Source organism: Corynebacterium sp. HMSC073B01 (genome assembly GCF_001838255.1).
Classification (GTDB): domain Bacteria; phylum Actinomycetota; class Actinomycetes; order Mycobacteriales; family Mycobacteriaceae; genus Corynebacterium; species Corynebacterium jeikeium_D.
Map to the genome: position 1 here is coordinate 1 of NZ_KV836153.1, position 57,671 is coordinate 57,671.

The 57,671-nt window shown below is 59.3% G+C and carries 53 protein-coding genes, 1 tRNA gene and 1 pseudogene (1 of these 55 running past the window's edge); 43 read left to right on the plus strand and 12 right to left on the minus strand.

From position 1 onward, the window contains the following. The first annotated feature begins 845 nt into the window (after positions 1–845). The 13 genes from HMPREF2849_RS04730 (at position 846) to HMPREF2849_RS04790 (ending at position 14,135) form a co-directional block, all read left to right on the plus strand. Entirely contained in the window at positions 846–1,853 is a 1,008-nt protein-coding gene (locus HMPREF2849_RS04730; RefSeq protein ID WP_070549823.1) for a siderophore ABC transporter substrate-binding protein, read from the plus strand. A 39-nt stretch (positions 1,854–1,892) separates the two neighbouring features. Next, entirely contained in the window at positions 1,893–2,840 is a 948-nt protein-coding gene (locus tag HMPREF2849_RS04735) for an ABC transporter permease (RefSeq protein ID WP_049171656.1), read from the plus strand. Continuing rightward, complete coding sequence (locus tag HMPREF2849_RS04740; RefSeq protein ID WP_053087318.1) at positions 2,833–3,876, plus strand: iron chelate uptake ABC transporter family permease subunit; 1,044 nt, start codon at positions 2,833–2,835, stop codon at positions 3,874–3,876. Before HMPREF2849_RS04735 ends, HMPREF2849_RS04740 begins: the two co-directional genes overlap by 8 nt. Further along, complete coding sequence (locus tag HMPREF2849_RS04745; RefSeq protein WP_070437367.1) at positions 3,873–4,631, plus strand: iron ABC transporter ATP-binding protein; 759 nt, start codon at positions 3,873–3,875, stop codon at positions 4,629–4,631. Before HMPREF2849_RS04740 ends, HMPREF2849_RS04745 begins: the two co-directional genes overlap by 4 nt. A gap of 44 nt (positions 4,632–4,675) precedes the next feature. After that, a complete protein-coding gene (locus tag HMPREF2849_RS04750; RefSeq protein ID WP_049171648.1) occupies positions 4,676–5,572 on the plus strand; it encodes an RNase H family protein in 897 nt (298 codons plus the stop codon). 94 nt (positions 5,573–5,666) lie between these two features. Further along, on the plus strand, positions 5,667–6,824 hold the full coding sequence (locus HMPREF2849_RS04755) for a hypothetical protein (protein ID WP_370548640.1): 1,158 nt from the start codon (positions 5,667–5,669) through the stop codon (positions 6,822–6,824). A gap of 120 nt (positions 6,825–6,944) precedes the next feature. Then, positions 6,945–7,985, plus strand: coding sequence for an HAD-IIA family hydrolase (locus HMPREF2849_RS04760; protein ID WP_049193446.1), 1,041 nt, complete (start codon positions 6,945–6,947; stop codon positions 7,983–7,985). Positions 7,986–7,991: 6 nt separating this feature from the next. Further along, the gene (locus HMPREF2849_RS04765; RefSeq protein ID WP_049189958.1) at positions 7,992–8,267 is read left to right on the plus strand and encodes a hypothetical protein; all 276 of its coding nucleotides are present in this window, start codon (positions 7,992–7,994) and stop codon (positions 8,265–8,267) included. 5 nt (positions 8,268–8,272) lie between these two features. Then, positions 8,273–9,112, plus strand: a complete 840-nt coding sequence (locus tag HMPREF2849_RS04770; RefSeq protein WP_049171668.1) for a TlyA family RNA methyltransferase — start codon at positions 8,273–8,275, stop codon at positions 9,110–9,112. After that, positions 9,105–10,091: an NAD kinase gene (locus HMPREF2849_RS04775; RefSeq protein WP_141764540.1), complete on the plus strand. Its 987-nt coding sequence runs from the start codon at positions 9,105–9,107 to the stop codon at positions 10,089–10,091. Before HMPREF2849_RS04770 ends, HMPREF2849_RS04775 begins: the two co-directional genes overlap by 8 nt. A 96-nt stretch (positions 10,092–10,187) precedes the next feature. Next, on the plus strand, positions 10,188–11,927 hold the full coding sequence (gene recN / locus HMPREF2849_RS04780) for a DNA repair protein RecN (RefSeq protein ID WP_070862652.1): 1,740 nt from the start codon (positions 10,188–10,190) through the stop codon (positions 11,925–11,927). A gap of 25 nt (positions 11,928–11,952) precedes the next feature. Beyond that, a complete protein-coding gene (gene steA / locus HMPREF2849_RS04785; RefSeq protein ID WP_070862653.1) occupies positions 11,953–13,137 on the plus strand; it encodes a putative cytokinetic ring protein SteA in 1,185 nt (394 codons plus the stop codon). An 89-nt stretch (positions 13,138–13,226) separates the two neighbouring features. Beyond that, complete coding sequence (locus HMPREF2849_RS04790) at positions 13,227–14,135, plus strand: copper transporter (protein ID WP_070862654.1); 909 nt, start codon at positions 13,227–13,229, stop codon at positions 14,133–14,135. A 659-nt stretch (positions 14,136–14,794) separates the two neighbouring features. Here the strand turns inward: HMPREF2849_RS04790 and HMPREF2849_RS11545 are convergent. Then, a pseudogene (locus HMPREF2849_RS11545) lies at positions 14,795–14,995 on the minus strand (hypothetical protein). A 204-nt stretch (positions 14,996–15,199) separates the two neighbouring features. Here HMPREF2849_RS11545 and HMPREF2849_RS11550 point away from each other — a divergent pair. After that, on the plus strand, positions 15,200–15,337 hold the full coding sequence (locus HMPREF2849_RS11550; protein WP_371440742.1) for a LexA family protein: 138 nt from the start codon (positions 15,200–15,202) through the stop codon (positions 15,335–15,337). Positions 15,338–15,501: 164 nt separating this feature from the next. Next, on the plus strand, positions 15,502–15,747 hold the full coding sequence (locus HMPREF2849_RS04805; protein WP_070862655.1) for a ribbon-helix-helix domain-containing protein: 246 nt from the start codon (positions 15,502–15,504) through the stop codon (positions 15,745–15,747). Here the strand turns inward: HMPREF2849_RS04805 and HMPREF2849_RS11555 are convergent. Beyond that, positions 15,734–15,925 carry a hypothetical protein gene (locus HMPREF2849_RS11555; RefSeq protein WP_371259584.1) on the minus strand — a complete coding sequence of 64 codons (192 nt, stop codon included), beginning with the start codon at positions 15,923–15,925 and terminating at the stop codon, positions 15,734–15,736. The two genes, HMPREF2849_RS04805 and HMPREF2849_RS11555, sit on opposite strands and share 14 nt — an antisense overlap. Before the next feature lie 6 nt (positions 15,926–15,931). On the opposite strand from HMPREF2849_RS11555, the gene HMPREF2849_RS11560 reads away from it, so the two are divergent. The 4 genes from HMPREF2849_RS11560 (at position 15,932) to HMPREF2849_RS04820 (ending at position 19,973) form a co-directional block, all read left to right on the plus strand. Then, entirely contained in the window at positions 15,932–16,123 is a 192-nt protein-coding gene (locus HMPREF2849_RS11560; protein WP_371259582.1) for a type IIL restriction-modification enzyme MmeI, read from the plus strand. 17 nt (positions 16,124–16,140) lie between these two features. Continuing rightward, positions 16,141–16,302 (plus strand): hypothetical protein, encoded by a 162-nt coding sequence (locus HMPREF2849_RS11185; protein WP_168168075.1) that lies wholly within the window; start codon positions 16,141–16,143, stop codon positions 16,300–16,302. Between the two features lie 78 nt (positions 16,303–16,380). Further along, the gene (locus tag HMPREF2849_RS04815) at positions 16,381–18,318 is read left to right on the plus strand and encodes an ATP-dependent nuclease (RefSeq protein ID WP_070862657.1); all 1,938 of its coding nucleotides are present in this window, start codon (positions 16,381–16,383) and stop codon (positions 18,316–18,318) included. Continuing rightward, positions 18,315–19,973: a UvrD-helicase domain-containing protein gene (locus HMPREF2849_RS04820; RefSeq protein ID WP_070862658.1), complete on the plus strand. Its 1,659-nt coding sequence runs from the start codon at positions 18,315–18,317 to the stop codon at positions 19,971–19,973. The genes HMPREF2849_RS04815 and HMPREF2849_RS04820 overlap by 4 nt, the downstream gene beginning before the upstream one ends. A gap of 610 nt (positions 19,974–20,583) precedes the next feature. Here HMPREF2849_RS04820 and HMPREF2849_RS11190 read toward each other — a convergent pair. Next, the gene (locus tag HMPREF2849_RS11190; RefSeq protein ID WP_168168074.1) at positions 20,584–20,934 is read right to left on the minus strand and encodes a hypothetical protein; all 351 of its coding nucleotides are present in this window, start codon (positions 20,932–20,934) and stop codon (positions 20,584–20,586) included. Then, positions 20,927–21,226: an integrase core domain-containing protein gene (locus tag HMPREF2849_RS10955; protein ID WP_168168073.1), complete on the minus strand. Its 300-nt coding sequence runs from the start codon at positions 21,224–21,226 to the stop codon at positions 20,927–20,929. The genes HMPREF2849_RS11190 and HMPREF2849_RS10955 overlap by 8 nt, the downstream gene beginning before the upstream one ends. 547 nt (positions 21,227–21,773) lie before the next feature. On the opposite strand from HMPREF2849_RS10955, the gene HMPREF2849_RS04835 reads away from it, so the two are divergent. The 4 genes from HMPREF2849_RS04835 (at position 21,774) to HMPREF2849_RS10965 (ending at position 29,044) form a co-directional block, all read left to right on the plus strand. Continuing rightward, on the plus strand, positions 21,774–26,744 hold the full coding sequence (locus HMPREF2849_RS04835; RefSeq protein WP_070862660.1) for a DEAD/DEAH box helicase: 4,971 nt from the start codon (positions 21,774–21,776) through the stop codon (positions 26,742–26,744). Positions 26,745–26,809: 65 nt separating this feature from the next. Further along, entirely contained in the window at positions 26,810–27,796 is a 987-nt protein-coding gene (locus tag HMPREF2849_RS04840) for a restriction endonuclease (protein ID WP_070862661.1), read from the plus strand. Between the two features lie 49 nt (positions 27,797–27,845). Then, positions 27,846–28,760 (plus strand): ParA family protein, encoded by a 915-nt coding sequence (locus HMPREF2849_RS04845; RefSeq protein WP_070862662.1) that lies wholly within the window; start codon positions 27,846–27,848, stop codon positions 28,758–28,760. 71 nt (positions 28,761–28,831) lie between these two features. After that, positions 28,832–29,044, plus strand: a complete 213-nt coding sequence (locus HMPREF2849_RS10965) for a hypothetical protein (protein ID WP_246822108.1) — start codon at positions 28,832–28,834, stop codon at positions 29,042–29,044. Positions 29,045–29,096: 52 nt separating this feature from the next. On the opposite strand, the gene HMPREF2849_RS04850 is transcribed toward HMPREF2849_RS10965, so the two are convergent. Continuing rightward, a complete protein-coding gene (locus HMPREF2849_RS04850) occupies positions 29,097–29,603 on the minus strand; it encodes a hypothetical protein (RefSeq protein WP_069359500.1) in 507 nt (168 codons plus the stop codon). A gap of 127 nt (positions 29,604–29,730) precedes the next feature. Between HMPREF2849_RS04850 and HMPREF2849_RS11195 the strand changes: the two genes are divergently transcribed. Together HMPREF2849_RS11195 and HMPREF2849_RS04855 are read left to right on the plus strand one after the other, a co-directional pair. Further along, positions 29,731–29,895 (plus strand): hypothetical protein, encoded by a 165-nt coding sequence (locus HMPREF2849_RS11195; protein WP_168168072.1) that lies wholly within the window; start codon positions 29,731–29,733, stop codon positions 29,893–29,895. 121 nt (positions 29,896–30,016) lie between these two features. Continuing rightward, entirely contained in the window at positions 30,017–31,132 is a 1,116-nt protein-coding gene (locus HMPREF2849_RS04855) for an esterase/lipase family protein (RefSeq protein WP_070862663.1), read from the plus strand. A 73-nt stretch (positions 31,133–31,205) separates the two neighbouring features. Here the strand turns inward: HMPREF2849_RS04855 and HMPREF2849_RS04860 are convergent, their stop codons facing one another. Then, positions 31,206–31,964, minus strand: coding sequence for an LURP-one-related/scramblase family protein (locus HMPREF2849_RS04860; protein WP_070862664.1), 759 nt, complete (start codon positions 31,962–31,964; stop codon positions 31,206–31,208). A gap of 41 nt (positions 31,965–32,005) precedes the next feature. Continuing rightward, positions 32,006–32,524, minus strand: a complete 519-nt coding sequence (locus tag HMPREF2849_RS04865; RefSeq protein ID WP_070862697.1) for a type 1 glutamine amidotransferase domain-containing protein — start codon at positions 32,522–32,524, stop codon at positions 32,006–32,008. A 143-nt stretch (positions 32,525–32,667) separates the two neighbouring features. Here HMPREF2849_RS04865 and HMPREF2849_RS04870 point away from each other — a divergent pair, with 143 nt between their 5' ends. The 13 genes from HMPREF2849_RS04870 (at position 32,668) to HMPREF2849_RS04930 (ending at position 47,308) form a co-directional block, all read left to right on the plus strand. Beyond that, positions 32,668–34,299: a CTP synthase gene (locus HMPREF2849_RS04870; RefSeq protein WP_070862665.1), complete on the plus strand. Its 1,632-nt coding sequence runs from the start codon at positions 32,668–32,670 to the stop codon at positions 34,297–34,299. A gap of 47 nt (positions 34,300–34,346) precedes the next feature. Next, entirely contained in the window at positions 34,347–35,000 is a 654-nt protein-coding gene (locus HMPREF2849_RS04875; protein WP_070862666.1) for an NUDIX domain-containing protein, read from the plus strand. Beyond that, positions 34,997–35,935, plus strand: a complete 939-nt coding sequence (locus HMPREF2849_RS04880; RefSeq protein WP_070862667.1) for a site-specific tyrosine recombinase XerD — start codon at positions 34,997–34,999, stop codon at positions 35,933–35,935. Before HMPREF2849_RS04875 ends, HMPREF2849_RS04880 begins: the two co-directional genes overlap by 4 nt. Before the next feature lie 64 nt (positions 35,936–35,999). Beyond that, entirely contained in the window at positions 36,000–36,875 is an 876-nt protein-coding gene (locus tag HMPREF2849_RS04885) for a ParA family protein (protein ID WP_049189940.1), read from the plus strand. Between the two features lie 3 nt (positions 36,876–36,878). Next, the gene (locus HMPREF2849_RS04890) at positions 36,879–37,721 is read left to right on the plus strand and encodes a segregation and condensation protein A (protein ID WP_187402594.1); all 843 of its coding nucleotides are present in this window, start codon (positions 36,879–36,881) and stop codon (positions 37,719–37,721) included. A 118-nt stretch (positions 37,722–37,839) separates the two neighbouring features. Continuing rightward, positions 37,840–38,454: an SMC-Scp complex subunit ScpB gene (scpB, locus tag HMPREF2849_RS04895; RefSeq protein WP_070862668.1), complete on the plus strand. Its 615-nt coding sequence runs from the start codon at positions 37,840–37,842 to the stop codon at positions 38,452–38,454. A 430-nt stretch (positions 38,455–38,884) separates the two neighbouring features. Next, positions 38,885–40,018: a PDDEXK family nuclease gene (locus tag HMPREF2849_RS04900; RefSeq protein WP_070862669.1), complete on the plus strand. Its 1,134-nt coding sequence runs from the start codon at positions 38,885–38,887 to the stop codon at positions 40,016–40,018. A gap of 263 nt (positions 40,019–40,281) precedes the next feature. Continuing rightward, complete coding sequence (locus HMPREF2849_RS04905) at positions 40,282–41,652, plus strand: adenosylmethionine--8-amino-7-oxononanoate transaminase (RefSeq protein ID WP_083327250.1); 1,371 nt, start codon at positions 40,282–40,284, stop codon at positions 41,650–41,652. 120 nt (positions 41,653–41,772) lie between these two features. Then, positions 41,773–42,462, plus strand: coding sequence for a dethiobiotin synthase (gene bioD, locus HMPREF2849_RS04910; protein ID WP_070862670.1), 690 nt, complete (start codon positions 41,773–41,775; stop codon positions 42,460–42,462). Positions 42,463–42,816: 354 nt separating this feature from the next. Then, positions 42,817–43,668 (plus strand): pseudouridine synthase, encoded by an 852-nt coding sequence (locus HMPREF2849_RS04915; RefSeq protein WP_049193586.1) that lies wholly within the window; start codon positions 42,817–42,819, stop codon positions 43,666–43,668. A gap of 51 nt (positions 43,669–43,719) precedes the next feature. Further along, complete coding sequence (der, locus tag HMPREF2849_RS04920; RefSeq protein WP_070549848.1) at positions 43,720–46,032, plus strand: bifunctional cytidylate kinase/GTPase Der; 2,313 nt, start codon at positions 43,720–43,722, stop codon at positions 46,030–46,032. A gap of 123 nt (positions 46,033–46,155) precedes the next feature. Further along, complete coding sequence (locus HMPREF2849_RS04925; protein WP_070862671.1) at positions 46,156–47,148, plus strand: PASTA domain-containing protein; 993 nt, start codon at positions 46,156–46,158, stop codon at positions 47,146–47,148. A gap of 86 nt (positions 47,149–47,234) precedes the next feature. Then, positions 47,235–47,308 (plus strand) — tRNA-Pro (locus HMPREF2849_RS04930). Between the two features lie 98 nt (positions 47,309–47,406). Here HMPREF2849_RS04930 and rraA read toward each other — a convergent pair. Beyond that, the gene (gene rraA, locus HMPREF2849_RS04935; protein ID WP_016422839.1) at positions 47,407–47,880 is read right to left on the minus strand and encodes a ribonuclease E activity regulator RraA; all 474 of its coding nucleotides are present in this window, start codon (positions 47,878–47,880) and stop codon (positions 47,407–47,409) included. Between the two features lie 190 nt (positions 47,881–48,070). On the opposite strand from rraA, the gene secA2 reads away from it, so the two are divergent. The 5 genes from secA2 to HMPREF2849_RS04960 all read left to right on the plus strand — a co-directional run bounded on the left by secA2 (position 48,071) and on the right by HMPREF2849_RS04960 (position 53,380). After that, positions 48,071–50,350 (plus strand): accessory Sec system translocase SecA2, encoded by a 2,280-nt coding sequence (gene secA2, locus HMPREF2849_RS04940; protein ID WP_070862672.1) that lies wholly within the window; start codon positions 48,071–48,073, stop codon positions 50,348–50,350. A gap of 238 nt (positions 50,351–50,588) precedes the next feature. Next, positions 50,589–51,014, plus strand: coding sequence for an oxoglutarate dehydrogenase inhibitor Odhl (gene odhI, locus HMPREF2849_RS04945; RefSeq protein WP_016422837.1), 426 nt, complete (start codon positions 50,589–50,591; stop codon positions 51,012–51,014). A 70-nt stretch (positions 51,015–51,084) separates the two neighbouring features. After that, positions 51,085–51,843 carry a transcriptional regulator FtsR gene (locus HMPREF2849_RS04950; protein ID WP_016422836.1) on the plus strand — a complete coding sequence of 253 codons (759 nt, stop codon included), beginning with the start codon at positions 51,085–51,087 and terminating at the stop codon, positions 51,841–51,843. Positions 51,844–51,888: 45 nt separating this feature from the next. After that, complete coding sequence (locus HMPREF2849_RS04955; RefSeq protein WP_048734014.1) at positions 51,889–52,488, plus strand: bifunctional nuclease family protein; 600 nt, start codon at positions 51,889–51,891, stop codon at positions 52,486–52,488. Between the two features lie 388 nt (positions 52,489–52,876). After that, entirely contained in the window at positions 52,877–53,380 is a 504-nt protein-coding gene (locus HMPREF2849_RS04960; RefSeq protein ID WP_172620271.1) for a MerR family transcriptional regulator, read from the plus strand. A gap of 145 nt (positions 53,381–53,525) precedes the next feature. Here HMPREF2849_RS04960 and HMPREF2849_RS04965 read toward each other — a convergent pair whose 3' ends face one another. The 4 genes from HMPREF2849_RS04965 to HMPREF2849_RS04980 form a co-directional block, all read right to left on the minus strand. Continuing rightward, positions 53,526–55,124, minus strand: coding sequence for a vWA domain-containing protein (locus HMPREF2849_RS04965; protein ID WP_070862673.1), 1,599 nt, complete (start codon positions 55,122–55,124; stop codon positions 53,526–53,528). A 97-nt stretch (positions 55,125–55,221) separates the two neighbouring features. Continuing rightward, a complete protein-coding gene (locus HMPREF2849_RS04970) occupies positions 55,222–56,139 on the minus strand; it encodes a hypothetical protein (RefSeq protein ID WP_049170479.1) in 918 nt (305 codons plus the stop codon). Continuing rightward, positions 56,136–57,350, minus strand: a complete 1,215-nt coding sequence (locus tag HMPREF2849_RS04975) for a hemolysin family protein (RefSeq protein WP_049170482.1) — start codon at positions 57,348–57,350, stop codon at positions 56,136–56,138. Before HMPREF2849_RS04975 ends, HMPREF2849_RS04970 begins: the two co-directional genes overlap by 4 nt. Continuing rightward, on the minus strand, positions 57,347–57,671 hold the final stretch of the coding sequence (locus HMPREF2849_RS04980) for a hemolysin family protein (protein WP_070862674.1). Its footprint extends 1,061 nt past the window's final position; the window shows 325 of its 1,386 coding nt (coding positions 1,062–1,386); its start codon lies beyond the right edge, outside the window; it ends in the stop codon at positions 57,347–57,349. The genes HMPREF2849_RS04975 and HMPREF2849_RS04980 overlap by 4 nt, the downstream gene beginning before the upstream one ends.

The window sequence follows — 57,671 nt, forward strand, 5'->3', positions numbered from 1 at the left end:
CGCCGGCATAATAATCTTGTTTGTGGGTCGTGGTAGCCAGTTCCCGTGTGGGGTTGGGTGCTGCGGCCCACTTTTTGTTACCCACGAGTAAACGGGATTAAATAGGGGTTGGTCTGCTCGGTAGCGGAAGGCGGGCTTACCGGTGTCTTGAGGCTTAAGGGGGCAAAGGGTGTCCGGGTTAATGGACACAGGCGTGTCCGCTTAGAGGATCGCCCGGTTGGCACCTTTCGCTGCTTACCCCAATGTGAGTTACTGACTGCCTTTATGGCTGTCATTGGCGGGTGAATGCGGGGTTAGTTCCTGGGTCTATGGCAGCGGCTGTGGGCTAATTAAAGTTACTGACTGCGTTTATGACAGAAATAGCGCGAAAGATCGCTTGAAAGTGTCATAAACTCATACAGTTTCACGTTTGCAGCCCGTATTTATGCCTGCAGCCTGTACTCACACGTATAGCCTCCAATCGCGTGTACAGCCCGTATTCAAGCGCAGCCCATTCTCGCAAGCAAAGCTCGCAAGCTCATTGTCAACTAGGCCCAACTAGGCCCAACTACGCCCAGCGAGACCCAAACATACGTCGATAGTGCACATGTTACCTTCCGTAGGGCACAAGTTACCCCCGTTAGCGAACGCTGCAATTGTGCCTTTACCAGCACAAATTAGCCAACGCTAAGCCAAGTTCGAAATATGCCCTAAATATTGCGTAATTTCATAACGTATTTACTTGTTAAATAGGGAACCCTAAGCTAATGTTTCACAGGTAATGATTACCTAAGTAAGTGATTGGGTAACGGCGTCTAAGTGGCGTTTGTTTAACAATCCTACTGTGACCGAAGGGATGCCTTTAAGTGGCGCGTTCTAACTCCGGCCGTATTCGCAATATCGTAGTTGCATCTGTTGCGAGCCTTGGACTTGTTCTTGGTGCTTGTTCTACTGATGCCGGTAACGAGGATAAGTCTGCAGCTGCAGGCAACGAGTCTACTATTACCGTTACTGATAATCATGGTGAGCAGACCGTACCTGCCGAGATTGACTCTGTTGTGGCCACGGATAACCGTTCCTTCGAGATGCTCGATCAGTGGGGTATTAAGCTGGCTGCAGCTCCTAAACCGATTATCCCGTTCACGGTTTCCGACTACAAGGACAATCCTGACGTTCAGGACATCGGCAATCACCGCGAGCCGAATCTCGAAATTGTTGCTGCTGCTGACCCGGACCTGATTGTGAACGGTCAGCGTTTCGGCAAGTACTACGATGACCTGAAGAAGCTCGCTCCGAACTCCGCGATTGTGGAGTTTGAGCCGCGCGAGGGCAAGCCGCTGGACGAGGAGCTCAAGCGGCACGCTAAGGGCCTGGGCGCCATCTTCGGTAAGGAGAAGGAAGCCGATCAGCTCATCGCAGACTTTGACAAGGCTCTGGAGCGCGCTCGCAAGGCTTACAACCCGGACGTGAAGGTCATGGCGCTGAACTCGTCGGGCGGCACCCTCGGTTACATTGCTCCGACTGTTGGTCGTACCTTCGGCCCGCTGTTCGACCTGATTGGCATGAAGCCGGCGCTGGAGGTCGACAAGGCCAGCGATGACCACCAGGGTGATGAGATTTCCGCCGAGTCCATCGCTGAGGCAAACCCGGACTTCATCATGGTGCTTGACCGCGATGCTGGCACCTCTGTCCGCGGTACCGATGAGTACCGTTCGGCACAGTCTGTGGTCGAGGAAGCCGCTCCGCTGAAGAACGTGAAGGCAGTCAAGGAGGGCAAGATCTACTACGCCCCAGAGGACACTTACACCAACGAGTCCATCATCACGTACACGGAGATTCTGAACGGGCTTGCCGACGCCTTCGAGCAGGCCTAATAGTTCTCTGACCAGTCACAGGAGTACCTCACCAACTCTATGCAGAAGTTACTGGATTCCCGACTAGCCATCGGGATTGCCTTTGTGGCAGTCCTGGTGGCTATGTCGCTGTTTGTAGGCCAATACGACATCCTGGGCGCCGACGACGGCTGGGAGATGTTCGCCACTACGCGTATACCGCGCACCATTGCACTAGTGCTCTCGGGTGCCGCGATGGCGATGTGTGGCTTGGTCATGCAGCTACTTACGCGCAACAAGTTTGTCGAACCCACCACCACGGGAACCACGGAGTGGGCTGGTCTCGGCCTGATTTTCGTGATGTATTTCTTTCCTTCGGCCTCGATGCTTGGCCGGATGGGCGGGGCAATCATCTTCGCTTTCATCGGCACGGCAGTGTTCTTCCTGTTCTTGCGCCGTGTCGCTTTGAAGTCAAGTCTGGTTGTGCCCATCGTGGGCATCATGTTGGGTGCGGTAGTCAGTTCGATTTCGACTTTCTTTGCGTTACAGACGGACATGCTGCAGTCGCTAGGCGTGTGGTTCGCAGGCTCTTTTACTGCCATTTATAAAGGGCAGTACGAATTCCTGTGGCTGGTCGTCATCGTGGTTGCAATCGTCTTCGTATTCAGCGATCGGTTAACGGTTGCGGGGCTTGGTGAGGACATTGCCACCAACGTCGGTCTGAACTACAAGCGAATCGTGTTCCTGGGAACGGGGCTGATTGCAATCGCAACAGGTTTGGTCACCGTCGTGGTGGGCAACCTCCCATTCCTGGGGCTCATCGTCCCGAATATCGTCTCCATGTTCCGTGGCGATGATCTGCGCTCCAATCTTCCCTGGGTATGCCTGGTGGGCATTGCCATTGTGACGATTGCGGACCTGATTGGCCGCGTCATTATCGCCCCGTTCGAGATTCCGGTATCGGTGATTCTCGGCATCCTGGGTGCTGCCATCTTCGTCTATCTGATTGTGGAGCGGCGTCGTGCTTAATCTCAGTTCAACTCACACGGTGGCCGACCAGGCCGGGCCGCAAACGACGTCGTTTAGCACGGCCGCCGCGGCGCGCAGGTACTGGATTATCATTGCTGCGCTGGCGGGCCTGGCAGTGTTGTTTACGGCGGGCCTGCTTGCGTGGGACAACCCGTTGCCGTTCGGTACGGATGGTTTTTGGCTGATTGCGCGCCGGCGTCTTGATGCCGTAATTGCCATGATCGTGGTTGCCTGCTGCCATGCCGTCGCGACAGTGGCGTTCCAGTCGATTGCGAATAACCGAATTATTACGCCGTCGATTATGGGGTTTGAAGCGCTGTACGTGGCTATCAGTACCGCTGCGGTGTACTTCTTCGGGGCGACGGGTCTGATGAATGCCGGCTCGGTTGGGGCGTTTGTGCTGCAGCTCGTGCTGATGGTGGGGCTGTCGCTGGTGCTGTATGCGTGGCTGTTGACTGGGCAGGGCGCGGATATGCACAGCATGCTGCTGGTGGGCATTGTTATCGGTGGCGGGCTGGGCTCGGTATCGACATTTATGCAGCGCATGCTGACGCCTTCGGATTTTGACCTGCTGACGGCGCGGCTGTTCGGCTCTGTCAACAACGCGGACCCGGAGTTTTTCCCGGTGGCGATCCCGCTGGTGATCGCGGCAATCGTGGTGATTGCGCTGCATTCGCGGGCCCTCAATGTCATGTCGTTGGGGCGTGAAGTCGCGACGAATCTGGGCGTGAATTACCAGGTTCGGTCCATCACCGTGCTGGTTGCGGTGTCCGTGCTGATGGCAGTATCGACGGCTATGGTCGGCCCGATGACATTCCTCGGCTTCCTGGTCGCGACCATTGCGTACCAGGCTGCGGATACCTATGACCATCGTTTTGTGCTGCCGATGGCGGCGCTAATCGGCTACGTCACGCTGGCCAGTGCGTATTTCATCCTCAATCACGTTTTCTATGCCCAGGGCGTGGTGTCCATCATCATCGAGCTGGTTGGCGGTTCGATCTTCCTCTACGTCGTTTTGAAGAAGGGACGGCTATGATTCTCCTCGACAGTGTAAGCAAGAGCTATACCAGCGAGGTGTCAATTGGCCCCGTTGACCTGGAAATTCCAACCAATGCGATTACGGCTCTGATTGGGCCGAATGGTGCGGGCAAGTCCACGCTCTTGACTATGATTGGCCGCCTCCTTGCCGTCGATTCCGGCGACATCAACGTCGGCCCCTACAACGTGGGCAAGACCAAGTCGAAGGATCTGGCGAAGGTGCTGTCGATTCTGCGCCAGGACAACCACTTCGTCACCCGCCTCACCGTGCGCCAGCTGGTCAGCTTCGGCCGTTTCCCGTACAGCCAGGGGCGTCTGACCGCCGAGGACGAGCGCATCATCTCCCAATACATTGAGTTCCTCAATCTTGAGGCGCTCCAGGGCCGCTACCTCGACGAGCTCTCCGGTGGGCAGCGTCAGCGTGCGTATGTCGCAATGGTGCTCTGTCAGGAGACGGATTACGTGCTTCTCGACGAGCCGTTGAACAACCTGGATATTTCTCACTCGGTCGACATCATGTCGTACCTGCGCACTGCAGTGCGCGAGTTGGGTCGCACCATGGTGGTGGTGTTGCATGACATCAATTTCGCGGCTCGCTACGCCGATTACATCTGTGCGGTCAAAGACGGCCAGATTGTAGAGCACGGCCCTACCGCAGAGCTGATGCGTTCGGAGGTTCTGAGCCCAATCTTCAATACCCAGATTGACATCGTCGAGGGCCCGCATGGCCCGGTCGCCTGCTACGGCTCTTAAGGCAATTCCTGGCCGGCCCCACGCAGCCGATACAATCTAGCCTCATGACTATTACTGCTGCCGTTGACGGTTCCGCCCTGCACAACCCCGGACCTGCCGGGTGGTGCTGGTATATCGACGACAGCTGCTGGGCCGCCGGCGGATGGAAAGAGGGAACCAATAACCGCGGGGAGCTCACCGCTCTTGCCGAGCTGCTCCGCGCCACCGCGCACATCCCCGACGAGCCGCTTTTCGTACTGTGTGATTCGCAGTATGTGATTAACTCCGTCACTAAGTGGATGCCGGGGTGGAAGCGCAAGGGGTGGAAGAAGCGCGACGGTAAACCTGTCCTCAACGTCGACATTTTGCAGGACATCGACCAGCTGCTCGTTGGCCGCAATATTCACCTCGAGTGGGTTAAGGGACACTCGGGCCACGACATGAACGAGGCCGCTGATCAGCGCGCCCGCGCCGCCGCCACCGCGTATCAGAAGGGTACGACCGTGCCGGAGGGGCCAGGTTTCGCTGGTGCGGGTAGCCGCGTGCAGTCGAATGCCGCGCCGACAAAAACCGCGCCCGCCGCGCCTAGTTCCGAGCCCAAGACGCCCAAGGCCGCAACCTTCGAGCAGGAATGCCTCTTTGACCTCGCAGTCGACGCCACCGTGACGCCCGAGGACGCGGCTAAGGAAGCGCTCACCGTTTTCCGCCGCGCCGCACATCGCGCTGAGCAGGGTAATACCCGCGCACTCAAGGCATTGCTTAACGACGCCCTGGGCGCCAACCTCGCCGTGCCAGACGGGCTTTCGGATGCCGAGTATGAGCTCCGCGTCGAGGGAACCACCGCCACCGCGCAGTTCACCACCGACGACTGGGTTGGCCTAGCTGTCTGGGATTTGTCCCAGGCAGTGGGGAAGGCCACAGGCTCCGCACGTTTGCTGGGCTGGAATGTGGGCAGGTCTTAGCAGTAGTATGAAAGTTTGGTCTTTTAGGTAGACCACCAGGCAATCCGGGGTTACTGGTAGCCTGAAAACACATAAATTCTTTTACTCATTACATATAAGGAGCTCCGACTTCATGGCTGAGCACGAAGGTCCTCGTTCCGGCGAAGGCCGAGGAAATCGCGGAAACCGCGGGTCTAACCGTTCCCATGGTCGTGGCGAGGGCGGCTTTAACGGGCGCAACCGCAACGATCGTCGTGGACAGGGTGGTGGCCCAGGTGGTCGTGGCCGTGGTGGTCACGGTGGTCATGGCGGTAACCGCGATTCCCGTGGTTCGCGGGGCTTCCGTCGTGATGATCGCGATGATCGTGACTTTAACCGCGGCGACCACAATGAGCGCGGTGGCCGTGGCGGTCGTGGTTACAATCGCGATGACCGCAATGATCGTCGCGGCCCGGGCGGGCGCGGTGGCCAGGGAGGTCGCAACTTCGACCGTCGTGGTGGCAAGCCACGTCGCTCCAACCGTGGTGGCCGCTTCCAGGATGAGAAGCGTACGCACCGCACCGGCCCGCAGCGCCCAGGCTTCCGCGAGGAGCGCATTGAGGCCCGTAAGAACGAGCCGAAGCTGCCAGATGACATTCGCGCAGACGAGCTCGACCCGAGCGTGCGCCAGGATCTGAAGAGCCTGGCTAAGGACAACGCCGACAAGGTTGCTCGTCACATGATTATGTCCGCAATCCTGATGGCTGAAGACCCGCAGCGTGCCCTGGAGCACGCCCGCGCAGCGAAGGACCGCGCTGGTCGCGTCGGTGTCGTTCGTGAGACCGCTGGTGTTGCCGCTTACCACGCAGGTGAGTGGAAGGAAGCTTTGGCGGAGCTGCGTGCGGCTCGCCGCATCTCCGGTGGCCCGGGCATGCTCGCGGTCATGGCGGACTGTGAGCGCGGCCTCGGCCGCCCAGAGAAGGCCATCGAGCTGGCTCGCTCCGAGGAAGCCAAGCAGCTGGACAACGAGTCCAAGACTGAGCTGGCTATCGTCGCCGCCGGTGCTCGCCGAGATATGGGCCAGATCGATGAGGCTCTGGTTGAGCTGGAGACCCAGGATCTGAACCCGGACCGCGAGGACTTCGAAGCAGCTCGTCTGTTCTACGCCTACGCTGATGCGCTGGTGGAGGCCGGTCGTAAAGATGATGCCAAGGTGTGGTTTACCCGCTGCGCCAAGATCGATGTGGACCAGATGCTCGATGCTCGTGAGCGCATCGAAGAGCTGAGCAAGTAATCAGCCCAGCTGCCGGCTCGCAACATCAGCCACCGCTAACGCACCGCTGGCGCAATCGGGCTGCGCATCTACAATTCGTCGTAAAGCGTTCCTATTTCGTAAAAGGAGAAATGAACCCCCATGGCTTCTGTCGCTTCTTCCTATGATGCCGCTCTGCTGGATCTGGATGGCACGATTTACGAGGGTGGCGCGGCGATTCCGAACGCGCTGGAGGGGCTGACTGAGGCGGCGCTGCCGATGGTGTTTATTACCAACAATGCCTCGCGCGCGCCGCAGACGGTGGCGGATCAGCTCAATGGGCTGGGCTATGACGTTCACGCGGACGATGTGATGACGTCGGCGCAGGCGGCCATTGAGATGGCGGCGGAGGTCATTGAGCCGGGCTCGAACGTTTTTGTGTTGGGTGCGGAGTCGTTTAAGCAGTTGGCTCGTGAGGCGGGGTACAACCTCGTGGATTCCGCTGATGACAACCCTGCAGCGGTGTTCCAGGGGCTCAACCGTGAGATGACGTGGAAGCAGATGTCGGAGGCGGCGCTGGCGGTGTCGCGAGGTGCGCGCTTCCTGGTGTCGAATTTGGATACGACGCTGCCGTCGGAGCGCGGTTTCCTGGTTGGTAATGGTTCGGTCGCTGCGGCGATTTCTACGACCACGGGCGTGGCGCCGCTGTCGGCGGGTAAGCCGAAGCCGCCGATGTTTATTAAGGCGGCGGAGCGTGTGGGCGCGAAGAATCCGCTGGCGATTGGGGATCGCCTCGACACCGACATCGCGGGCGGAAATGCGGCAAAGATGGACACGTTTATGGTGGTCACAGGCGTTTCCACGCATATGGATGTCGTTGCGGCGCCGCCTGAGCACCGCCCGACGCTCATCGGTGCTGACATGACTGCGCTGAATCGTGAGCTGGATCAGGCACGTCCGGCTCCGCAGGCTGGTTTCACCGCGCGTTACGACGACGCGGAGGCCGGTGTCATCGTTCTTTCTGGCGGTGACATGGAAGATCTTCGGTTGGTGAACCCGGCGGAGGCCGCGGTGGCGGCTCTGCTGACGGTCGTAGATGTGGTGTGGAACTCTGAGGCTGGTCGTGCTGGCGCAGTCGAGGTCGCGCAGGTCCGCGCGGAGGGCCCGGCTGCTGAGGCGGCGCTGGCTGCCTGGCGGAAGTGATAGCCGATGAGTGAGGTTGCACCGAAGCCGGGGCAGGGGCTGGGGCAGGGCGCTGGTCCTGTGCCGGGGCCGAAACCCGGCCCTGCATCTGTACCGAGCCCTGCGCCTAGCCCGGCGGCGATGCCCGGCGCGCGTGAGGTAACTCCGGAGGACGTCCGCGAGCAGGTGGCGGCCGCACTGTCAGCACCTGCCCCGACGCCGCAGGAGAGAGTCGCGCAGTTTGAGCGGGCGCATGAGATTTTGTATGAGGCCCTGGGCTCGTCACGCAGGGAAGGAAAGTGAACGCGGTGGCAAAGAAAGCTCCTAAGCGCAGGCTCGATGCGGAGCTGGTGCGAAGGAAGATTGCTCGCTCCCGTGAGGCGGCAGTGGACATGATTAAAGCCGGCCGAGTGGAGGTCGGCGGTTTTGTCGCCTCCAAGCCTGCGACTGCGGTGACAGGCGACGTGTCCATTCGCGTCAGTGGTCTGGAAGAAGATGAGAACTGGGCATCGCGCGGGGCTCACAAGCTGCTCGGCGCGCTGGAGGCTTTCGAGCCGCAGGGCCTGGACTTGAAGGGCCGGAAGGTCTTGGATGCCGGTGCCTCCACGGGCGGCTTCACCGATGTGTGCCTGCGCCGCGATGTCGAGACCGTCTACGCCGTCGATGTCGGTTACGGTCAGTTGATTTGGCGCTTGCAGGATGACCCGCGGGTGGTTGTGCTCGACCGTACTAACGTCCGCACGTTGACGCCGGAGATTCTCGGTGGCACGGCCGATGTAATGGTCGGCGATTTGTCGTTTATTTCTTTGAAGCTGGTCCTGCCTGCGATTGTCTCCTGCCTCGACGAAGGCGCTGACCTGTTACCAATGGTCAAGCCGCAGTTCGAGGTTGGCAAGGAGCGCCTTGGCTCCGGTGGTGTCGTGCGCAGCGATGCGCTTCGCCAGGAAGTTGTCCAGGAAGTCGCCGAATACGCCCGCACTCTGGGGCTGTCCTTCCGTGCGGCGGTGGCCAGCCCGCTGCCGGGTCCGAGTGGCAACGTGGAGTTCTTCCTGTGGCTGGTGAAAGACGGCGGCGCCAGCGATATTGGTGATGAGGCTATGGCTGCGGCCATCGCTAAGGCTGTTGAGGAGGGGCCGCACAATGACTAGCTCACGGACTAGCTCAACGACCAGCGCGAAGACTCACTCACGGGATAGCAAGCCCAAGACCAGCGCCGGCAAGCGCGAGATTCTGCTGGTCCCGCACACCGGCCGTAGCGCCAACCTGGAAATGGCCGCTGAGGCTGCCGAGCTGCTTGAGGCCGCGGGTATCGACATCCGCGTGCTGGCTGGTAAGAACCCGGAGGCACTGGCCGCGCACCCGACGCTCGGCAAGTACCCGCGCTACTGGCATTCCCCGCAGGCGGCGTCGGGATGCGAACTCGTCCTCGTCCTCGGCGGCGACGGCACCTTCCTGCGTGCCGCAGACATTGCACACTCCGCTGACCTGCCGGTGCTCGGCATCAACATGGGGCACGTGGGCTTCCTCGCCGAGTGGGAGCAGGAGTCTATGACGGAGGCGATTAGTCGCGTCATCAAGCGTTCCTGGCGTATCGAAGACCGCATGACCATCCGCGCCACCGTCCGTGACACCACCGGCCGCGTGATCGGCTCCGGGTGGGCGCTGAACGAAGTCAGCATCGAAAACGTCAACCGCCGTGGCGTGCTGGATGTCATCTTGGAAGTCGATGGCCGTCCGGTGAGTTCCTACGGCTGCGATGGTGTACTGATTTCCACGCCGACCGGCTCCACCGCGTACGCCTTTTCCGCAGGAGGCCCCGTACTCTGGCCAGAGCTCGACGCCATGCTGGTCGTGCCCAACAACGCCCACGCGTTGTTCTCTCGCCCGCTGGTGATCTCCCCGCATTCGACCATTGCCATTGAGACCAACCACGACACCGCCGAGGCGGTCGCGGTGCTCGACGGCTTCCGCAACATCACCATGCCGCCGGGCAGCCGCATCGAAATCGAGCGCGGCGCGCAACCGGTGCGCTGGGTGCGTCTGGACGATCAGCCGTTCGCCGATCGTCTGGTGCACAAGTTCCGCTTGCCGACGTCCGGGTGGCGCGGCCCCGCCGAAGCCCAATAGCCCCTAAACACGGCAGACAAGAGCCGTCACGAGACTCCACAACCGGGACCGTGCCCGCGGCCCCCAACTTCAAGGGAAGGACTGAATGCAGGCGCCATGCTGACTGAGATTTCCATCCGCGACCTCGGCGTTATCCCCGACGCGACGCTTGAATTCAGCCCAGGCCTGACCGTACTCACAGGTGAAACCGGTGCGGGTAAGACCATGGTGATCACAAGCCTCAAGTTGCTTTGTGGCGCGCGTGCCGACGCCGGCCGCGTGCGCACGGGCGCCGACAAGGCCCTGGTGGAAGGCCGCGTGTCCACCGAGCACCTCTCGGCGGAAGAGTCGGCCACCATCGATGCTGTGGTTTCTGAGCTTGGCGGTGAGCGCGATGAGAATGATGAGTACCTGCTTGCCCGTCAGGTCTCTGCGAAGGGGCGCTCCCGGGCGTGGGTTGGCGGCCGCAGTGCCTCGGCTGCGGCATTGGCAGATGTCTCCACGCGGCTCATCGCCATTCACGGCCAGAATGATCAGTTGCGCCTGCAAAGCGCCGATGAGCAGCGTGCGGCCATCGACCGCATGGATGCCGACACCATCGCACCAACGCTGGAAACCTACCGGCAGCAGCGTGCACACTGGCGCGCCCTGGCCAAAGAACTAGAAGAGAAGACCTCCAAGCGCCGCGAACTGGCCATGCGTGCCGACCAGCTCAGCTTCGCCATCGAAGAAATCGATGCGGTCTCACCCGAGCCGGACGAAGACCAGGACCTGGCCTCGCAGATCCGCCGCATGCAGGATCTGGATGGCCTGCGCGACGCTGCCGCCGTGGCATTGGCCGCCATTGATGGTGCCGCTGCCGTGAGCACGACTGGCATGGATGCCGCCACCGAGGACTCCGGCGCCGCTGAACTCCTCGGCGCCGCCGCGAACGAGCTCGCCGCTGCAGACGACGAGGAACTCACCGAGTTTTCCAACCAGCTCAATGAACTGACCAGCCAGCTCTCGGAAATCTCCGCTGGCCTCGGCGCGTTTCTCTCCGGTCTGCCGGAGGAAACCGAGTCCCTGGACAAACTCATGCAGCGCCAGGTGGAGATCAAGAACCTCACACGCAAGTACGCCCCGGACATTGCAGGTGTCTTGGCCTGGCGGGATAAGGCGGAGCGCAAGCTCGCCACGCTGGATGTCTCCGGCGAAGCCCTGGACAAGCTCACCGCGGAGATCAAGACCGCGGAGAAGAAACTCGGCACCACCGCGCGGAAGCTCTCCAAGGCTCGTGCAAAAGCCGCAAAGCACCTGGAAGAGGCCGTGACCAAGGAACTCAAGGGCTTGGCCATGCCACATACCTCGCTGGTGGTGGAGATCACCAAGGCCGACACCTTTGGCCCCGCTGGTGTGGACAACATCGAGTTCAAGCTCCGCGCCCACGAAGGTGCCGAGCCGCGTCCACTGGCCTCCTCCGCATCCGGCGGTGAGCTCTCCCGCATCATGCTGGCATTGGAAGTTGTCCTCGCCGAAGGACAGGCCGGGCACACGATGGTTTTCGATGAGGTCGATGCCGGTGTTGGTGGGCGCGCGGCTGTGGAAATTGGCAAGCGCCTGAAGCAGTTGGCGGTGAATAACCAGGTGATCGTCGTCACGCACTTGCCTCAGGTGGCGGCGTTTGCGGATACTCACTTGGTGGTCAGTAAGGATGCGCGCTCGGGTGCGGTGTCGTCGAAGGTGACGAGCCTGGGCGATGAGGAGCGGATTGACGAGCTCGCGCGGATGATGGCGGGTTTGGACGATTCGGACTCCGGACGCGCGCATGCGCAAGATCTTCTGGATCAAGCTCGGCGCGCCTTCGCGGCCAAGTAGCTGCACTTATGTTTCACTAAGTGCCATGAGTCTGTTCTCTCGGAACGAAAAAGATCTTCCTGGCATTTCGGGGACCGTGCGTGACGGTTCCCGCCTGGATCGTGCGCTCAAGCGCATGGGCGAAGGCGACATCGTGGTGATCGATGCGCCGGATATCTCGCGTCCACTGGCACAGCAGTTGATTGACGCCAAGGTCGCCGCGGTAGTGAACACAGGCGCATTTACCACGGGTTTTGTGCCGAATTACGGCCCGCAGATGATGCGCGACGCCGACATCGAGATGGTGCAGAACGTCGGCGACGAGGTCTTTGAGAAGCTCAAGGACGGCAAGAACGCAAGGCTTCACGACGGCAAGCTCTACCACGGTGACCGCCTGATTGGACAGGGCGACGAGGTCGACCAGGACGAGCTGGAGCGCGCCTTCGACGAGGGGCGCACCAGCATGGTCGACCGCTTGGAGGCGCTTTCCGGCAACTTGGTGGAGTTCGCCAAGACCGAGTCCCCGCTGTACATCGATGGCCTGGGCATTCCGGACGAGACAGAGCCACTGCGTGGCCGCAAGGTCGTTGTGGTCAGCCCTGGTGAGGGACACCGCAAGACGCTGGAGGATCTGAAGAACTTCATCCGCGAGTACGAGCCGCTGCTCATCGGCGTCGACACCGGTGCGGACACGCTCTTCGACCTGAAGTACGAGCCGGACTACATCATCGGTGATCCGGAGAACATCAACTCCGAGGCACTGCGGTCTGCCGGTTGCGTGATCCTGCCCGCTGATCCGGACGGTCACGCGGTAGGCCTTGAGCGCATTCAGGACCTCGGCATTGGTGCCATGACCTTCCCGGCGCTGTCCGATTCCGCCACTGACCTGGCGCTGGTCTTCGCCGCGCATCACGACGCCGACATGGTCGTCTCCGTCGGCGCCCCGCAGAACATCGACAGCATCTACCACGCTGAGAATCAAAGCGGTGTGCCGTCGGCGCTGCTGTCGCGTTTGAAGGTCGGGGAGAAGCTTGTCGACGGTCGCATGGTCGCCGACCTCTACCAAGTCAATAGCCGTGGTTTCGGTGTGGCCTGGGCAATCCTGGCTATCTTTGTCGCCGTTGCGGTGATCTTCGCTATCGCTGGTACCTCCGGTGATGGTTCTGTCAGTGAGAATCTGATTGATACCTGGAACTCCATTGCACTGTGGTTCCAGGGGCTGTTTAAGTAGTTTTAGCGGTATTCGAGCACTAGGAGCGCCTAAAAGTTTTCGGCTGTCAGAGCTGATTGAGGCGTCGGCGAAAGGAAAAGGGACGGGCGATGGGGAAGAAGCGCAGGAGCGGGAAGTTCACAGCTGGTGTGACAGGTGCTGCCCTCGGTGTTGCGGCAGGTGCTGCGCTGGGTGCTTATGTGCTGAACCCCGCTGGTGCAGGCATTGATTTCGGCACGGGTGCCGCGTCCGAGCGCGATGAGGCTGTCGCGCGTGCCGATGCGCAGCAAGCGCGTGCCGATGAAGCAAACCGCATCATCGAGCCCATCGTCGGCGAGATTGTTAAGGACTCGTTGCAGGATGTTCCCGTCCTTGTTGTCGCCACTCCTGATGCCACGGATGAGCAGCTGGCAGGGGTTTCCGAGACCCTGCGCGCTGCTGGCGCCCCGGATGCGGGCGTGCTGAAGCTGACCGATAAGTTCCTCTCTTCCGCTGGTGCGGACGAGCTGAAGGACACGGTTTCTACCTCGCTGCCGGCTGATGTCCAGCTGGACCCGGAGCGCCGCGAGCCAGGCCGCCAGGCTGGTCAGGCGCTGGCTCCGGTGTTGGAGCTGGATAAGGATGGGGGAGAGCGGGCTTCCGCTGCTGACCGAAAGCTGCTGCTGGAGGCCTTAAAAGGCGGCGGTTTTGTGGAGTATGACGAGGGGACTCTGCGTCCAGCCGCTGGCATTGTGATTGTTGGTAATCACGGCACAGTGTCACGCACTGCGATTGATAAGGGCGAGGACCCGGAGTTCGGTGCTGGCCTGGTGGCCGATCTGGCTGTGGCCCTGGCTGAGGGCTTTGGTGCTGGAGGCGATGCTGCAGGTCACGTTGTGGTGGGGACTGACAGCTTTGGCCGCGAAGGTGTCAGTACTCTGACTGACGAGCGCTGGGGTGCCGATCCTGCCGTGAAGCGTGTGGACGCGGTGTCGGATGCGGCGGGGCAGGTAGGGGTTGTTGGGGACTTGAAGAAGTAGGGGACGAATAGTGTCACGATTACCTAGGTAACGAACGCGGAGAGCGTTCCGTCCGCACGAGTCGTGGTGGTCGAGCGGACGGGAACCGCAGGCGGTAATAGCCTGAGGTGCTGTTCCAACAACTCAAATTCTGGCAGCAATTCCAACGGGGCTTCGGTACTGATGCTAGCGGGTAGGGGGACGCGGCAATCCTGTGCTGGGCAAGTCGCTCGTTTTAGACAACGGAGCAGTGTGTTCACGACCGATATCAATTTTCGTCACGGCGGAGACCATGCCATATTTTCTGCACACCGTGGACACCGTAATTATCCCGATCAACAGCACTACTGCGTTCAATCAGCACAGCATTACCAAGGCGACGAGCAGTTAATCCACGGGCCGTGGATTGGCGATGTCCACGCGAGGTGATAAACCCACCAGCCCGGTTATTCTTCAACGTCTTACAGATGAACAAGGTAGAGAAAATACTCCGGTACTCATCGATCATGTGGATCATTTCTTAACGTTGTGGGCCTGGTTCCGACACGAAAAAGCTGAGGCAGCCTTCAGCAGCTCGTTAGTGACGCGTAGCTGGTGATTATCACGACGTAGCCTCGCATTCTCGGTGGCCAAATCTTCAGGCACAGGTTCTGGGATGTTTCCCGCACGGCGGGCAGGCTTTAAGTCCATTGACGGGCTGTGTGCCATGAAACTCCCAGCTTTTAAAGCTACTGCCTGGTACGCGGCGTGCATCGACATGTTTTCCGCCAAGATGAGGTCTTCCACGACACGGACCACACGGTCCTTGGCATCCTGGTCAAATTTTCCTTGGCATGTGCCAGGTTTTCCCATCTACTCAAGCGGAACAAAACCTGGGACACTTCAACCCCCCCACCACGAAATACGCCACCACGAGCCAGCGCAAGGCTCTGGCCACCATTGGCCGCAGAGGCGGGAAGAAAGCCGCCAAGCGGTGGGAAACAGACCCGAAGGGGGAATACGCCCAGAACGAGCTAAAGAAGCTCCAGTCGACAAATAAACGCCGTCGACTACGAGGGCAAAGCACCAGAGCGTGCGTGCTCAATGTGGCGATGGATACAGTCGCGCAAACTGGAAAACTTCCCTCGGGGAGAGAAATCGCTGAAGAGCTCGGTGTAACCAAGAGGACTGTGAATCTCCACCTTAAAGCTCTGCGGGAAGCGGGTCTACTGGAGATAGATTAAGCAGGAAATGCCGTAAGCAATATACGGTTCCCCTGGCCCCTGGGCAGTGTGATGTTGTTTTCTTTTTCGATGAGAGAGCAACGGGCTACAGGTGGCCGGGAACTTCTTTTAAGCGATTGGGTGAGATGCTCGACATGTTTCAAATTACGTAATACGATAACTATTTGCCTGTTAATATCACCGAGAAGCAGCTGGACGCCTGGGTTGCCGAGGCGGAGCATGGCTATGACGTCGATGAGTTGAAGCAGCGTGGGCGAGGCCGCCCGGGTCGTGGTCCGAAAGCTTCCCAGATGGTTACGGTTCGTCTCGCCCCGGAGGAGTTGGAGTCGCTCGACAGGACCGCTGCTGAAAAGCAGCTGTCGCGTTCAGAGATGATGCGTCAGGCGATTACTGCTCTCACTGCGGCATGAGGGTGGCGGCCTCCGCCACCAAGCACGGCATCAGTGAGGAAGACGGCATCAATGCCGCTTCATCTCGGAGATGGGTCGCACCCCTCGACGACGAGCCCGCGCAATGGCGTGATCGCCTCGGCAGCTGGACCTCTTCGAGCAGGATGACCGCAGGGCTTCGACGGGCAACACCGGCCACATCGACTTGTTCTGGCCGAGTGTGGTCATCGGGGAGGCGAAGAGACCCGGGGTGGACCTGCAGGTCGCCGTCGATCAGGCCCGCGACTATCTGCAGGGCGGGCCCGTCTCCGCCACCGAGCAACCCCGTTACACCCTCGCCTCCGACTTCGAGACCTTCCGTCTCCTTCGCAGCGCTCCGACATCACCTTCTCCCTGAAGGAGGTGACTGGCCATGTGAACGAGCTGAAATTCCTCGCTGGCTACGGCGAGTCCATGACCTGTGAGGAGGAACAGACCGCCTCGATCGAGGCGTCAAAAATCATGGCGAATCTGTTCACCGCAGTGGCAGGCGACGATATGGACGAGGACGTAGCCGACACCACACCCATGCTTTAGTGAATAATTCAACCTAGAGGGAACGCTGGCCGAAAGCTGAAGGTGATTTCCTCCCGCCAAGATAGACGAAAGGAAAATATGAAGTTCACTACTCTGCGGATTAGCAATTTTCAATGCTTCGGACCTGCGCCCACCATCCTTAATCTCACCGATATGACCTATGTTCTGGGGCCAAACGGCGCAGGGAAAACAGCGGTCCTCGAGGCGCTATCGCGCATGTTTAGCCCGGTTGCGGCTCAGCGAACGGTTCGTATCAGTGATTTTCATGTCCCTGTGGACCGCAGTCTGACCGAGCTCCAGGAGGAGAAACCAGTCCTCTGGATTGAAGTCGACATTGAGTTCCCAGAGACAGATTCTGAGGATTACCACGCATCCATTCCGCCCAACTTCCACCACATGATGATTGAGAGTGTTGATGGCGTGCCGAAAGTGCGTGTGAGACTAACAGCCACGCTGGCTTTAGACGGGGTTGTCGAAGAAAGGATCGAGTATGTACGTCGGGTAGATGAATCGGGGCAACCGACAGTTTGTGCCGACATGTCTCGCTACGAACGGGGATACATTGAAGTGCACTATCTTCCGGCACGGCGTGACCCCAGCGAACATATCGCCTACACGGCTACATCTTTAATTGGTCGAACTCTGCGAGCAGCGGATTGGTCGCAAGAACGCACGACTCTTTCTGACCTTTCTGAACAGCTCACCAATGCACTTACCTCTAACAGTGCGGTATCGAGTATGGGTTTCCATCTGACGAAGGAATGGGGTGGTCTCTATCAGAGCGAATTCTTCACAGATCCGACAATAAGTTTCGGGCGGGGAGAATTGGAGGGAGTGCTCCGCCAGCTCACTATTCACTTCTCTCCATCTCATGACGGGGCCTCATTGCCCTTCGACCTTCTCAGTGATGGGCAGAAATCCCTCCTATATATCTCACTTGTACTCGCCTGGCAGTCACTAGCTCGGCAAGTGTTAAGAAAGGAAGAGACATCGCTTGATTCAACTCGGCTCCGACCTCCAGTCCATACGATTATCGCGCTGGAAGAACCAGAGAATAGTCTTGCTCCCCAGTACCTCGGGCGGATCATCCGACAGCTAAATAGCGCATGCGACAAGGGTGATGTGCAGGCCCTGATCGCCACTCATGCTCCAACATTGCTACGCCGAGTCGAACCGGAGTCGATCTGCTTCTTGCGACTGAACACAGAGCGGGAAGCAACTGTTCATCGTATCCTCTTGCCGGAGGACTATGACGAGGCAGCTAAATATGTCCGAGAAGCTGTGCGCGCTTACCCTGAACTATATTTTTCACGGCTGGTCGTCCTTGGTGAAGGTGACAGTGAACAAGTGGTGCTTCCCCGTATTCTGGCGGCTGCAGGCATCGCTGAGGATGATGCCTCTGTCTCGGTAGTACCTCTCGGGGGGCGCCATGTGAATCACTTCTGGCGACTGCTCAACGAGTTAAAGATACCCCATGTCACGCTCCTCGATCTGGACAGCGGTCGGTACCAGGCTGGGTGGGGGCGAGTCCGCTATGCACTCGATCAGATCAACAAGATTACTCCGGGAACCTATTCACCGAAGGATATTAACAGTCTGCCTAACTGGAATTCCCCAGTTGGTTTCCCTCAATTCCATGACCCTCAATATTCGGAGGGCAAGGGACCTCTTCGGGACCTTGAACAGAAGGGGGTGTTTTTCTCTAATCCAGTAGACCTGGATTTGTTAATGGTTGAGGCGTTTCCAAAGGCCTACGGAGCTAAGTTTGAGTATCCAGATAAGAAGGCGATTGTCGCGGTTCTGGGGAAAATGCATGTCAACGAAGAACTCCTTGGACAGGAGGTGCTGTCGCTATTCGACCATTACCATGCAACCTTTGACTTGAAGAGTAAGCCTGCCTCTCACCTACGTGCGCTCTCAACGCTCACCGATAATGAACTCATCGAAGGGTTGCCCGCAGTATTAAAGCGACTGATTGCTCATGTAGGCATGAAATTGAAGGAACTGCCCGAATGATCCGCCCTGAGGAATGGTGTCCGTCCGATGGGCTGGCGCTGGAACACAACGCTTTAACCGCGGTAACCAGTGCAGAGCAGAATATTGTAGTGGTGGCAGGGCCGGGTGCTGGAAAAACGGAATTACTGGCGCAGCGCGCGGATTTCCTACTGCGCACTGGGACATGTCCCTATCCCCGTCGTATCCTCGCCATCTCATTTAAGGTTGATGCTGCTCGAAACCTCCGTGAAAGAGTGCGCCGACGTGCGGGAAGTCAACTTGCGGCTCAATTCGATAGCTTCACGTTCCATGCATTCGCGAAACGGATTATCGACAACTACCGCCCCGCTTTGACCGGTCAAGATGCGCTTGGCCCTGATTATCGGGTGGATGCGGATAACCGCATCCGGTATGAACAGATAATTTTCGACGACCTTGTCCCTCTTGCCCTGGAAATTTTGAAATCCAATCGCTATGCCAGAAACGCGATCCGGCAGACCTACAGTCACGTTTTTCTGGATGAATTCCAGGATGCAACGATCCCCCAATATAACTTGCTAAAAGAACTTTTCTGGGACTCGCGTACCTTTCTGACAGCAGTGGGAGATGGAAAACAAAAGATTATGACGTGGGCAGGCGCCTTGGAAGGAATTCTCCATACATTCGCAGATGACTTTTCAGCACTCTCCCTGCCTCTCTATCAGAATTTCAGGTCAGCAGTCCGCCTGCGCAGGATGCAAAATCGCATGATTGCGGAGATGGATCCTGCCGCAGTCATCCCCGACCAAGATCTGGTCGGGGATGAGGGTGTCATTGAAGCAAGGGGATTTGATACTGATTCCGAGGAGGCTGAAGCTCTAGCGGAACGTATTCAAGTCTGGCTCGATGAAGAGGTGAAGCCAAATGAGATTGCAGTCTTGGTGCGTCAACAGGCGGGCCTTTACACGGCGCCGCTTGGTGAGGAGCTCGCAAAGCGCGGGATCCCCTTTCGCAACGAACAAGAAAGCCAGGACTTGAATGCCGAACCGGCTGCAGCGTTGGTGTTCAACTTCCTTCGTGTCATAGCTGATGATGGGCAGGCTGAGGCGTATGTCGAGCTAATGCGGTTTTCTAACCGCTCCAACCTGTCCGAAGAAGAGGGTCTGCAGTTTGACCGGCGGCTGAAAAACTTCCTCCAGGAGGCGCGCCAGCAGGTTCAGGATTCTGAGGACGATCACGCGGAGACACAATTCTGGTCCATATGGACAAAGAAGTTTTTGTCTCTTATCTCCCGCCCGACCCTTGTGACCTTGTCCCCTAGCTACCAGCAGGGCCAAAGGCTCGACGAAGTAATTCACGAAGCGCTTGATGCTTTCGAGCGGGAGCTTTCCAACTGTGGAGACGCGGCTTTGGCTCTGAAACGCCTGTCAGGAAAGGAGGCCGTTCGCTTCCTGAACATACATAAATGCAAAGGACTGGAATTTGACAAAGTCATTGTTTTAGGGGTTGAGGAGGAGCTGTTTTGGATGAACCAATCGGATGCGCTAGCTGAGTACTTTGTTGCTGTCTCGCGCGCGAAGACCCATTTAGTTTTGACCTGGACTCGAATTCGATCACGCCCGCTAGGGCATGATGGAAGGTGGTACGAGCGCAGAACGCAACACCAGAGGTTCATCAACTTTGGTCGTGGCGATTAGCGGCGTAGGGACGCGTGAGGGGGTAATGCAGCTTCGACGATCATGCCGATCGTAAGTTGACATCAGCCGTATCGGGTTCAGTTCTGCGTTCACCCTAGCCGAAGATGAAAGCTTCCTTTTCTTTATTTGTGTTCTAAGCGGTACGCCTCGACAGTGCACGCCGCCCAGGGCGCGACGGTAGATGTGGCCCGTGTGGTGGCAGGTGCCGGACAGGTCGATACGGCAGAAGTGTATGTGCCCATGACACGCGGGCGCATCACCAACCATCTGTACTTGGCTGAGGCCATGCCGGGGGATACCGAGGCAGGCCACGGGGATATCACCCCCACTGTGCGGCGCGAAACCGCCGACTACGCCCGGGATCTGCCCGTCCAGGCCGCCACCCGGGATCGTGGGGACGTGACCCCGTACGAGGTGCACCGTCAGGCACGCCTCGACTGGACTATCAGCCGGATCTCCCAGAATCTTCTCGCGGGTGCGGACCCGTTTGTCGGCACCCGCATTGCCGAGGTGCCACCGCGCGCAGCCGGGTACGGGTGGAGCGTTTGGGGCGCTTCCACAACACCGAAGCCCGGCTTCTGTCGCGCGCCCCGCGCGCGAGGCGACGCGTTCACCGCGGGCCCGCGACTTCGAGCGCGACGGCACCTGGGAGGGGCTCAGCCACGGGGAGAAGATCACCCGCCTCGACACCGCCGCCGCAGAGCTCAAGGACATCCTCGGCGGGCTTGCCGCCCAGCGCGATCACACCCGTAAGGAGATCCAGAACCTGGAGACCGAACACGCCGAGACGACACGCGCGGCCCAGGAGGTTGAACGGCGCAAAGGTGCCGACGGCAGGGCCGCGGAGATGCCGCCGATGCGGGATCGCCAAACCATGGCGAGGCGTGTGCGTGGTTACGTCACCCAGGGCAAGTTCGACTCCTACGGGACCTGAAGTGCTCCGGGTTTTGTTCCTAGGCATTTGCCTTGATTTCTATTATTTCCTGTGGCGGGTTCTGCTTCCACCATTCGGTTTCCACCTCGACCGGGGCTCGGTAGCCCAAGCTTTGGTGGAGTCTAGTCTCGTTCCACCAGGACACCCACTCGAATGCCGCGATTTCTACCTCGACACCGCCATCCCACCTGCGAGTATGGATTAGCTCGTTGTTGTAGGAGCCGTTAACGTTCTCAGCCAAAGCATTGTCATAGCAGTCGCCAACCGCCCCCGGTGGAAGCGGCAGTCCCGTGCTGGCCACGTCGCTCGTTGTAGACAACGCTGACATACTGCGACCCGTGATTCGAGTGGTCAATGAGACCTGTTGTTTTTTCAGCACACATGATCGCCTGGTTGACAGCGTGCAGCGGTAAAGCTTGAAGTGCGCATGGAATCTGATAACGCCCACCCAACGATTCGTCGGGACTAAACGTCTGTGACAAACCCGGCATACACAAAGCCTTTCGTCGTGCGCACATACCAAATGTCAGCCCTCCCACAGTTTGTTCGAACCCCGGGGCGTTGAATTCACGCTCGACCAAGCCTGGGCGCAGATCAGGCGCGTTAGGCTTTTCGGGTTGTGATAGGTAATCTGCCTTTGTAAGAAACAATGGTCAGGCGCAACAACCGAGCAGTTTGTTTGGGAAAGCGACTCCCAGGGGGCACTTATATGGGGTGGTTCCTCCATATATATGTAGTTCGTGGGGTGGTGGTGATCCGCATAGTTAAGTCGGATGAAACGCAGTCGGGGCGAAATATGTGGAACTTACCCCCCCCGGACCGCGCGTCTCGGCTTATGCTCGCTATATTTCGGGCAGAATTCTTTTATGTCCGAGTTTTCAGAGGTCCTTGAGCAACTCCGTGAGAATCAGCCGAAGGCGAAGTATGGCATCGCTTTCGAGAAGCTCATGGTCAACTATTTCCGCATTGACCCGACTCTGAAAGCTCAGTTTGACGAGGTTTATCGCTGGTCGGACTGGAAGTACAACGGGGGAGTGCCTGATACCGGTATCGACTTGGTCGCACGTCGCATTGACGACGGCACGTGGGTGGCCATTCAGTGCAAGTTCTACATGCCAACGACTCGCTTGGCCAAGGCCGACCTCGATTCATTCTTTGAAGCGTCTGGGCGATCCTTCAAAACCGAGTCCGGCCCCGAACATTTCGGCAGCCGTATCATCATCTCGACAACTGATCATTGGTCGTCGCATGCGGAAGAAGCACTGGCTAATCAGTTAATTCCAACCAGCCGAATCGGCACGGCTGCAATCGCAGAATCTCCGATTAACTGGGATGTCGCTTTCCCCGGCTCAGAGATTCAAATCAATCTCTCGCAGCGTGAAACCTTTGAGCCCCGTCCGCATCAGCAAGAAGCTATCCACGGAGCCATGGCTGGTTTCGCTACCCACGACCGTGGAAAGCTGATTATGGCCTGCGGTACTGGTAAAACATTCACCGCCCTTCGCCTCGCTGAAAGGGTTGCCGAGGAAAACGGTGGCAAGGCCCGCATCCTCTTCCTTGTGCCATCCATTTCGCTTTTGTCACAGACACTTAAAGAATGGACTGCACAGGCGCGTTTTGACATGCGCACTTTTGCTGTGTGTTCGGACTCAAAGGTCTCCCGTAAAGCAGAAGACATTGCGACCTATGACTTAGAGGTCCCGGTTTCAACCAATGGCACCGAAATCGCCAAGCGCTTTGAATCTGGCAAGCGAGCCAAGGGCTTGCACATCGTCTTCTCCACTTACCAGTCGTTGCCGGCCGTCCATGATGCCCAGCAGCAAGGTCTCGACGACTTCGACCTAGTCATTTGCGATGAAGCACACCGCACCACTGGTATTACCCTCGCCGGTGAAGATGCGAGTAACTTCGTCCGCATCCACGATGCCGACTACATCAAGGCCTCGAAGCGTCTCTATATGACGGCCACACCGCGTCTGTACGACGATTCTGTCAAGGGCAAGGCCCTGGACCACTCAGCCGAACTTGCCTCCATGGATGACGAAGCCATCTACGGCCCAGAGTTCTATCGTCTCGGATTCGGTGAAGCCGTAGAAAAGGGACTGCTCACTGACTACAAGGTTCTCGTCATGACTGTTGACGAGTCCGTAGCCGCCGATGCGATGGCCCGCACCCAGGATAACCAGATTAATCTCACTCTGGCCTCGGCAATGATTGGTGCATGGAACGGCCTGGCCAAACGTTCTGGTTCCCTGCAGGGCAAAAAGGGCGGATTCGATGAAGATGCCGCGCCGATGCAACGCGCTGTGGCGTTCGCCCGTGACATCAAGACGTCGCAGGCAATTGCTGATTCCTATCCGCAACTGGTGAACATGCATCGAGAACTGCTGGAAGAAAAGGCAGTTCTTAATGATGTCTCTCTGCACAACGTGGACGTTTCCATTTCTGCGCAGCATGTTGACGGCAGCATGAACGCCCTTGAGCGTGGCACTAAGCTTTCGTGGCTGGAGTCGCCAGCTGCCGAGCAGCACACTCGCGTACTTACTAATGCGCGTTGTTTGTCCGAAGGTGTCGATGTCCCGGCGCTGGATGCTGTTATCTTCTTCAACCCGCGTAATTCCATGGTGGACGTGGTCCAGTCCGTCGGCCGCGTCATGCGCAAGTCCGAAGGCAAGGATTACGGCTACATTATTCTTCCGGTCGCAGTTGCCCCGGATGTTTCGCCGGCACAGGCGCTCAATGACAACGCACGTTTCAAGGTCGTCTGGCAGATTTTGAATGCATTGCGCGCGCATGATGATCGCTTCAATGCCAAGGTCAATTCAATCGCGTTGAACGAAACGAATCCTGCTGAAGAGTTGCCAATCGAAGTCGACCACATTGGCAAAAAGGATTCCCAGAAATCTGGCTCCGACACCGATTCCGCGAACGCTTCTTCAACCGATGCCATTAACGAGGCCGAAGCCGAATCGGTGAAAAACCCGCAGCCTCTGGCCGATAACGATGAGCTGACTCAGCAACTCGTATTGTTCTCTCTGGAAGAGTGGCAGGAGGCCATTTACACCAAGCTCGTCGACAAAGTGGGCACCCGCACATACTGGGAGGATTGGGCGGACGACGTTGCCACTATCGCAGGAAACCAAATCACGCGCATCAAAGCGCTTGTCGACGGCGCCGATGCCAAACTCCGAACAGAATTCGATAGCTTTGTAGAGGGACTCCGCAATAACCTCAACGACGGCATCAGCGAAGATGATGCTATTTCAATGCTTTCGCAGCACCTGATTACAGCTCCGGTTTTCAACGCTCTTTTCGAGAACCACGACTTCATCACCCATAACCCCGTGGCCCAGGTTATGGAGAAGATGGTCGGGGCCCTCTCCGAAGCCAATCTTGATACCGAAACCGAGTCCCTCGAGAAGTTCTACGAGTCCGTCCGTGTTCGAGCCTCTGAAGTGAACTCCGCCTCGGGAAAGCAGCAGGTCATCAAGGAGCTTTACGAGCGCTTCTTCCAAAAAGCCTTCAAGAAGCAGGCTGAGTCACTGGGCATCGTCTACACCCCAGTTGAAATTGTCGATTTCATTCTGCGTGCTGCGGATGACGTGTCTAAGAAGCACTTCGGCAAGGGGCTTACCGACGAAGGCGTCTGCATCCTCGACCCTTTCGCCGGCACCTCGACCTTTACAGTTCGCCTCCTGCAGTCCGGCCTCATCAAGCCGGAAGATCTCGCCCGCAAGTACGCCAACGAGCTTTTCGCTACCGAAATCATGCTGCTGGCTTACTATGTCTCAGCTGTCAACATTGAGACCACTTACAATGCACTGCGCGAAGAAGCAGCACTCCGCAATGGTGAACCAGTACCGGAGTATGTGCCCTTCGCCAACATTGCGCTGGCTGACACCTTCCAGATACATGAGGAAGGGGACATCCCGGACCTGCATATTTTCCAGGAGAACAACGCCACCATCGAGCGGCAGAAAAATGCGCCAATCAACGTGGTGATTGGTAACCCGCCATATTCAGCCGGGCAGAAGTCCGCAAATGACTTGAACGCAAACCTGAAGTATCCGAGCTTGGACAAGCGCATTGCGGAGACATATGCAGCCAAGTCCACCGCACAATTGAAGAACTCTCTGTATGACTCGTACCTGCGAGCGTTCCGGTGGGCGACCGACCGCATCGGTGATCAAGGTGTAGTGGCGTTTGTTTCAAATGGCGGATGGATCGATGGCAACACAGGCGACGGTGTGCGGTTGTCCATGGCCGAAGATTTTACTGACTTGTACGTGTTCAACCTGCGTGGGAACCAGCGCACCGCAGGTGAACAGTCGCGTAAAGAAGGTGGAAAGGTTTTCGGTTCAGGTTCTCGAAATACAGTTGCTATCACTCTCGGTATTAAGGATCCTGCAAAATCAGATTTTCAATTGCACTACCGGGATATAGGGGACTACCTCACTGCGGAAGAGAAATTCAAGATAGTCGAGACCTCCACGATTGAGCGCATGGATTGGCAGCTAATCAACCCGAACAAGGAAGGAGACTGGTTAAACCAACGTTCGGAAGAGTTCCCAATATGGCCGGTGCTTAGCGAGAAAAAGGAAGGCACTGGGAAGATTTCATTCTTCAAGGCTAACAGCGGCGGAGTCGGAACTGCTCGTGACGCATGGGCGTATTCATTTAATAGGAGTAATTTACTCATTAATGTCCAATCCTCATTGGACTTTTTCAACAAAATTGTTGATACGAAGAGCCTTGATCCTAAAAGGATAAAGTGGTCATCCCGATATGACCAGCTGAAGAAGAGAGGAGAGCATCTCTGTTTCGACAGCAGAGCTTGTCGGGGAGGAATCTATAGGCCGTTTTGTCGGCAGCATCTGTATTTCTCGCCGGATTATAATGATCGCCGTGGTCAACTGCCATCAATGTTCCCAACCTCAGGGCATCAGAATATTGGTTTTGTTGTGATGGCTCCGCGAGACGCGGCAAGCTTTGCGGTGCTTGCAACTGAGCTTATGCCTGATCTTTCTTTCTTTACATATACCGGTCAGTTCTTTCCCCGCTTTACCTGGTCAGATATCGCGGCAGATGACGGTGCGCTGTTTGGTGAGAACAGCGTCGTAAAGCAAGGCGAAACCAGCGTCTACGGCGAGATTGGTGAGATTGTTGACGGCTATATGCGCGTAGATAACACCACCAACGAGGTCAAAAGGATTTACCGTGATGCACTGGGCGCGGACATTACAGGCGATGACATTTTCCACTTTGTCTACGGCAAGTTGCATGACCCTGTCTACCGCACGAAGTATGCGGCTGACTTGAAGAAAATGCTGCCGCATATTGAGACACCGTCGTCACGTGCGGAGTTTGACAAGTTTGCTGCTGCGGGCAAGGAGCTGATGGACCTGCATGTGGGTTATGAGTCTGTGGAGCCGTGGCCGTTGGATATCCAGGTTAAGGGTGATGAGTCTGACCGCGAGACGTGGCGTGTGCTCAAGATGAAGTGGGCTAAGCGCAAGGATCCGGAGACCGGCAAGAACGTCAATGACGTGACGAAGTTGATTTACAACAAGCACGTGACCATTGCTGGTATTCCGGCGGAAGCCGACGGGTATATGTTGGGTTCCCGTTCAGCGGTGGCATGGCTGATTGACCGTTATCAGGTCAAGAAGGACAAGGTATCCGGCATCGTTAACGACCCGAATGATTGGGCTGACGAGGTAGGGAACCCGCGTTACATCGTGGACCTTATTGGGCGTGTAGTGCGGGTCGCTATGGAGACCGTGCGGATTGTGGATGGGTTGGAGCCCGAGATTAGGGTGCAGCGCTCCGCCAAGTAGACGTTGAATCAGAGCCAAAAAGGTAATCTACGTTCCAGTCAGCATGAGACGTTTATAGTTTGTTTATGACAGTTGACAATACTCCGACGATTGACCAGTTCCGTCCAGTGGTACTGCGAGTACTATCCGACGGTCGAGAGCGCCGAATTAGGGAATTAGGCGACGATGTGGCTAAACACATGCGCTTGGCGCCTGAAGTCCTGGAAGAAACCGTTCCGTCTGGGCAGCCACGCTATAGAAATCGAATTGCATGGGCTTGTTCCTCATTTGCTCAGGCTGGCTTGGTGTTTCGACCTAAGCGCGGGCGATACGTGATTTCGGACAACGGACGCGAAGTTGATTCAAGGAACCTTGCGGAGTACTCCGAAAAGGACATGCTGGAGTGGCCTAAGTGGCGGCAGTATCAAGATGAGATTCGGGAGCGTAAGAGGTCCGGCAATGCAGCGGCTGATCTACCGGCATCCTCGGGTGAGCGTAGCGGAGGAACTTTAGCTGCATGGGGTGAGGTTCCGAGTAGTCCGGCAAAGTCGCCATTAGAGATGGTGGAAGATGCGCAAGCCGATTGGAACGCGAAGGTCTCCACCGATTTGCGGCAGCGCCTGCAGGACTCGACTCCGGAGTTCTTTGAACGTGCAGTTATTGAACTGCTGTGGGCGATGGGATACGGCGGTGTCCACGGCCAGAAACAGCATCTGGGACGGTCGAATGATGGCGGCGTCGATGGAGTAATTCGTGAAGATGCCCTGGGCCTTGGGAAGGTCTATGTACAGGCCAAACGTTATGCTGACTCGAATCCTGTTGCCAATTGGGAGATTAGGAACTTTATTGGCGCTCTAGATTCCCGAGGTGCGAATAAGGGGGTATTCATCACGACTTCTCGTTTTACTTCTGGCGCTGTAGAAGCCGCAGCGAACTATAGGCACGGAACAATCGTTCTGATTGATGGCGTGAAACTATCCGCGCTCATGCTCGACTATGGCGTCGCGGTCCAAAAAGCACACGAGATTACCCTTTACGAACTGGATGAAGACTTTTTCGAAGAGGATCAGTAGGGTATCTCACAGCCGGGTGTAACCTGTCAGCAGGCGTGTCACACAACTCATGCTGACTGAAGAGCAGCACGAGAGAATCTACCTGAGCAGCAAGAATGACGAACAGGCCGAGCGAGATTCGTTGGCTAATACCGTCTACTCGCTGTTTATTCCGCTACGAGAAGGCGAGACCGATATCGAGCCCGACATCCGGCCGGCGCGTTCGGAGCGGTTTGGCGTCGATGTCCTGCCGGGACACCCGGCTCTTTCCAACATCGAAGATGTCATGAGTGACGCATGGCAGTCATCGCTAGCCAAGAAAACTGGTGATTTTCGGCGAATCCACTGGGCCGGGCAGTTGGCTGTGGCTATGGAGGATGAGGATCGATACGACTACATCTTCTACGACGTGGGACCGTCGTTAGGCCCTTTCAATCGAACCGTACTCTTGGGCTGCGACGCCTTCGTTACTCCGACGTCAACCGACCTGTTTAGCTTCCATGTCTTTGGAAACCTCGCCAAGTGGTTCAACGACTGGGTGACTGAGTACAGCGAAATTTCCGAGGGGAATCTTGCCCAGTGGAGGAACTACTCGCCAGATATTGCGAAGAAAACTCGAAAGCTTCGGTTGCTCGGGCATGACGGGCGTGGGCTTCAGTACCTTGGCTACACAACGCTGGAATACGTGAAGAGGCGCTCGAACGGTAAAGAGCAGCTGGTCGGAGCCTTTGAACGATTCCGCGGCAAGTTTGACGACGAAGCAAAGCGGATCGGCGATAGCTTCGGGCATTCGTGTGACCAGTACCTGATTGGGCATGTGCCGCACATGTACTCCATGTCGGCGACCGCCCAGGACAGTCATTCACCAATTGCAGACCTGCAAGCAACCGATGGCGTGCGGGGAACTCAGCTGAACCAGCGCACTGGCTATGCAGAGAAAATTGATGAAGTCGCTGCGCTGGTTTTGGAACGGTTGGAGAGTTAGGTGCTGTTAGGACGCGCACCATTGATGCGGTTCCGGCCAATGAAGAGGATGCTGCACTGCTGAAGATCCAGGTGGGTGCGCCTTTGCTGCGAGTCCGGCGCCGTGCATTCACGCTGGACGGAACGCCGATTGAGGCCTCCGATAACCGCTACCTAGCAAGTAAGGCGAACTTCTCGGTGACGACGGCGCGGGGGCAACGCGTCACCGATCTCGCTGCATGCTGGGGAGGGCGTGCGGTAGGGGATTGTGGGATTTCTTTGGGGGCGGTGGTGGCTTTGAATTGAATTGGCGTAGCTGCCGCTGCGAGTGCTTTTCGGCGAAGGCGACAGCGGCTTCTTAATTCAACATCGCGCGGCACTCTTCCTCGGAATGGCCAGAGTTCAGGCAATCAGCCCAGTCGATTTGGCCTTGAACCCACGGGGATGGCTCGTTGTTCTGAGGCTCCGGGGCAGTGTTCGTGGAAGGACCGTCATAGAAATTGTTGGCGCAATACTGTGTCCAACCGGAGGTGCCGTCGGTAAACCAGGTGGTGCCCTGCTCGTAAAGACCCTGCGAGGATTTCGCGCAATGCGAAATTGTTTTGTTTATAGCTGTCGGCTCACCAGTAGGAGCGCCGGTGTAACCAGTGGCCCCGGGGCTTTCCGTTGTCTGGGTCGGGGGTGTCGACGGGTTAGAGGTCTTGGTGGTGGATTGTGCAGTCGATTCTGTGCTGCTTTCTGGGCTGGTGACAGTTTTTGTAACGGTAGTCGGCTCCGATGCTTTTTCCGGTTCTCCGTTGGAGCACGCCGAAAGGCACAGCGCTGGAATAGTCAGTGCGAGGGCAAAAATGTGTCGTTTGTGCATGTGAAATACCTTACTGTATGGGCAGGTAAAAAGGTGTTTTCACTGAGTTCTGCTATCAGTGGCGTGGTTTCCTCGCTGGAGGTGTAGGACCCTGCATCGCTCGCTGCCCGAAGTAATGATGGAACAGGTGTTTAATCTCACCGGCGATTTAGGTATCGGCAGTGATCCTGTGGCATTGCAACGAAAGTGCGGCCTGTTTTGGCCTATGAGCGATATCACTTTAAAAGCCTGCGAGCTGGAGGCGGATAGTATTATAGTTATATTTAGTTTACATTTTATTAACCCTATTTAGGGGCTTCGATTGGGCGCCTTTCAGAGTACGATTGCGATTCATAGCCTGTTTTTGCTCTTGCCCATGTCGTAGTTCTTATTGGAAGCGTTTTACTATTCACTGCTCTATGCAAGGAGTAATCATGGGCACTCATCGAGGAATCTCGAAGCTGGCACGGTCGGCCACAGCACTGGTAGCCGCAGCTGGTGTCGCTATGGCAGCGGCTCCGATCGCGACTGCTGACCCAACTTCGGCAACCGGTAATGATCAGGTTCTGTCCTGGACCGAAATGGGCGAGTGGGGCCCAAAGGCAAATGATTTCCCCACTGTCATGGTCAACCAGGGGATGACGGAAAACATCAGTCCAGAGGGCACAAACGTGCAGTGTGTTCCTGCTCCTGGTGAGAATCCGGTGGTCATGATCCACGGGATGAACTCGAACTCGTACCAAACCTATGCGCGCATGGCACCAGAGCTAAAGGCAATGGGGAAGTGTCTGTACGCATTTAACGTCGGCAAGCTGGGCCCTGACGAGTTTTCGGTGTTGGGCTCTATTCCAACCATGCGCAACATGACCCCGCTCGACACCGCTTTGGCTGAGCTGACTGCAAAAATTGACGCTCTCAAGGCTGAAACTGGTGCTACCGCCGTCGATATTGTTGGTCACTCTGCTGGTGGCACATTGGCTGCCGCTTACGCCAAGCAGGAGCAGGGCCGGGGTATAGGCACGGTTGTGTCCCTGGCGGGCGTCCTGCACGGCACATCGCTGCTCGGTATCTCCTATGGTTTGGAGCAGCTCGACCAGTTCGACAATGCTGGCAATAAGGCTGCGGGTTTCATTGTCAGTCCGAGCTTGGTGGATCTACTGCAGCATAGCGAGTTCATGGCCAAGATGAATGAACGCGGTCTGGAGCAGCCGGGTGTCAACTATGTTGCAATCTCTACCCAGGTTGATGAGGCCGTCACTCCAATGGCAGCAAGCCAGTGGCAGGCACCAACGTCCAACAACATTCTGCTGCAGGATGGTTGCTCGGCTGACCTGTCGGGCCACATCGGGCTGACTTTCTCGCCACGGGCAATTGCGCTGGTAGCTAATGCGCTGGGGCGCAATGTTGAGGTTCCATGTGTACCGGTAACCGCCGTTGTGGAAGGCGGCATCAATGACAATGTCAATGTTCGCCCAGAACACGTCAATGCCGTTTCTGATGGCATCACGGAAATCGACGGACGTATTGCTGAGGCTGCGGGATCGCGGTAGCGATAGTCGCAACCGCGACGGTAACCGGCGGTAGAACCGGACAAGAGGTAGGGCGCGTTGTCGGCAGCAGTCACTAGCTGTCGGAACGCGCCTTTTTCGCCATCAAATCCAGTGCAATGGCCGCCCCAATAATGGCTGCGCGTAGCTGTGGCGGCAAATCATCCTTGAGCTGCAGAACATAGCGCTCATTGCCGGTTAGCATATTTGTAAAACCCGACCACTTGCGGAATATCTGTGCAACTTCGATGTCATTGATCTTGAAGGTTGCGTCGTAATGCCAAACGTCGCCGTTGACCTCGCAATGGGCAAAACCGGGGATAGAAATCTCCAGTCGCCGCTTAAAGAACGCAAATTTCTGCTGAATAGTTGCCAATAGGCGCGATGAGTCTGCTCCGACCTGCTGCTTGCCCTCAGGGCTTGTTGCCTGCGGGTCGGGGTAATAGACCTCGTAGCTGTCAAGGGCGAAATCGGTCGGATCGGTAATAACGAATACCGGAGTGCCGTCTGGTTCGGACACTGTCAGACGACGAGAGCCCATAAACATGCGGCTCAACGTGCCGCCAGTAGTTTCAATCTTGCCGATGCAATTGCCCTCGGTATCCAGGATGTCGAAATCATCCGCCATGAAGTTTCGGATCTGCTGGATAACGATGCTGTTGTGCGAGAGCAGTCCCCGGTAACGCCCTTGTTGTGGCGGAAGCTGTTTAGGTGCGGGAGGTTGCTCAGGAGTGGAGGGCTGCTGCGCGGAAGGCTGCTGCTCGGAAACATCTTCCTGATCATTTTGTGGAATCTGATCCCACAGTGACTTTGGGTTATCCCAATACGAAGTCATGGCAACAGCCTTCCTTTGATGAGTCTTGGGGCAGGCGGGGGTTAGAAGTTCTCTACGAGCGCCTTGTTGAAAGCCTTAAGATCAGCCGGGGTACGGGAGGAAATCAGGTTGCCGTCAACGACAACTTCCTCGTCGACCCAGTTAGCGCCAGCGTTCACCAGGTCGGTCTTGACGCTGATGTAGGAGGTAATCGTGCGGCCCTTCAAGGCTTCCGCGTCGGTGAGAATCCAACCGCCGTGGCAAATCACGCCGATTGGCTTGTTAGCTGCGGCGAATCCCTTCACCAGGGCCACAGCATCCTTATCGATGCGGATCTGGTCAGCATTCACGGTGCCGCCCGGCAGAATCAGAGCATCGTAATCATCAGCAGAAACGCTGCTGGTGAGCTTATCGACGTCCACCTTCGTGCCATTCTTGCCCTCGATGGAGCCTTCTTCGGTGGAGATAACGTGCACGGTCGCACCGGCATCCTTTACGGCCTCAGCCGGGCTAGTCAGCTCGGAGTCCTCGAATCCGTCAGTGGCCAATACTGCAATGGTCTTATTCGTTAAATCAGTCATAGCCCCGAGGGTAATGACGTAATCGCGTTTATGCATCCAGGCGACCATGATTTTTGAAAGTCTTACCTAGTTGCGTAATTAATCTCCGCCATTGTGAAAAGTCGCTTGCGCTCGCGCCCGCGCAAGCGATATTCTGAAGTCCCGTGGTTACGAAATACATCATCGTTACAGGAGGCGTTGCCTCCTCCCTCGGCAAAGGCTTAACTGCGGCTTCGCTCGGCCGCCTGCTTACCTCGCGTGGTCTCAAAGTGACTATGCAAAAGCTCGATCCCTACCTCAATGTGGATCCGGGCACCATGAACCCCTTCCAGCACGGCGAGGTCTTCGTCACCGAAGACGGCGCGGAAACCGATCTGGACCTGGGGCATTACGAGCGCTTCCTCGACCGCAACCTCTCCGCCGGCGGCAACGTCACCACCGGCAAGGTCTATTCCTCGGTCATCGCCAAGGAGCGCCGCGGCGAATTCCTCGGCCAGACCGTCCAGGTCATCCCGCACATCACCGACGAGATCAAATCCCGCATCGTCGCTATGGGCAACGCGGACGCGAACGGCGACAAGCCCGACGTGGTCATCACCGAAATCGGCGGCACCGTCGGCGATATCGAATCGCAGCCCTTCCTGGAAGCCGCGCGGCAAGTGCGTCACGACGTCGGCCGCGAAAACGTCTTCTACCTACACGTGTCACTGGTTCCGTACCTCGGCCCCTCCAAGGAATTGAAGACCAAGCCCACGCAGCACTCGGTGGCCGAACTCCGCTCGATTGGCCTGGTTCCCGATGCCGTCGTTTTGCGATGCGACCGCGACGTTCCCGATTCCCTCAAAAACAAGATTGCGCTGATGTGCGACATCGACCGCGAGGGCGTGGTGTCCTGCCCGGATGCGCCGAGCATCTACGACATCCCGAAGGTCCTCTACGACGAGCACCTGGACACCTTCATCATTCGCCGCCTGAACTTGCCGTTCCGCGACATGGATTGGGCCGTGTGGGGCGACCTGCTTGAGCGCGTCCACAACCCGAAGGGTGAGGTCACGGTGGCGCTCGTCGGCAAGTATATTGACCTGCCGGATGCCTATCTGTCCGTCGCGGAAGCCGTGCGCGCAGCCGGTTTTGCTCACCGCGTGAAGGCGAACATCCGCTGGGTTGCCTCCGACGACTGCGAAACCCCCGAGGGGCTGAAAGAAAACATGGCCGGCGTTGACGCGATCGTCATCCCCGGCGGCTTCGGCGGGCGCGGAATCGAAGGCAAGATCGCTACCATCCGATATGCCAAGGAAACCGGCACGCCACTTTTGGGAATCTGCCTGGGTATGCAGTGTGTTGTCATCGAGGCGGCGCGTACTGCGGGTGTTGAGGGCGCGTCCTCGACCGAGTTCGATGAGAATGCGGCCGAGCCGGTCATCGCCACGATGGAGGAACAGCTGCAGGCCGTCTCCGGTGAGGCTGACCTGGGTGGATCCATGCGCCTGGGTTCCTACCCGGCAAAGCTCGCCGAAGATTCCGTCGTCGCTCGCCTCTACGGCACCACCGATGTCGCCGAGCGCCACCGCCACCGCTACGAGGTCAACAACGCCTACCGCAACCAGCTGTCAGAAGCCGGACTGGTCATCTCGGGCACCTCGCCGGACGGCAAGCTCGTCGAATTCGTCGAGTACCCCACGGACGTGCACCCATACCTCGTGGCCACGCAGGCACACCCGGAGCTGAAGTCACGCCCCACCAACGCCCATCCGCTTTTCGACGGACTCATCAACGCAGCCCTCAAGCGCGCTTAGCTTAGTGCCACAAGGGCGAATCCGCCCTACCTATTAGAGTGAAACTCATGGCGCACGAATTTGACGTTGTTGATTCCGAGATTGTTCTCGAGGCACCTATCATCGCGGTCCGCCGCGACCAGGTGCGAATGCCAGGCGGGAATGTGTCCGCCCGCGAAATCGTGGAGCATTTCGGTGCTGTCGCTATCGTTGCCACAGATGAGGATAACCGCCTTTACCTGCTGAATCAGTGGCGGCAGGCGGCGGGGCAGCGCTTGGTGGAGTTGCCGGCCGGGCTTCTCGATGTCGCGGACGAGGACCCGCTGGAGGCCGCCAAACGCGAGCTGGTCGAGGAAGCCGGACTGGAGGCCGGGTCCTGGTCCCTGCTTACCGATATGTTCAGCTCGCCCGGCTTCGCAGAGGAAGCGGTCCGGATCTATCTGGCCCAGGGTCTCCGTGCCGTCGATAAGCCGGAAGCCCACGATGAGGAAGCGGACATGACTGCGTCGTGGATTCCGGCCGAGGATGCGGTGGCGATGGCGCTGCGCGGAGAGATCCTCAACGGCATCGCGCTGTCCGGCATTCTGCTGGCGGCGGAGGTGCTGCTGAGGGGTGCCACGCCACGCTCGGTCGCGGAGCCGTTCGATATTCGACCGACGACTCTGGCTCAGCGTCGAACAGAGCAGCTCGGCGCCGGCGCGGACCTGAAACGTATCCGATGAGTTCGATCGATCCGCTTGTCGACGCCTTCGTCACCTACCTCGCGGTGGAAAAGGGCTTGTCGGCGAATACGCTCGCCAGTTATAAGCGCGACTTGGAGAAGTACCGCACCTATCTGCGGGAGATTGGGCGTACGCGATTGGCGCAGGTCACCGAGCAGGATGTGTCAGAGTTCCTGGCGTATCTGGCGCGGGGAGATAAGTCGGCGGGAAGGCCAGCGCTGGCCCCGACCTCGGTGACGCGGTCGCTGTCGGCCGTGCGGAGCTTCCACAAGTTCGCGGTGTGTGAGGGCGCGTTGGATGTGGATGTCGCCAAGCGGGTGGCGCCGCCGAAGCAGCCCTCGCGGTATCCGAAGGCGCTCAGCATTGATGAGGTCACTCGGCTTATCGAGTCCATCCCCGACGATGAGACCGCCGACGTGACGGATTTGCGAAACCGCGCGCTGGTGGAGTTTTTGTACTCGACCGGTGCGCGCGTTTCCGAGGTCACCGGCCTGGATATCGATGACGTGGATCGCGAAACCAACCTCGTGTTGCTGCGCGGTAAGGGCGGCAAGGAGCGCATCGTGCCCGTGGGATCGCCGGCCATGGCGGCGCTGGATGCGTGGCTGACACGCGGGCGGCCGAGCTGGGTGCGGGCGAACTCCGGGCCGGCGCTGTTTATTAACTCGCTGGGGCGCAGGCTGTCTCGGCAGTCGGCGGGAAATACGCTGGCGGAGCTAGGCGAGCGCGCCGGGCTGAGCGTGAAAATCTCCCCGCACACCCTGCGCCACAGTTTCGGCACACACCTCATTGAGGGCGGTGCCGATGTGCGCGTGGTCCAAGAGCTGCTGGGGCACGCCTCGGTGACGACGACCCAGATCTACACCATGATTACCGCGGAGAATATGCGACGAGTCTGGGCGGGGGCTCACCCACGGGCTGAATACTCGCGGTAATATGTGGCGGTAATATATCGCGCAGTAGAATTGATGAGAAATCTTCAAGGAAGAGGGATTGACTGTGGCTGAAGAAGGGTTGTTTGAGGCCGATCGAGTTGAACTCGGTCTCACCGGTCGTCCGGCACGTGAGCTGCCGGAACCCGCACCCCTGAACAGTCACGGCCCCGCAGTCATCCTGGCAATGTGTAACCAGAAGGGCGGCGTGGGGAAGACCACCTCGACCATCAACCTGGGCGCGGCACTGGCAGAGTTCGGTCGTAAAGTCCTGCTCGTTGACTTAGACCCACAAGGCGCACTATCCGCCGGTCTTGGTGTCCCGCATGAGGAGCTCGACCTGACCGTCTACAACCTCATCGTCGATGACACCACCGACGTTCGCGATGCCATCCACCACACCAAGGTCTCCGGCCTGGACCTCGTTCCGGCCAATATCGACCTGTCGGCGGCGGAAATCCAGCTTGTCAACGAAGTCGGCCGCGAGCAGGCCCTCGGACGCGCGCTGCGCCCAGTGATGAATGACTACGACTTCATCATCATTGACTGCCAGCCGTCGCTAGGCCTGCTGACCGTCAATGCGCTGACCATCTCCGAGGGCGTCATTATCCCAATGGTGGCGGAGTACTTCTCCCTGCGCGGTCTGGCACTGCTCACCGACACGGTGGCCAAGGTCCGCGACCGCCTGAACTTCAACCTGGAAGTCTCCGGCATCCTGGTCACCATGTTCGACCGCCGCACGCGCCACGCCAAGGAAGTCATGGAACGCCTCATCGAGGTCTTCGGTGACAAGGTCTTCGACACGGTCATCACTCGTACCGTCCGCTTCCCGGAAACCTCCGTCGCCGGCGAGCCCATCACCACCTGGGCACCGAACACCCCAGCTGCGGCGCAGTACCGCAACCTGGCCCGCGAGGTCATCGAACGCAAAGGCCGCAAATAATAGGTGACTTCCCCGGATAGTTACACTCCCGAACCGTCGTCAAGCGAGGGCGTGCAGGAAGAGATCACCGGCTTCCGCGTCGCGCTCGCGAACTTCAACGGGCCCTTCGACCTGCTGCTCCAGCTGATCAGCAGCAAAAAGATGGACGTCACCGAAGTCGCGCTGGCGGCGGTCACCGACGAGTTCATCGCGTACACGCGCAGCCTCGACGCAGTCAGCGACCTCGACGAAATCACCGAATTCCTCGTCGTGGCAGCGACGCTGCTCGACCTCAAAACCGCACGGCTTCTGCCGCGTGGCGACGTCGACAGCGAAGAAGACCTCGAACTGCTAGAAGCGCGCGACCTGCTGTTCGCCCGACTGCTGCAATACCAGGCGTATGGCAAGGTAGCCGACCAGTTCGAGGAGTGGCAGAAGACCGCGCCGCGGCGCTATCCGCGAGCTGTGGGGCCGGACAAGCAGTTCGAGGAGCTGCTGCCGCCCGTGCGCCTGGGCATGACGCTCGGGGAGTTCGCCGAGTTTGCGGCCGTCGTGATGCGGCCGAAGCCGCCGGAGGAAGTCGGCGTCGGGCACATCCACGGTGTGCCCGTGTCCGTGCCGGAGCAGGCGGGCAAAATTCTGGACTCGCTGCGGCTGGCCGGCGAGGGGACCTGGTTGACGTTTACGCAGCTGACCTCGGAGTGCCGCGTGTCCATGGAGGTTGTCGGGCGGTTCCTGGCGCTGCTGGAGCTCTACCGAGCCAAGGCGATCGGTGTGGAGCAGGAGGAGGCGCTGGAGGAAATCCACGTGGCCTGGACCGGACTGGACGTGGACCCGGCCGTCGTGGCGGCGGCGAACTGGGAGTAGGTGGCTGGGCTGCGTTGGGGCTGGCTGTTGGGGCTGGGCTTGGTCGGGCTGGTGCTAACAGCTGATTAGCGCCCGGCCAATTAGCGCCCGGCGCGGGAGGTTGCGTAATCTGACGCGCATGAGCGAAACCAGTTCCGCACCATCCGAGCAGGCCGTGGAGCCCGCGTCTGCTTCTTCGGCGCAGTTGCCGCCCATTGACCCGTTGCGAGCAGGCGTTGAGTCGATTCTGCTGGTAGTCGATACGCCGGTGGCGGCGGAGGATATGGCGCGGGCGCTGGATGTTTCCGCAAGTGATGTCCGTGACGTGCTTCGCGAGATCGAGTACGAATACCGTGCACGTCGCAGCGGCATTGAGCTGCGTGAAACGGATGAGGGCTGGCGCTTCTACACAGCTCCCGCGCATGCCAGCGCGATCGAGCGATTCTTGCTGGATGGCTCGCAGTCGAAGCTCTCACGTGCAGCTATGGAGACGCTGGCAGTAGTGGCTTACCGACAGCCGGCCACGCGTGCGCAGGTCTCCGGTGTGCGTGGTGTCAATGTTGATGGCGTGATGCGCACGCTGGTCGCGCGCGGTCTGATTGCGGAGTCCGGAGAGGACCCGGCAACCGGTGCGCATTTGTACGTTACGACGACGCTGTTCCTGGAGCTTTTGGGGATTGATTCGCTGGACCAGCTGCCTGATTTGGCTCCGCTGCTGCCTGAGGTCGACTTGATCGACGAGCCGTTGGACTAGGTGGGGTTCTGGGGCGGTTGGACAGGGGGGGGGCTAGCTGGGCCGCGGGCTGCGGGGCTCGCTCCATCGGCTAACCCACTTCACGACACGCGTGTCACCTCATGCCACCTCCACAGCTGCCACGAGGTGACATGGGTGTCGTGAAGTCGCATTTCGGGCTGGGTTTGCTGCTCGCCTCAGCTCACTGCGAGCCTTTGTACCCACCACACCCACCACACACCCACCACACGCCCTGTGGATAACTCCCGAAAACTGCAAACTATCCACAGTCGACGCCAAATTGACGCCTTCTGAGCCTCCGTGTGAGCCCAAAAATGAGAACGTAGCACTCACCAACACTCGCAAACACTCACAAACACACAAACCCACAAACACTCACACCCCGCCACCCACCCACCAGCAGTTGCCTGGACCTCAGGAGCGCAATCCGATGCCGCAGTGGAACTACGACGCCGACGACATCATCCGTACCGGCCAGCAGCGCGAATGCGCCCGCCCCAGCACATTCGCAATTTCCCGAATCGGCCAGCACTCCGACCGAGATCTCCTCCGGCGGGCCAAAAGCGGCAGCCTCCTGTGGCTCGCACACGGCGCGTACGTGCCTGTCGACAGGTGGCTCACCCTAAACAGCACCGAACGCTACGTCCTGGAAATCAAAGCGCTCGTCCATCGCGACACCGCCACCGTAGTCACCCGCGATGCCGCCGCTGCTCTCCACGGTTTACCTCTGCTCACACACAACACTCCCATCGCGATAGCCAACTCCGGCCGCACGCGCGGGCAATCGCGAAGCACGCCGAATGGCCCGTACCAGCCGCACAAACGCCTCATCCGCGTCTCCGGCCGGATTCTCCCCGAGGACATCGTAGAAATCGATGGCCGCCTCGTCACCGATGTCCCAAAGTCCGTCATCGACGTCTGCCGTTCCCGCACCCCGCACAATGCACTAGTGCTTGCCGACGCCGCCCTCCAGCGCCACACCGACACCGAGGAACTGTTGGCCACGTTGGATGCATATCCGCGTGCTCCGGGAAATGCACAGGCCAGGAGGTTGTTGCGGCAGGCGACAGCGTCGTCGGAAAGCATCGGCGAGTCGCTCACTAAAGAAGCAATCGTCCAGGCGGGGCTAGCTTCTGTCAACGATTCTCGGGCTCCGTTGCTTCAGCAGGTTTCCTTTCGGGATGATCGTGGGTTCATCGCACGCGTGGACTTCTACCTGCCCGAACTTGGGCTGATCGTCGAGTTCGATGGCCGTATGAAATACACCGACGGCGGGGTCGCGGACACGCAGGTGGCAATCGCAAAGGAGCTGGAGCGCGAGAAGCGCCTGAAGAATCTCGGACTGAATGTTATCCGAATCGTCTGGTCACAGCTTTTCGACGGCACCGCCGTAGCCACCTTGCGGCAAGCGGCCGCAGAAATCCGACGTCACCTGGCAAATGGTGGCAGTTGCTATCGCGGAAACTACGCCTTCGCGCGGCAGCCCATCACAATCACAGGTAAGGCGGCCGAGTTGGCCATGCGTCGCCGACGAGTGTGGAGCCAGGCGGGGCGGCTGTACTAGCTGGCTGGCTCATCGGGCTTAGCCCCGCTGCCGCAGCCGCTGCCGGTGCCCGCTGCCCGCTGCCGCTGCCGCCCCCCCCAAACTCCATCCCAAAACTCCACTTCACGACACGGGTGTCACCTCATGCCACCTCCACAGCTGCCACGAGGTGACATGGGTGTCGTGAAGTCGCTGAGAGTCTATGTAGCCATCGCCGGAGGTGCTACCACCAACCCCGAACGGTGTTCAAGTCTGGCGTTGTACAGGTATTATGCTTGAGTATCATGACAGCCTCGGAAACCACCCAACCACTCGTACCGTCACCTGCACCAGCATCCGCGAAGTCGCCTACACCGCAGCCAACGCAAGCATCCGCCGCCGACCTCGCAGCCTTCGATGCCGACCACATCTGGCACCCGTACGGCCCCATCCCGTCACCGGTCGCGCCCAAGCTGGTCGAGTCCGCCGAAGGCGTCAACCTCCACCTCGCCGACGGCCGCACCCTCATCGATGGCATGAGCAGCTGGTGGGCCGCCTGCCACGGGCACTCGCACCCGAAGCTGGTCGCAGCTGCGAAGAAGCAGGCCACCACGATGTCGCACGTCATGTTCGGCGGACTCACACACCGCCCGGCCATTGAGCTGGCGGAAAAGCTCCTAAAGCTCGCGGGCCCCGGCTTCGATGCCATCTTCTACTCGGACTCTGGCTCGGTTTCCGTCGAGGTTGCTATCAAAATGGCACTGCAGTACCAGCAGGCCAAGGGGCATCCCGAGCGCACCCGCCTTGCCACCTGGCGCGGCGGCTATCACGGCGACACTCGCGCGCCCATGACCGTCTGCGACCCTGAGGGCGGCATGCATTCGCTGTGGACGGGCCAGTGGACTCCGCAGGTCTTCGCCGACAAACCACCCGCCCGCGGCGCAACCGAAGAGGAACGCGCACGCTATCTCGCGCACTTCGATTCGCTTATCGACGACTCCGTCGCCGGCCTCATCGTGGAACCAGTAGTCCAAGGAGCTGGTGGCATGCGGTTCCATGATCATGAGCTGCTTGTGGGGCTCCGGAAGCTGTGTGACAAGCACGGCATTCTCCTCATCGCGGATGAGATTGCCACCGCCTTCGGCCGTGCTGGGGACCTGTTCACGACGCAGGCGGCCGGGATTGTGCCGGATATTATGTGTGTCGGCAAAGCGCTGACCGGCGGCTTTATGAGCTTCGCAGCCACTCTCACCACCGCCGATGTGGCTCGTACTATTTCCAGTGGTGCAGGCGGAGGCATCATGCACGGCCCGACCTTTATGGGCAACCCCTTGGCCTGTGCGGTGGCCTGCGCGCAGCTCGACCTGATTGCAGAAGGGCAGTGGCGTGAGGATGTCCCGCGCATCGAGTCCCGACTCCGCGAACAGCTGCAGCCCCTAGCCAGCAGCGATGCCGTGGCTGATGTGCGTGTCCTTGGCGCAATCGGTGTCGTGGAGATGCAGCGTCCAGTGGACATGGGCTTGACCACCGCGGCGGCTGTCGATGCCGGGGTGTGGCTGCGTCCATTCGGCAAGCTGGTCTACACCATGCCGCCGTATATCAGCACCAATGACGAGGTCGACCGTATCTGCGAGGCCATCGCCGCCATAGTCGCCGCAGAGGAAAAACGTAGGTAGCGCAGCGAAGCAGCACAACAAGTAGCGCAATCAGCACGACGACCAACCGCGCAGCGAAGCAACACAACAGCGTCACAGCCCCCCCCCACACCACCACAGCCAAAAGGAGCACTAACCACCATGAGCATCGTCCTTGTCACCGGCACCGGTACCGATATTGGAAAGACCATCGGCACGGCAGCCCTGGCGGCGGCACTACGCGAAGAGGGCAGGCAGGTGCACGTCGTCAAGCCGATTCAGACCGGTTTCCCGGGCCCAAATGGCGGCGATTTGGACACTGTCGCGGAGCTGACGGGGATCGACAACCTGCATGGCTTCGTGCGTTACCCCGAGCCGATGGCGCCGGTGGCGGCGGCGCAGCGCGCGGGAATGCGCCTGCCGAACGCCACGGAGATCGCTGAAAAGATCAAGCTTATCGACGGGCCGAACCGCGTTGTCCTCGTGGAGGGCGCGGGCGGCTTGCTGGTGCGGCTCGGCGAGGACTGGGCGCTGCCGGAGCTGGCGGCGTTGTTGCCGGGTAGTCAGATGGTGGTCGTGACGCGGTTGGACCTGGGTTGCCTGAACGAGGCGGAGCTCACCGTCGAGGTGGCGCGGGGCCGTGGGGTCAATGTCACGGCGCTGGTGGGCGGTTCGCTGCCGTCGGAGGTCGACCCGATCATTGAGACGAACCTGGAGGAACTGCCGCGCATCACCGGGGTGCCGCTGCTGGGGTCGGTGCAGGCCGGAGCGGGCGCGCTGGACCGGCAGGAGTTTGTGGCGAAAGCTACGCAGTGGCTGCCGGGCGTGCGAGAGTGGGCCGCAGCGCTGTAAAAGGCGCTGTAAAAGACGTTGTAGGTGGAGGCCGCGCGGGACGTCGTTAAGCTGGCGTTTTGCGAAAAACGTGCTAAGGTGGCTAGACGACAAGGCGCGAGGCTTTCTCTGTAATTCTCTTTATTAACCTGCTTCCACCGGCCAATTTTGGGCCCACGGGGGAGAGAACAGCGTCGCCTGGCGCTGACGTTCTAACAAACAGAACATTCTCCAACGCTTGAAAAGGATGTAGGTCAAGTGGCTAAACCCGCTCGCCGAGAAGGCACACCGGCACACAAGAACCGTAAGAATCAATCCAACCGCGGCTCCACTAACGCCCAGCGCAACCGCAGCCGTCGCGACAGCGGCGCGAAGATGGAGACCTCCAACGTCCACGCGAAGGACATCTACGTATCCAACGCTCGCCCGGCGCGCCACCAGCATGTGGACGACAACCGCCGCGGCTCGGGCAAGCGCGTGCACAGCGAAGCAGGCGAGGGCGTGCGCCTGCAGAAGGTATTGGCACAGGCAGGCGTGGCGTCGCGTCGTATGGCGGAAAAGCTTATCGACGAAGGCCGCGTCGAGGTCGACGGCAAGATTGTGACGCGGCAGGGCGTGCGGGTGGACCCGAACACGTCTGTGATTCGCGTTGATGGTTCCCGCGTCATCGTCAATGAGGACATGCAGTACTTCGTCCTGAACAAGCCGCGTGGCGTGCAGTCCACCATGCACGATGACATGGGCCGCCCGTGCGTGGGCGACATCATCGGTGAGAAGATCAGCGCTGGTCAGCGACTCTTCCACGTTGGCCGCCTGGATGCGCCCACCGAGGGCCTGCTGCTGCTCACCAACGATGGTGAGCTGGCCAACCGTCTGATGCACCCGAGCTACGAGGTCACCAAGACCTACATGGCCACCGTTGTCGGCGAGGTCGATGCCAAGGTCATGCGCGAGCTGGAAAAGGGCATTGAGCTCGATGACGGCATCGCCAAGGCCGATATGGCGCAGATCATCGACGTTTGGCAGGGACGCTCTATCGTCCGCATCGAGCTGCACGAGGGTCGCAAGCACATCGTCCGCCGGATGCTCAAGACTGCGGGCTTCCCGGTCGAGCGCCTGGTGCGCACTAAGATTCACACTGTCCAGCTGGGCGAGCAGACCCCGGGCGCTCTCCGCGCACTCAACCGCGCTGAGCTGACCTCCCTCTACAACGCGGTGGGGCTGTAAATGGCACTAGTGAAGAAGAACGAAGAAAACCAAGGAGCTGAAGGAGCCCACATGAGCGAGCAGAACACTGACGACATGCTGTTGGTTGCCATCGACGGCCCTTCCGGCACTGGCAAGTCGACTGTCTCCCGGATGGTCGCAACCGAGCTGGGTGCAAAGTACCTGGACACCGGCGCTATGTACCGCGTGGCAACCCTGTGGGTGCTGCGACAGGGCATCGACCCGACTGATGAGGAAGCCGTGGCTAAGGCGACGGCCGCCCTGCCGCTGGAAGTCTCCGATGACCCGAACTCCACCGCCGTCCTCCTCGACGGCGAGGATGTTTCCGGCGAGATTCGCGGCCCGGAGGTCACCCGCAATGTGTCGGCGGTCTCCGCGATTCCGGCCGTGCGCACCAACCTGGTCGCACTCCAGCGTTCGCTGGCCGCATCGGCTGTGCGCTGTGTGGTGGAAGGCCGCGACATCGGCACGGTCGTGCTCCCGGACGTTCCGGCGAAGATTTTCATGACCGCGTCCGCAGAGGTCCGCGCTCGCCGCCGCTACGACCAGGACATCGCTGCTGGTCGTGAGGCCGACTTCGACACCGTGCTTGCCGACGTCATCCGCCGCGACGAACTCGACAGCAACCGTGCGACCTCTCCGCTGAAGCCAGCCGAGGACGCGTTCATTCTGGACACCTCTGAGATGGACATTGAAGAGGTCGTGGAAAACGTCCTCGATGTCGTTGAGGCCGGCTACCCGGGGTCCACCATGGACTGGGACGATGTCGACAACGAGGAGTTCGAGGAATCTTACGAGGGCTCTTACGACGACTCCGAGGACGACACCGCCGGACACCTGGTCGCAAACGTGGAGAGCGAAAACGCGCCGGGCACCGCAGGCAGCCACACCAGTGCAGACGAGTTCATCGACCGCACGATTGCCGACCACGAGACGATCATCTCCGAAGCCATCGAGCGCGCCGAAACCGGCCAGATCGATGACGATGCCGACTGGGAAGAACTGGAAAACGCCTTCGCAGCGCTTGGCGTGAGCGACGAGGAGGAAGAAGCTCTTCCGACCGTGGCCATTGTGGGACGACCGAATGTTGGTAAGTCCACCATGGTTAACAGGTTCATTGGCCGTCGTGAAGCAGTTGTCGAAGACTTCCCGGGCGTGACCCGCGACCGCATCTCCTACCTGGGTGAATGGGGCGGACGTCGCTTCTGGGTGCAGGACACCGGCGGCTGGGACCCGGACGCCAAGGGTATGCATGCGGCGATTGCTCGTCAGGCGGAGACCGCCATGGAGACCGCCGATGTGATTGTTATGGTCGTCGACACCACCGTCGGCATCACCGCCACGGAAGAGGTCATGGCCCGCCGCCTGCAGCGCGCGGAGCAGCCGGTTATTCTCGCTGCCAACAAGTTTGAGTCGGATTCGCAGCTTGGCGACGTCGCGGAGTTCTGGGCCCTCGGGCTCGGCGAGCCGCACCCAACCTCGGCCCTCCACGGTCGTGGCAATGCCGACGTGATGGACGAAGTGGTGTCCTCCTTCCCGGAGGTGCCGCGTGCGAAGTCGCTGCCGACCGGGCCGCGTCGCGTGGCGCTGGTGGGCAAGCCGAATGTGGGCAAGTCTTCGCTGCTGAACAAGCTCTCCGGTGAAGATCGCGCAGTGGTCAGCGACGTGGCCGGTACCACGGTTGACCCGGTGGACTCGCTGGTGCAGATGGACGAGGCGCTGTGGCGTTTTGTGGATACCGCTGGTATCCGCAAGAAGACCAAGACCGCCAAGGGCCACGAGTTCTACGCCTCGCTGCGTACCCGTTCGACGATTGACAACGCCGAGGTCGTGATTTTCCTGGTCGATGCCTCCGAGCAGATTACCGAGCAGGACCAGCGCGTGCTGCGCATGATTCTCGACTCCGGTCGGGCACTTGTGGTCGCCTACAACAAGTGGGACCTCATGGATGAGGACCGTCGCGATTTGCTCGAGCGCGAAATTGAAGAGCAGCTCGCACACGTGCCGTGGGCTCGTCGGGTGAACATCTCCGCCAAGACTGGTCGCGCTGTGCAGAAGCTGGAGCCGGCCATGCTGGAGGCCGTGGAGTCGTGGGATAAGCGTATCTCCACTGGTCGCCTGAACACATGGTTGCGTGCGATTATGCAGCAGAACCCGCCACCGCTGCGTGGTGGCCGCCAGCCGCGCGTGTTGTTTGCCACCCAGGCATCCTCGCGCCCGCCGGTGATTGTGCTGTTTACAACTGGCTTCCTGGAGCACGGCTACCGTCGCTTCCTGGAGCGCAAGCTGCGTGAAGAATTTGGTTTCGAGGGCTCACCGGTGCGCATCGCGGTGCGTGTCCGCGAGAAGAAAAAGCGCCGCTAGGAAGCTCCGCCAGTTGCGCGTGGCGAGCTGAGAAAAGCCCAAAATGTGATTTAGGCAATTGCATTTTGGGCTTTTCGTTGGCATTTTAGAGTTTCAGTAAATTAGCGATAAGGAGAACTGACAATGGTCAGGCGCGGCAACAACCGTGACGGCTTTCAGCACGATGGCCGAGACAACAGCTACGGACGCGATTCCTCAAGCTCATACGGCGATGACTCCGCAACTCGCTACATTCCGCGGGACGAGGGATACCGCGGATACAACCCGGATGCCGACTTCGCGGGCGAGCAGCCGACCGAATACTTCGGCGGCGACTCCTCTGAGACGCAGTTCTTACAGCGCGGCGATGAAACACGTTTTGAGAACTCGCGAGGTGCCGGACCGCAAGGCGGTGGCGCAGGCGCTGGCGCGCAGGGGAGCGGACAGTACTGGGCTCCGCTTTCTGAAGAAGAACGCGGCTATGGTCAGGCGGGCCAGCAGGCAGGCGCAACCCAGCAGTACGCCGCAGGTGACGCAGGCGGTTACGGTGACATGAACAACGGCAACAACCGCGGTAATAACCGTGGCAACAGTGGCAATGATGACTCCAAGAAGGGGTGGGGTAAGCCTGTCGCCATTGTGGCCATCGCCGCCATGGTGGCCGTAGTCGCGCTGGTAGCCCTGGTTTTGTCCTTCACTTCCGGAACCGAGGACAATAAGGACAATACGGCGGCGCCGACGCAGGAGACGTCGTCAAGCCCGACGCCGACGACAACCTCGCCGGAAGAAACCACGACAAGCCCAACCGATCGCTTGGACCCATCGGGCACGATTAACGACACCCGTGAGCGCCTTGAGCAGGAGCTCGACCAACTTCGCGAGTCGCCGCCAGCTATCCCTGGCCCCGGTGAGCGCAGCAGCGGTTGGGGCACCATCCCGCAGGGCGTGGTGGGCAAGAGCCCGGCATCGGTCGAGGTGGAATTGCGTACCAACGGCTACCAGAATGTGACTGTCGTCGACGCCGAGGGCAATCCGACCAACTCTGTGGCCGCGATCATGGGTAAGGTTGCCTCGATCGATCCGCCGGAGGGACAGATGGCGGAGACATCCACGCCTGTGACCATCTACCTGCAGTAATGCGGTGGCCAGGGAAGGTGCCAGGGGCGATTTTCGCCTTCAAACTCCAATGATGTAACCTATAGCTCGTTGCACTTTCGTGCACGCGGGCTGTAGCGCAGTTTGGTAGCGCACCTCACTGGGGGTGAGGGGGTCGTCGGTTCAAATCCGGTCAGCCCGACAAAAATAGCCGCCGTCTTCTGGAAGATTCCGGGAGGCGGCGGCTTTTGTTTACGGCTATTGCTTGCGGTTTTGTCTGCCGTCTAGCGCACAAGCGCACTAGCGCACGACAATACCGTCGGAGTCAGCGTAGAGCGTCTCGCCCGGAACGAAGTCAATGCCGCCGAAGGAGACAACGACGTCGCGCTCGCCCTCGCCGGTCTTGGTGGACTTGCGCGGGTTGGTGCCAAGCGCCTTGCAGCCGAAGTCCATCTCGCCAATCAGCTTGGAGTCGCGAATCGCGCCGTTGACGACCACACCAGCCCAGCCATTGTCCTTGCCGAGCCCCGCAATAACGTCACCGACCAGCGCCGTGTGCACAGAAGCGTCACCGTCGATGACGAGGACACCGCCTTCAGACGGTTCGGAGAGGACCTTCTTCAGCAGCGCGTTGTCCTGGAAGCACTTGACCGTGGAAATCTTGCCGCAGAACTCCACGCGACCGCCGAGGTTACGCATCTGAGTATCGCAGGAACGCACGTCCGGGCCGATCTCGTCAACCAGGTCAGCGGTGGGGATGAATTCGATTGCCATAGGGGATTCAAGTCCTTCCGAAAATTGCTCGCATCAAGTGTTAAACCCATTGTTTCAAACTCAAGATGTGACTAAAGACATATGGTGCAAATTCGCTGGCAGCGATTGACACTCCGAAGGCCGGCCCAGATTGATTACTCTGGTGAGTCAGAACGCGCCGACAACCACACGCGCGCAGGAAGGGTAGAAGATGGCTGGGTTTAATTGGTTTTGGAAGGCTCTTAGCGGCAAGCAAGGGCGCAACCAAAAACGCAGCGTAGGGCTGGTGGCACGCGCCGCTGAGCTCGAGCCGCAGGTACAGGCGCTTTCCGACGCCGACCTCGCCGACTTCACCCGCCAACACGCCACCGACGCACCGGAGCTTTTAGCCGCGCTCCGCGAAGTCTCCCAGCGCACCCTGTCCATGCGTCCCTTCGATGTGCAGCTGCAAGGCGCACTGGCGCTCATGGAGGGAGACGTCGTCCAGATGGCCACCGGTGAGGGCAAGACCCTCTCCGGCGCCCTGGCTGCAGCAGGGTTCGCGCTGCGTGGCCACCGCGTGCATTCCGTGACCGTCAACGACTACCTCGCAGGCCGCGACGCGCAGTGGATGCAACCGCTGTTCGGGTTCCTAGGGCTCTCGGTGGCGGCTATTTCGCCGCAGGAGGGACCGGGGGAGCGTCGTAAAGCATATGCGGCAGACATCGTCTACGCCGCCGTCAACGAACTCGGCTTCGACGTTCTGCGCGACCGCTGCGCGCCGGCCATCGAAGACCGCGTGCAGTCGCCCGCTGACGTCGCCATCATCGACGAAGCCGACTCCGTGTTGGTCGATGAAGCGCTAGTCCCGCTCGTGCTTGCCGGCAATGAGCCGGGCACCGCACCGACCGGACAGATCACCGACGTGGTGCGTCGCCTGCAGCTCGGCGACGACTACACCGTCGACGAAGGCCGCCGCAACGTCTTCCTCACCGATACCGGCGCCGCACGCGTCGAACGCCTGCTTGGCATCGGCTCGCTGTACGACGCCGAACATGTCGGCACCACCCTGGTTCAGGTCAACGTTGCACTGCACGCTCACGAGTTGCTGCAGCGCGATGTCGACTACATCGTGCGCGATGGCAAGGTACAGCTCATCGACGCCTCGAAGGGACGCGTGGCGGAACTGCAGCGGTGGCCGGACGGTCTGCAAGCGGCGGTAGAGGCCAAGGAGGGCCTGCAGGTCTCTGAGGGCGGCCGAATCCTCGACTCCATGACCATCCAGCAACTCGTCGGCCGCTACGACATCACCTGCGGTATGACCGGCACCGCCACCTCCGCGGGAGACCAGTTCCGCGAGTTTTACGGACTCCACGTCTCCGTCATCGAACCCAACGTCCCATGCATTCGTGACGACGAGCCCGACCGCATCTACGCCACCACCGACGACGCGTTCGCCGCGCTTGTCGACGAGGTCGTGGAACTCAACGGCACTGGTCGACCAATACTCGTAGGCACCCGTGACGTGGCGGAATCGGAACGACTAGCCGATGCGCTGGTCCTGCGCGGCATCGAATCCTCGGTGCTGAACGCGAAAAATGACGAGCTGGAGGCCCAGGTCATCGCCAATGCTGGCGATATTGGCCGTGTCACGGTGTCCACTCAGATGGCCGGGCGAGGAACCGACATCCGTCTCGGCGGGGCAGATGAATCCAACCGCGATGCGGTCGTTGAGCGCGGTGGACTATGCGTCATTGGCCTGGGGAAGCACCGCACTGACCGACTGGACAATCAGCTGCGTGGCCGCGCCGGGCGCCAGGGCGATCCGGGCTCGTCGGTGTTCTTTGTCTCCCTGGATGATCCGGTGATTTCCGAGGGTGCTGCTGGCGAGACGCTGAGCGTGCTTCCCGAGGAAGATGGCCGCGTCCGGGATAAGAGGGCCTATCAGTTCATCGACCGCGCGCAGCGAGTGACAGAGGCGACCATGCTATCGATTCATGCGACGACATGGAAGTACAACAAGCTCATCGGTGACCAGCGCGAGATTCTGGATGAGCGCAGGGAGAAACTGCTGACTACTAATGCTGCCTGGGAAGAACTGTCCAAGTTGGCATCGGCGCGGGCCAAGGAAGTCGAATCCGTAGTCGGGCGCGATGTCGCCGAGGATGCTGCCCGGGAAATCATGCTGAGCCACCTGGATCGCGGATGGTCAGACCACCTGGCGGATCTGGATGACCTGCGGGAGTCGATTCACCTGCGCGCGCTGGCTAAGGAAAGCCCCATTGATGAGTTCCACCGCGCCGCCATCGGCGCCTTTAAGAACCTGGTGAACAATGCCGTTACCGAGTCGGTGCAGACCTTCCAGGAGGTCGAAATCGACGGCGAAGGCGCACATCTGGAGGACACGGGTCTTGCTCGCCCGAGCTCGACGTGGACTTACATGGTCAACGACAACCCATTGAGCAATGGTGGCGGCTCGGTCGTCGGCTCGATTGCCGCGATGTTTAGGTAAGCCGTAACCACAAGTTTGGTAACAATTTGAAAATATTTCTCAGGTGACCGGCCTAGGTACACCCACAGAGAAAGCTCTCAGATGTCGGTATTTACGCATATCAATCATGTTGTACCTACCCTGTCGGTGAGCTGCGTCACAACAAGGTTGGGATTAGATAACAACACGAGAGCGGTTGGGGCGCTATTATCTAAAAAGTAACGAGTAAATCGCCCAAGGTTATCCCGGAGGGAAAGATATGACTAGCAATAGCGGCCAGCCAGAGGCATCGGTCGAGACCACCTCGGTCTTCCGTGCAGATTTGCTGAAGGAAATGGAGTCCGGCTCTAACACGGACTCCACGGTCTCCGGTGTTGAAGGACTTCCGGCGGGCTCGGCACTCTTGGTTGTCAAGCGGGGGCCAAACGCAGGTTCGCGTTTCCTGCTCGATCAGGCAGTCACCACCGCTGGTCGTCACCCGGACAGCGACATCTTCCTCGATGATGTGACTGTTTCCCGTCGTCACGCAGAGTTCCGCAAGAACGGTGACTCCTACGAGGTCGTCGACGTGGGATCGCTGAACGGTACCTACGTTAACCGCGAGCCGAAGAACTCCGCGGTTCTGGCTAATGGTGACGAGGTTCAGGTCGGTAAGTTCCGCCTCGTCTTCCTGATCGGTAACTAATTCGACATCGGTTAATGTCGACGCCTGTCGGCATTAACCCCTTATTTTTGTAAAGGCTCGGAAAAGACCAGTGGCAGCAGTACGCAAATCAGCAGTTTCGCAGCCGACTTCGTCGGAAAGCACTGCGAAGCAAGCACGCTCGGTGGGCAAGAAGAAGACCATCGGTGCTGTGCTGAAGGAAGTCAAGGTTGAGTTCCCTGATGTAACGCTGTCCAAAATTCGTTTTCTCGAGTCGGAGGGGCTGCTGTGCCCGTCGCGTAGCTCCTCGGGTTATCGTCGCTACAGCCAGGCGGACATTGACCGCCTGCGCTACATTCTCACCGTTCAGCGCGATAACTACTTGCCGCTGAAGGTTATTAAAGAGCAGCTCGACGAAATTGATGCGGGCAACGCTGGCGGCGACGGGCTGGCATCGGTCACTCCACTGGTGACGGCGGATCAGTTCCGCGAAGCCGCAGTGGTCTCGCTGACGCAGGCGGAGCTGGCAGAGCGCACCGGCGCTAGCGAGAAGTTCATCACTGAACTGGTTCGAGTCGGCCTGATTACTCCGGACACGCTGAACATGTTCGATGGCGATGACCTGCTCATCACTGAGACGGCGGTCAAACTGGCTGAGTTTGGCCTGGATGCCCGCCACCTCAAAACTGTGCGTACCGCTGCGGCCCGTGAGGCAGATTTGGTGTCGCTCGCTGCTAGTCCGCTGAGTAAGTCGCGTGCGGCTAGCGGCAAGCAGAAGGCTGTGGAGATGGGCCGTGAGATGACTGCGCTGATGGTCACGCTGCACGGCACTTTGGTCAAGCGCCAGGTCAACAAGGACCTGGGGAAGTAGTCGGTAGTCCCGCGTAAATAGCGGCTCGCTACAATTATCGCTGTTATGGACGAAAAACTCGTAGAAGTCAAGTTTCTAGACTGGATGGCGCATCCTCCTGAGGACGATCCAGTGCTACTCCTGCATGCCGAGGAGACCAATCGGATTATCCCGATTTGGATTGATTTGGCGACGGCGACGGAGTACTCCGCCCGTGAGACCGGCGCTACGCAGCGTCGCCCGGGCATGCATGAGGTCTTCGTCGATACGCTGGACATGGTGGGGCAGAGCGCCCTGCGCGGCCAGATTACGGGCGTGCATGAGGGCGTTTTCATCGCCAGCCTGGTGCTCGAAGGTGGCGCAGAGATTGATATGCGCCCGTCCGACCTCATCCTTATCGCTAGCGAGCTTGAGGTTCCGCTGTATGTCGCGCGTGATGTGCTCGACGCCACGTCGGTAGCGGCGCGTCTCGTCGCAACCAATGGCGGTTCGCTTGCCGACGAGTCGGAGACCGACTCCGTCGAGGCATCGGTGTCGGAGTTTGCGGAATTCCTCGACAGCATTGATGCTGACTACTTCGCCGAGCCGCATGGTGATGCGGAGGACAAGAAGTCTGATGGTGAAGCCGACGGTGGCGCCGATTCAGCTTCCGATGGCGACCGTTAAACGTGTGACTGGAGTGAATAACTGGCTACTTTTGGGGTAGTTGTGACGCTTATTTCCTCCGGCGTGTCGCTGAATGACCCCATAAAAGGGGTAACTTTTCGGAAGTTATAGTTTCATCCCGTCCTGCGGTTTTGCTCCAGGGTTGTGCTTGAGCTGGGGAAACTGCGGCTCCAAACTCTAAACCTTAACTTTAGGTTTAGAGATTCGGCGTGTCGTGCTGTGATGTATTGACAGCCGATTAACCTTGGCGAAAGATAAATAACGGCAGTGAAACTACCTCGGGAGAATTTATATGGTCGACGACAACAGCGGTTCGCTCTTTGGCGATAATGAGCTCCGTGCGTCGGACTCGCAAGAGCCGCGCGCGGTCCAGGAATCCCTGTTCGACATGGGACCGGACGAGCAGGTTGGCTACCGCGTTCCTATCGCATGTCAGGTAGCGGGCATTTCTTACCGCCAGCTGGACTACTGGGCACGCACCAAGCTGGTGGAGCCTTCTATTCGTACCGCCAAGGGGTCAGGTACCCAGCGTCTGTACTCCTTCCGTGACATCCTCGTTTTGAAGATTGTCCGCGGTCTGCTGGACACCGGTATTTCCCTGCAGAACATCCGTCTGGCTGTCGATCGCCTGCGTGACCTCGGCGTCGATGACCTGGCTACCATCACGCTGGTTTCCGACGGTCGCACCGTCTACCAGTGCCGCTCCAATGAAGAGGTCATCGACCTGCTCAACGGTGGCCAGGGAGTGTTCGGCATTGCTGTCCCGGGCATTATGAAGGAACTGACTGGCACCATCGCCTCCTTCCCGTCCGAGCGTATCGACGGTACTCAGGAGAACCCAGGTACTGGTATCGATGAGCTGGCTGAGCGTCGTCGCCGTCGCATCTCCTAACAGGCAATTGTATGGCTGAATAGCGGCGTCGCTGTTATGGCCTCCGCTCAAATAGCCGAAACAAGCTAAACAAAAACCGCCTTCCACAACTGGTTCCGTTTTTCCTCTCCCGAGGTTGGACCAGATGGAGGCGGTTTTTTGCTACTTACTCCGTACCGATAGCCGCAGCCAGCTGAGAGGCCAGGCCAGCGCCGTAGTCGGCCGCAATGCGCAGAGAGCCAGTAGTCATATTTGCCACTTCCTGCAGCTCGGGGCTGGAGCTGTCCCCGTCGGGAAGCACGATGACCTCAATCGTTACCGGGCGGTCCGGGCTAATGAGTTCCTTGATCCTCTCGACAGACTCGGCGGCATCGGCGCCCGAGGCATCGCGACCAGAGGTGAGCACGACGAGACGGTTCGGCTTGTCAGGGGAGTAGGTGTCGCGGGCGGCCTGGTAGGCATCGATAAGCGCTGGCCAGAACTGTGCCTCACCACCAGCCGGAAGTTCGGCCAGCGACCCCTTTACGGCGTCCGCGCCGTTGTTGGCCTCGTCATCGGGCGCGGGAAGTTCCGCGAGACGGTTCACCTCAGGTGCGAATGTCCACAGGCCGTAGCGGCCACCAGGTGCCGCATCGATAGCGCCGGAAAGTGCCGCAGACAGCGCCCCAACATCGACGCCCTCGGAGGTGTCAGCGAGCAGGAGCGCCGAACCCACCGCAGTTGCGGGCTGTTGCGCGTCCGGCTGCTCCAGTGCTGGCGGCAGCGCAAAAGAATCCGTCTGAATCTGCGAGAGCACTCCAAAGTTCTCCGCTACTTCAGGGCTGAAAGTGCTCTCAGCAGCTTCGCCGTCGGCGCCGTGATCTGCTGCGAAGTTTCGGAAGTCCTCGGCCGCACGAGCCGTGTTCTCGTCGATCTTGCCGCCGGAGCCAAAGGTGACAACTGGCGCGTGCAACTGGGGTGCATCCGCAGGGGAGACCAGCTTCAGCCCCTCGCCGGCCATCTGCAGCATGGGCTGGGTCGCGGCTACGCCGTCGAAGTCAGCGACACTCTGGCTGAGCATGGTCAGCAGAGTATTGGAGGTGTAGACCTCACCCAAGCCCGCGCGTTCGCGAGCGACGTCCGGGCCACCGCCAAGTCGAGCACTAATCACGGCCGACAGTGCCGCGTCGGAGCCACCGGGGGCGGCTACGCGCAATCCTGCAAGCTCTTCCCAGGTGGCGTTGTTCAGCTGGTCAGCACGATTGGTTGTGAAGGCCACGCCGCTGGCAATCGGCGGCAACCACGTCTTGGGGTTGTTGACCTTGACCTTGTCTGAGTTCTTCGCCCGGTCTACGAAAGAGATATCGGCGGGAATCCAGACTCCCGGAGTCATAATTCCAGTACCGGCTTCACCCGCAGCGGGGTCCTCCGGAGCTCCCTCACCAGCTTCAGTGCCACCAGCCTTAGTCAGGGCGTTCACAACCTCCTGCGAGCCCGCCACCGTAATCTGTGGCCGCACACAGAAGTCCCTCACCACGGGATTCGACTCGCCGTAGTCCTGCACAAGCTTCTGTGCCGAGCCCACCGCAGCAGGATCGGCGGTCACCACCAGCGTCAGGTCACCCTTCGTGCACCGTGCACGGTCAGCATCAATCGACGAATCGTTGCTCTTGCGCAGATTAACCCAGGCAAAAACCGCAGCGACCAGAACAATTACGACCAAGACGGCAATAAAAGGCCCCTTAGCCACTCGATAGTTGTTCTCACCCGAGGCGTGTCGTCCCATGTCGTTCTAGCCCTTTCTATGCTGAGTGTGCTCGGCACTGTCGACTCGCAGCAGACCTCGTCGTAAAGCACAAACGCGCACGTAACTCCTGTCAACTTTACTGCGTGGACAATGCGACATCTACCACTTCGAGAAGACGGCCGCGCAGAACATCGGCACGCGCGCTGAGCTCACGCTGGCGGCGGACGTACTCGGCCTTGCCTTCGGGAGTTTCGATGCGAATAGGCGCAAAACCCCAATCCCGCAGATCGTAGGGAGCGGCGCGCATATCCAACTCACGGGCACTGCACGCGAGCTCGAAAGTATCCAGCCACAGGTCGCCGGGGACCGCCTCGCCGAGCTTGGTCGCCCATTTATACAAGTCCATGTTGGCGTGCAGACAACCCATCTGCTCACAGTGCGGCTGCGTCTCGCGCGTCGGTGCAAACTCGTTGAGCGGCACGGCGTCGGGCGTGAAGAAACGGAAGGCATCGAAGTGCGTACATCGAACCGTGTGGGCCTCGACGACCTCGTCCGTGCCTGCCTGACCCAGCCGCAGTGGCTCCGGATGACGATGCTCGGGCTGGCGATACACCATCGCCCATTCATGCAGACCAAAGCAGTCAAAGTGCGCCGGATTCGCGCGCGTCGAACGCAACAGATTGCCGATGTACCCCACCGTCGTACCTCGCTTATCGACGTACGCCGAAACATCCATGCGCGCCGTCCCCGAGGCGGTATCGGTGGGGTCCTTGCGGGCAGGGCTATCGGTAGTGTCGTCCGTGTCGAGGGTAAAGAACTTCAGGTGACTGATGTCCTTGGCTGTCGCACCGGGAAGATCTACGCCGATGCCCGGTGACCAGCGGCGGAGCTGGCCGGGCTTAACGGGGTAGTACTCGAAGATGAAGTCCCAGACCGGGTGGCGCTGGCCGCGACTGCGACGGGACAGGTGGTCGCGGGTCAGGACATCGACGCGGGCGATATGCCTTGCTTTGGCTTCACGCCAATCGAAGGACGAATCGGGCGTAGGCGTCACTGCTGGCGTCCCTGCGTGCTGCCTGGTCGGGTCCGGGGCTGGTTCACGGCCGAGTGCTGCTTTGGCGCACCGCTGCGACGCGGGGAGACCTCGTGGGTCCAGTCGCGCACGACACCGACCTGCTCCTCGATGAGGTCCTCCAGAGCCACGATGCCGATCTGCTCCGCGCCGGAGAAAGCACCGGTCTTCGGAGCGATGCTTGCCGGGGCGTTTGCGCGCAGGTGCGGCTTTGGCATGCGAGCGCGTACAGCCACTGCCATGTGGGCGCTGTAGCGGCGCATGATGCGCAATCCCTCATCCAGCGTGGCATCGATCGGAATCTCGATCATCGGGCGAATCTCGTCATCGGGGATGGCTGTCTCTGGGCCGGAGGCAGGATCCATGACGCGGTCGAGGACATCTTTCACGTGAACATAGCCGCGGTACTCGTTGGGTTCATTGTTGGCCGCAGCGACGGGGAACCGGGAGAAGCCAGTTTCGGTGACCGCCGTCTCTAGATCGCCGACAGTCGGTGCGGTGGGGAGGCGCCGAATCTGCTCGTGCGGAATCAGTACCTCCTCAATGGTGCGCGTGGCCGAAGCCAGTGTGCGACGAAGGCGGACGTGCTCCTCGCTGTCAAGGAGCCCCTCTTGACGAGACTCCGCAATCATCGATGCCAACTCAGTGGAATCAACAGTGGTGTCGAGCTCATCGCGCTGCTCAATGCCGAACAGCTTCAGCGTATGGCGAGCCATCCAGTTAAACAGCAGCAACAGCGGCTTGGTCAGGCGGTAGAAGACCATATGAACCGGAATGAGCAGCATGGCCATCGTTTCCGGTCCTGCCAGCGCGATATTCTTCGGCACCATCTCACCGAGCATGATGTGCAGCACTGACACCAGCATCAATGCGATGGCAAAGCTCAGCGGGTGCAGCAGCGACTCCGGAATACCCATCGCCTGGAAGGGAGCTTCCAGCAGATGTGCCAGCGCCGGCTCAGAGACCTTACCCAGCAGTAGCGAGGCAATGGTGATGCCCAGCTGTGCGGCGGCGAGCATCATCGACAGGTGCTCAGAAGCATTGATAACTGTGCGTGCGCGCTTCTTTCCCTGAGCCAGCAGCGCTTCCAAACGGTCACGGCGCGCAGCAATAAGTGAGAACTCCGCGCCCACGAAAAACGCGTTGACCAACAACAAGAAGAAAGTCAGGAGGATTCCAAACCAGTCACTCATAGGTTGAACATCTCCTTAGCGCGTTCGTTGGTCACAGGAATCAAAATTGCACGGTCCACGCGGCGGTCATCCATCGCCAGAATGCGGGCGTACCAGCGTCCGGCGATACCCGATTCGAACTCGTCCATGAAATCGCGTTCGGTCTCTGGCAGCAGGACGACGTCACCGACCTCCGGGATGCGACCGAGCGCAAACATAATCAATCCACCGAGCGTTTCGAAGCTACCTTCTGGGGCGAAGTATCCGACCTTGGTCGGCAGCTCGTCGGTACGCACAAGGCCAGAGCAGTTCCAGCCTTCGATCGCGCGTTTGACTTCCTGC

Coding starts and splice junctions, on each gene's coding strand:
- HMPREF2849_RS04735 (WP_049171656.1), top strand. CDS start 1,893: ATGCAGAAGTTACTGGATTCCCGACTAGCCATCGGGATTGCCTTTGTG.
- HMPREF2849_RS04745 (WP_070437367.1), top strand. CDS start 3,873: ATGATTCTCCTCGACAGTGTAAGCAAGAGCTATACCAGCGAGGTGTCA.
- HMPREF2849_RS04750 (WP_049171648.1), top strand. CDS start 4,676: ATGACTATTACTGCTGCCGTTGACGGTTCCGCCCTGCACAACCCCGGA.
- HMPREF2849_RS04760 (WP_049193446.1), top strand. CDS start 6,945: ATGGCTTCTGTCGCTTCTTCCTATGATGCCGCTCTGCTGGATCTGGAT.
- HMPREF2849_RS04765 (WP_049189958.1), top strand. CDS start 7,992: ATGAGTGAGGTTGCACCGAAGCCGGGGCAGGGGCTGGGGCAGGGCGCT.
- HMPREF2849_RS04775 (WP_141764540.1), top strand. CDS start 9,105: ATGACTAGCTCACGGACTAGCTCAACGACCAGCGCGAAGACTCACTCA.
- recN (WP_070862652.1), top strand. CDS start 10,188: ATGCTGACTGAGATTTCCATCCGCGACCTCGGCGTTATCCCCGACGCG.
- steA (WP_070862653.1), top strand. CDS start 11,953: ATGAGTCTGTTCTCTCGGAACGAAAAAGATCTTCCTGGCATTTCGGGG.
- HMPREF2849_RS04790 (WP_070862654.1), top strand. CDS start 13,227: ATGGGGAAGAAGCGCAGGAGCGGGAAGTTCACAGCTGGTGTGACAGGT.
- HMPREF2849_RS04815 (WP_070862657.1), top strand. CDS start 16,381: ATGAAGTTCACTACTCTGCGGATTAGCAATTTTCAATGCTTCGGACCT.
- HMPREF2849_RS04820 (WP_070862658.1), top strand. CDS start 18,315: ATGATCCGCCCTGAGGAATGGTGTCCGTCCGATGGGCTGGCGCTGGAA.
- HMPREF2849_RS11190 (WP_168168074.1), bottom strand. CDS start 20,934: ATGCCTAGGAACAAAACCCGGAGCACTTCAGGTCCCGTAGGAGTCGAA.
- HMPREF2849_RS04835 (WP_070862660.1), top strand. CDS start 21,774: ATGTCCGAGTTTTCAGAGGTCCTTGAGCAACTCCGTGAGAATCAGCCG.
- HMPREF2849_RS04840 (WP_070862661.1), top strand. CDS start 26,810: ATGACAGTTGACAATACTCCGACGATTGACCAGTTCCGTCCAGTGGTA.
- HMPREF2849_RS04845 (WP_070862662.1), top strand. CDS start 27,846: ATGCTGACTGAAGAGCAGCACGAGAGAATCTACCTGAGCAGCAAGAAT.
- HMPREF2849_RS04850 (WP_069359500.1), bottom strand. CDS start 29,603: ATGCACAAACGACACATTTTTGCCCTCGCACTGACTATTCCAGCGCTG.
- HMPREF2849_RS04855 (WP_070862663.1), top strand. CDS start 30,017: ATGGGCACTCATCGAGGAATCTCGAAGCTGGCACGGTCGGCCACAGCA.
- HMPREF2849_RS04860 (WP_070862664.1), bottom strand. CDS start 31,964: ATGACTTCGTATTGGGATAACCCAAAGTCACTGTGGGATCAGATTCCA.
- HMPREF2849_RS04865 (WP_070862697.1), bottom strand. CDS start 32,524: ATGACTGATTTAACGAATAAGACCATTGCAGTATTGGCCACTGACGGA.
- HMPREF2849_RS04875 (WP_070862666.1), top strand. CDS start 34,347: ATGGCGCACGAATTTGACGTTGTTGATTCCGAGATTGTTCTCGAGGCA.
- HMPREF2849_RS04880 (WP_070862667.1), top strand. CDS start 34,997: ATGAGTTCGATCGATCCGCTTGTCGACGCCTTCGTCACCTACCTCGCG.
- scpB (WP_070862668.1), top strand. CDS start 37,840: ATGAGCGAAACCAGTTCCGCACCATCCGAGCAGGCCGTGGAGCCCGCG.
- HMPREF2849_RS04900 (WP_070862669.1), top strand. CDS start 38,885: ATGCCGCAGTGGAACTACGACGCCGACGACATCATCCGTACCGGCCAG.
- HMPREF2849_RS04905 (WP_083327250.1), top strand. CDS start 40,282: ATGACAGCCTCGGAAACCACCCAACCACTCGTACCGTCACCTGCACCA.
- bioD (WP_070862670.1), top strand. CDS start 41,773: ATGAGCATCGTCCTTGTCACCGGCACCGGTACCGATATTGGAAAGACC.
- HMPREF2849_RS04915 (WP_049193586.1), top strand. CDS start 42,817: ATGGAGACCTCCAACGTCCACGCGAAGGACATCTACGTATCCAACGCT.
- der (WP_070549848.1), top strand. CDS start 43,720: ATGAGCGAGCAGAACACTGACGACATGCTGTTGGTTGCCATCGACGGC.
- HMPREF2849_RS04925 (WP_070862671.1), top strand. CDS start 46,156: ATGGTCAGGCGCGGCAACAACCGTGACGGCTTTCAGCACGATGGCCGA.
- rraA (WP_016422839.1), bottom strand. CDS start 47,880: ATGGCAATCGAATTCATCCCCACCGCTGACCTGGTTGACGAGATCGGC.
- secA2 (WP_070862672.1), top strand. CDS start 48,071: ATGGCTGGGTTTAATTGGTTTTGGAAGGCTCTTAGCGGCAAGCAAGGG.
- odhI (WP_016422837.1), top strand. CDS start 50,589: ATGACTAGCAATAGCGGCCAGCCAGAGGCATCGGTCGAGACCACCTCG.
- HMPREF2849_RS04955 (WP_048734014.1), top strand. CDS start 51,889: ATGGACGAAAAACTCGTAGAAGTCAAGTTTCTAGACTGGATGGCGCAT.
- HMPREF2849_RS04960 (WP_172620271.1), top strand. CDS start 52,877: ATGGGACCGGACGAGCAGGTTGGCTACCGCGTTCCTATCGCATGTCAG.
- HMPREF2849_RS04965 (WP_070862673.1), bottom strand. CDS start 55,124: ATGGGACGACACGCCTCGGGTGAGAACAACTATCGAGTGGCTAAGGGG.
- HMPREF2849_RS04975 (WP_049170482.1), bottom strand. CDS start 57,350: ATGAGTGACTGGTTTGGAATCCTCCTGACTTTCTTCTTGTTGTTGGTC.